The sequence below is a fragment of the Streptomyces sp. NPDC091280 genome (assembly GCF_044768565.1).
Lineage (GTDB): Bacteria > Actinomycetota > Actinomycetes > Streptomycetales > Streptomycetaceae > Streptomyces.
On record NZ_JBIVUZ010000002.1, the window covers coordinates 173,015 to 229,247 of the forward strand.

The window sequence follows — 56,233 nt, forward strand, 5'->3', positions numbered from 1 at the left end:
TGCCGGACCACCTCCCCGCCATCGGCCCCGACCCCCGCGCCCCCGGCCTCGTCCACGCCTGCGGACACGAGGGCGCCGGCATCGGACTCGCCACCGGCACCGGGCACCTGATCGCCCAACTCCTCGGCGGCACCGCCCCGGACCTCGACATGACCCCCTTCCGGCCCGACCGCTTCCAGGACGACGAGGAGGCCCAGTGAGATCCCGCTCCCCACGAAACACCGCCGCCCACCAGGGCGCCGCGTTCACGGTCACCCTGGACGGCCGCGAGATCCGGGCGCTCCCCGGCCAGACCGTCGCCGCCGCCCTGTGGTCGGCGGGCGTGACCTCCTGGCGCACCACCCGGGTCGACGGAGCGCCGCGCGGTGTCTTCTGCGGCATCGGGGTCTGCTACGACTGCCTCGTCACCGTCAACGACCGCCCCAACCAACGAGCCTGCCTGGTGCCCCTGCACCCGGGCGACGCCGTCCGCACGCAGGAGGGAACGGGCCACGATGACTGACCGACCGCACCTCGCCGTGATCGGAGCGGGCCCGGCGGGACTCGCCGCCACGCTGGCCGCCGCGGCACAGGGCGTCCGGGTCACACTGCTCGACTCGGCGGCGCGCGCGGGCGGCCAGTTCTACCGTCGGCCCGCCGCCGAACCACCCGCCGCCCACCCGCGGACCCCGCACCACCACCGGCGCACGGGGCGGCGACTCGACGAGGACCTCGCCCGCCACGTGGAGGCAGGCCGCGTAACGCACTTGACGGACCATCACGTCTGGTTCGTGGAGCGGAGGTCGCACCGGCCGGCGGAGGACCCCGTCGACGGCGGCGGCCCCCGTGACTCCTTCACCGTGCACGCCCTCCTCGGACCCGACCAGGACGACTCCGTCGAAGTCCGCGCCGACGCCGTCCTCCTGGCCACCGGCGGCTACGAGAAGGTCCTCCCGTTTCCCGGCTGGACCCTGCCCGGAGTGCTCACCGCGGGCGGCGCGCAGGCCATGCTCAAAGGCTCCCTCGCCGTCCCGGGACGCACCGCCGTGGTCGCGGGCACCGGCCCGCTCCTCCTCCCCGTGGCGACCGGACTCGCGGCGGCGGGTGTGGAGGTGGCCGCGCTCGTCGAGTCCGCCGATCCCAAGGCCTTCCTGCGGCGGACCCGCGCGCTGGCGGCGCAGCCCGGCAAGGTCGCCGAAGCCGCCCAGTACGCGGCCCGACTCCTGCGCCACCGCATCGAGTTGCTCACCCGGCACACCGTCGTGAAGGCGCACGGAGAGGAACGCCTGGAGGCGGTCACCGTCGCCGCGCTCGACGCCGACGGACGGGTCCGCCCCGGCACCGAACGGCGCCTCGCCTGCGACACCCTCGCCGTCGGCCACGGCCTGCTCCCGCACACCGACCTCGCCGAGACCCTGGGCTGCCGGCTCGAAGGGCTCGCCGTCCACGTCGACGCCGAACAGCGCACCGACGTCCCCGGCGTCTGGGCGGCCGGCGAGACCACCGGCATCGGAGGCGTCGACCTCGCCCTCGCCGAGGGCCACATCGCGGGCCGCTCCGCCGCCGCCCGCCTGACGGGCGCGCCGCCCGACCAGCGCGCGTGGGCGCCGGCCGCCAAGTCCCGTGCCGGACTGCGGGAGTTCTTCGCCGCCCTCGACACCGTCTACGCGCCGCCCGCCTGCTGGACCGATCTCGTCACCGACGACACGGTCGTGTGCCGGTGCGAAGAGGTGACCGCAGGCGCGATCCGCGAGGCCGTGGCCCGGCTCGGCGCCGGTGACCCGCGCACGGTGAAGCTGATGACGCGGGCCGGGATGGGCTGGTGCCAGGGTCGGATGTGCGGACCCGCGGTCGCGGGACTCGCCGGATGCGAACTCGCCCCGTCCCGGCGGCCGTTCGCCAGACCCGTGCCGCTCGGCGTCCTCGCGCACGCCGGTGAGGCCGACGACGACCCGTCCGAACAACGATGACCAGTCCCACCCGACCGAGAGGGGAATCTCCATGACGACCACCGCGAACCGCCCCTGGCGCGGCGTCCTCGTCGCGACCGCGCTCCCGCTGACCCCCGAACTCGCCGTCGACCACGACAAGTTCGCCGAGCACTGCGCCTGGCTCGTCGACAACGGCTGCGACGGCGTCGTACCGAACGGCTCGCTCGGCGAGTACCAGGTGCTCACCCCCGAGGAGCGCGCCAAGGTCGTCGAGACGGCCGTCGCCGCGATCGGCGGCGCGCGCGTGATGCCCGGGGTCGCCGCCTACGGCTCCGCCGAGTCCCGCCGCTGGGCCGAGCAGGCCCGCGACGCGGGCTGCGCGTCCGTGATGCTGCTGCCGCCCAACGCCTACCGCGCCGACGAGCGTTCGGTCCTCGCGCACTACGCGGAGGTCGCGAAGGCGGGCCTGCCGGTCGTCGCGTACAACAACCCCATCGACACCAAGGTCGACCTGGTGCCCGAACTCCTCGCCAAGCTGCACGGCGAGGGGTACATCCAGGCCGTCAAGGAGTTCTCCGGCGATGTCCGCCGCGCCTACCAGCTCGCCGAACTCGCCCCGGAACTCGACCTGTTGATCGGCGCCGACGATGTCCTGCTGGAACTCGCCCTCGCTGGTGCGAAGGGCTGGGTGGCCGGCTACCCGAACGCGCTGCCCGCCGCGAGCGTCGAGCTCTACCACGCGGCCGTCGACGGCGACCTGGCCACCGCGAAGAAGCTGTACGAGCGGCTGCACCCGCTGCTGCGCTGGGACTCCAAGGTCGAGTTCGTGCAGGCCATCAAGCTGTCCATGGACATCGTCGGACGGCACGGCGGGCCGGTGCGCCCGCCGCGCGTCCCGCTGCTGCCCGAGCAGGAGGCCGTCGTACGCGCCGCCACCGAGCAGGCGGTCGCGGCCGGACTCGCGTAACTCCCCTCGCACCGGCCCCGATCCACCAGGAGCGTCATGCGCAGCAAACTCGTCCTGCACGCCGTCGACTCGCACACCGAGGGCATGCCGACCCGGGTGATCACCGGCGGCATCGGCACCATCCCCGGCGCGACGATGAACGAGCGGCGGCTGTACTTCCGCGAACACCGCGACCACATCCGGCAGTTCCTGATGAACGAGCCGCGCGGCCACTCCGCGATGAGCGGCGCGATCCTCCAGCCGCCCACCCGGCCGGACTGCGACTGGGGCGTGGTCTACATCGAGGTATCCGGCTATCTCCCGATGTGCGGGCACGGCACGATCGGCGTGGCCACCGTGCTCGTCGAGACCGGCATGGTCGAGGTCGTCGAACCGGTCACCACCATCCGGCTGGACACCCCGGCCGGGCTGGTCGTCGCCGAGGTCGCGGTCGAGAACGGTGCCGCGAGGAACGTCACCCTGAGGAACGTCCCGTCGTTCTCCGTGAGCCTGGACCGCGAGGCCACCCTCGCCGACGGACGGACGGTGACCTACGACATGGCGTACGGCGGCAACTTCTACGCCATCCTGCCGCTGGACCGGTTCGACCTGCCCTTCGACCGGTCCCGCAAGGACGACATCATCAAGGCGGGCCTGTCCCTCATGGAGGCGATCAACGAGAAGGACGAGCCCGTCCATCCCGAGGACCCCTCCATCCGCGGCTGCCATCACGTCCACCTGTACGCGCCCGGCGCGACCGACCGGCACTCCCGGCACGCGATGGCCATCCACCCCGGCTGGTTCGACCGCTCGCCCTGCGGCACGGGCACCAGCGCCCGCATGGCGCAGTTGCACGCGCGCGGCCGGCTCCCGCTGCACACCGAGTTCGTGAATGAGTCCTTCATCGGCACCCGGTTCACCGGGCGGCTGCTCGGCACCACCGAGGTCGCCGGAGTGCCCGCCGTACTGCCCAGCTTCACCGGCCGGGCCTGGATCACCGGCACCGCGCAGTACTCGCTCGATCCCACCGACCCGTTCCCGGGCGGGTTCATCCTCTAGCGCGGGGGACAATGGCCGGTCACGCGTGACATGGCACCCGTGCCGTCGCACCTGTGATGTCGCACCCGTGACATGGCACCCCTCGCACCACAAGGAGATCCGATGGCCGTCCAGCGCACCGGCGCCCCGCACCCCACTGCCCCGGATCTGCCCGCGCTGGGCGGGCGGAGCAGCTACCGCGAGCGGGTCGCCGACGCGCTCAGGGCCGCGCTGATCGCGGGGGAGCTGCGGCCCGGCGAGGTGTACTCCGCGCCGACGCTCGCCGCCCGCTTCGGCGTCTCGGCCACCCCGGTCCGCGAGGCCATGCTCGACCTCGCCAAGGAGGGGCTGGTCGACACCGTCCCGAACAAGGGGTTCCGGGTCACCGCGGTCTCCGAGAAGCAGCTCGACGAGTACACCCACATCCGCGCCCTGATCGAGATCCCCACCGTGGCGGGGCTGGCCGCGACCGCCGACCCCGTCTCGCTGGAGGCGTTGCGGCCCGCCGCCCGGGAGATCGTGCAGGCGGCCGTGGCCGGTGACCTCATCGCGTACGTCGAGGCCGACACCCGCTTCCATCTCGGGCTGCTCGCCCTGGCCGGCAACGCCCATCTCGTCGCGGTCGTCGGCGATCTGCGCAAGCGGTCCCGCCTGTACGGGCTGACCGCCCTGGTCGAGGAGGGGCGCCTGCTGGCCTCCGCGCAGGAGCACCTGGACCTCCTCGACGCGCTGGCGGACCGTGACGAGCGGGCCGTGCGGGAGATCATGACCCGTCATCTGGGACATGTCCGCGGTCTGTGGGCCGCGCACGACCGAAGCGGGCCGTGACGCCGAGCCGCCGCGAGCGTCCACGAGCCGCCGCGTGCCTCCACCGGGTGACGGCAGAAATCGGTTTCGTTCCGTCGCCCCTCGACGCAAACCACTTGCGTCACTTGCGCTATTCTTGCGCGCATGACGCGACGACTTGCTGAGGTGGCGAAGAAGGTCGGGGTCAGTGAGGCCACGGTCAGCCGGGTGCTCAACGGCAAACCCGGTGTCTCCGACGCGACCCGGCAGTCGGTGCTGTCGGCCCTGGACGTCCTCGGCTACGAGCGGCCCACCCAACTGCGCGGTGAACGCGCGCGCCTGGTGGGCCTGGTGCTGCCCGAGTTGCAGAACCCCATCTTCCCCGCCTTCGCCGAGGTGATCGGCGGCGCGCTCGCCCAGCTCGGCCTCACCCCGGTGCTCTGCACCCAGACCAAGGGTGGGGTCTCCGAGGCCGACTACGTGACGCTGCTGCTGCAACAGCAGGTCTCCGGCGTCGTGTTCGCCGGCGGGCTGTACGCCCAGGCGGACGCGCCGCACGACCACTACCGGCTGCTCGCCGAGCGCAACATCCCGGTCGTGCTGCTCAACGCGGCCATCGACCACCTCGGCTTCCCCGGCGTCTCCTGCGACGACGCGGTCGCCGTCGAGCAGGCCTGGCGCCACCTCGTCTCCCTCGGCCACGAACGCATCGGACTGGTCCTCGGACCCGCCGACCACGTGCCGTCGGCAAGGAAGTTGACCGCCGCGCGGGGCCTCTGCCCGGAGCTGCCCGAGGAGTTCGTGGCGCGTGCCATCTTCTCCATCGAGGGCGGCCACGCGGCGGCCTCCCGGCTGATCGACCGCGGTGTCACCGGCATCATCTGCGCCAGCGACCCGCTCGCCCTCGGCGCGGTGAGGGCCGCGCGCCGCAAGGGACTTGACGTCCCGTCACGGATCTCCGTCGTCGGTTACGACGACTCCGCGTTCATGAACTGCACCGAGCCCCCGCTGACCACCGTCCGCCAGCCCATCGAGGCCATGGGCCGGGCCGCCGTCCAGCTGCTGAACTCCCAGGTGGGCGGCGCCGTCGTACCCGCCGAAGAGCTGCTCTTCGAACCGGAACTGGTGGTCAGGGGTTCCACCGCGCAAGCCCCGCGCGGCTGACAGTCGTACCACTGTCGAATAATTACAGAATCTGCGCGACATCTTGCGGGTGGATGTCGGCGGTGCTTGAGTGTGGGCGCCCACCGCTCCTGACCAGAGGGGTCCATCCATGAGAAGCACCGGGTTCCGCCGTACCTTCGCCGCGATCGGCGTCTGTTCCCTCGCGCTCACCGCCACCGCCTGCGGGTCCGGCGACGACTCGGCGAGCGGCCGGACACGCATCACGGTCAACTGCCAGCCGCCCAGGAGCGCCAAGGTCGACCGCGGCTTCTTCGACTCCGACGTCGCGTCCTTCGAGAAGAAGAACCCGGACATCGACGTCGTCGCCCACGACGCGTTCCCCTGCCAGGACCCGAAGACCTTCGACGCCAAACTCGCCGGCGGCCAGATGGAGGACGTGTTCTACACCTACTTCACCGACGCCAAGCACGTCGTGGACATCCACCAGGCGGCCGATCTCACGCCGTACATCAAGGAGTTGAAGAGCTACGACTCCCTTCAGCAGCAGCTGCGCGACATCTACACCGTCGACGGCAGGATCTACGGCATCCCGCGCACCGGCTACTCGATGGGCCTGCTCTACAACCGCAAGCTCTTCCAACGGGCCGGCCTCGACCCCGACAGGCCGCCCACGACCTGGGCCGAAGTCCGCGCCGACGCCAGGAAGATAGCCGCGCTCGGCGACGGCACCATCGGCTACGCCGACTACAGCGCCCAGAACCAAGGGGGTTGGCACTTCACCGCCGAGATGTACGCGCAGGGCGGCGACGTCGTCAGCGCCGACGGCAAGAAGGCCACCGTCGACACCCCGCAGGGCCACGCCGTCCTCCAGAACCTGCACGACATGCGCTGGAGCGACGACTCGATGGGCAGCAAGCAGCTCCTGGTCATCAACGACGTGCAGCAGCTGATGGGTTCGGGCAGGCTCGGCATGTACCTCTCCGCCCCGGACAACATCCCGATCCTGGTCAAGGAGAAGGGCGGCGACTACGACGACCTCGCCCTCGGCCCGATGCCCGGCGGCCAGGGCACCCTCATCGGCGGCGACGGCTACATGTTCAACAAGCACGACACGCCCGCCCAGATCCGCGCCGGCCTCAAGTGGCTCGACAGCATGTTCCTCACCCCGGGCAGCGGCTTCCTCGGCGACTACGCCCGCGCCAAGAAGGCCGACGCCCCCGTCGGACTGCCCGAACCGCGCCTGTTCACCGGCGCCGCCGACGCCAAGGACCAGCAGGTCAAGAAGGCCAACGCCAACGTCCCGGTGCAGAACTACCAGGCCTTCCTGGACGGCAACGCGCCCCTGCGGAAGAAGATCGAGCCGCCGGACGCCCAGCAGATCTACTCCGTCCTCGACTCGGCCGTCTCCGCCGTCCTCACCAAGAAGGACGCGAACATCGACCAACTCCTGGGCGACGCCTCCGAGAAGATCGACGGCATCCTGGCCCGGGGCTGACCCGATGACCCGGACGGCCACCCGGAGCCCCGCCCCGACGACGGCGGCAGGACCGGTCCAGGCGCCGCCCCCGGCAGGGGGCCGGAGGCGGCGCCGCCTCCTCGACCAGGCCCGCGCCTACGCGTTCCTCGCCGGCGGCCTCGTCTGCTTCGCCCTGTTCTCCTGGTACCCGGCGATCCGCGCGGTCGTGATCGCCTTCCAGAAGTACACGCCCGGCTCCTCGCCCGAATGGGTCGGCACCGCCAACTTCACCCGCGTCTGGCACGACCCCGAGTTCACCGCCGCCTGGCGCAACACCCTCGTCTTCACCCTGCTGGCCCTGCTCCTCGGCTTCGCGATCCCGTTCGTACTCGCCCTGGTCCTCAACGAGTTGAGACACTGGAAGGCGTTCTTCAGGATCGTCGTCTACCTCCCCGTCATGATCCCGCCGGTGGTCACCGCCCTGCTGTGGAAATGGTTCTACGACCCCGGAGCGGGCCTCGCCAACGAGACGCTGCGCTTTCTGCACCTGCCCACCTCGAACTGGTCCAACGGCACCGACACCGCCCTCATCTCCCTTGTCATCGTGGCCACTTGGGCCAACATGGGCGGCACCGTCCTCATCTACCTGGCGGCGCTCCAGTCCATCCCCGGCGAGCTGTACGAGGCCGCCGAACTCGACGGCGCGGGACTGCTCCAGCGCGTACGCCATGTGACGGTCCCTCAGACCCGCTTCGTCATCCTGATGCTGATGCTCCTTCAGATCATCGCCACGATGCAGGTCTTCACCGAACCCTTCGTCATCACCGGGGGCGGCCCGGAGAGCGCCACCGTCACCGTCCTCTACCTGATCTACAAATACGCCTTCCTCTACAACGACTTCGGCGGCGCCTGCGCGCTGAGCGTGCTGCTCCTGGTGCTGCTCGGCGCCTTCTCCGCCGTCTATCTGCGGCTGACCCGCTCCGGAGAGGACGACCTGTGAGCACCCGCACCCTGCTCTCCCCGGCGGCGCTCGCCCGGCCGCGCGGCCGGGCCGTCTACTGGACCGTGTTCACCGGCGTCGTCGTCCTGTTCGCCGTCGCCTTCCTCTTCCCCGTCTACTGGATGGTCACCGGCGCCATGAAGTCGCCGGACGAGGTGGCGCGGACCCCGCCCACGCTCGTCCCCGACCACTGGCACCTCGGCGGCTACACGGACGCCTGGGACCTGATGCAGCTCCCGCGACACCTGTGGAACACGGTCGTGCAGGCGGCCGGCGCCTGGGCGTTCCAGCTGGTCCTGTGCACGGCCGCCGCCTACGCGCTGTCCCGACTCAGGCCCGCCTTCGGCACGTTGATCCTCGGCGGCATCCTCGCCACCCTGATGGTCCCCGCGCAGGCCCTGGTCGTACCGAAGTACCTGACCGTCGCCGACCTCCCGCTGATCCACACCAGCCTGCTCAACGACCCCCTCGGCATCTGGCTGCCGGCCGTCGCCAACGCCTTCAACCTGTATCTCCTCAAACGGTTCTTCGACCAGCTCCCGCACGACGTGATGGAGGCCGCCGAGATCGACGGCGCCGGAAAACTCCGCGTCCTGTGGTCCATCGTGCTGCCCATGTCCCGGCCCGTGCTCGGCGTCGTCTCGATCTTCGCCCTGGTCGCCGTGTGGCAGGACTTCCTGTGGCCGCTGATGGTCTTCTCCGACACGGACAAGCAGCCGATCAGCGTGGCCCTCGTCCAGCTGTCGCAGAACATCCAACTGACCGTGCTCATCGCCGCGATGGTGATCGCGAGCATCCCCATGGTCGCCCTGTTCCTGGTCTTCCAGCGCCACATCATCGCCGGGATCAGCGCGGGCGGCACGAAGGGCTGACACCGCCCCTCGACGCCCTCCGACAGAAAGGCCAGCACCGTGGGACAGCCCACCCCCGCCCTCAGCCCCGACTGGTGGCGCTCCGCCGTCATCTACCAGGTCTACGTCCGCAGCTTCGCGGACGGCGACGGCGACGGCACCGGCGACCTCGCGGGCGTCCGCTCCCGGCTGCCCTACCTCGCCGAACTCGGCGTGGACGCCCTGTGGTTCAACCCCTGGTACCTGTCACCGCTGAAGGACGGCGGCTACGACGTCGCCGACTACCGGGCCGTCGACCCGGCCTTCGGCTCGCTCGCCGAGGCCGAGAAACTCATCAGTGAGGCACGGGAGTCGGGCATCCGCACCATCGTCGACATCGTGCCCAACCACGTCTCCGACCAGCACCCCTGGTTCCGCGCCGCCCTCGCCGGCGGCCCCGAGCGCGACCTGTTCCACTTCCGCCCAGGACGCGGCGAACACGGCCAACTCCCGCCCAACGACTGGCCGTCCCAGTTCGCCGGCTCCTCCGAACCCGTGTGGACCCGCCTCCCGGACGGCGACTGGTACCTCCACCTCTTCACCCCCGAACAGCCCGACCTCAACTGGGCCCACCCGGCCGTCCGTCAGGAGCACGAGGACATCCTGCGCTTCTGGTTCGAGCGCGGTGTCGCGGGCGTCCGCATCGACTCGGCCGCGCTCCTCGCCAAGGACCCGGCCCTGCCCGACTTCGTCGCGGGCCGCGACCCCCACCCCTTCGTCGACCGCGACGAACTCCACGACATCTACCGCGCCTGGCGGGCCGTCGCCGACGAGTACGGCGCCGTCTTCGTCGGCGAGGTCTGGCTCCCCGACACCGAACGCTTCGCCCGCTACCTTCGCCCCGACGAACTCCACACCGCCTTCAACTTCGCCTTCCTGGCCTGCCCCTGGGACCCGGACCGGCTGCGCGCCTCGATCGACGAGACCCTCGCCGAGCACGCCCCGATCGGCGCCCCGGCCACCTGGGTGCTCTGCAACCACGACGTGACCCGCACGGTCACCCGCTACGGCCGCGCCGACACCGGCTTCGACTTCGCCACCAAGGCCTTCGGCACCCCGACCGACCTCGCGCTCGGCACCCGGCGCGCGCGGGCGGCGGCACTCCTGTCCCTGGCCCTGCCCGGGGTGGTCTACCTCTACCAGGGGGAGGAACTGGGCCTGCCCGAGGCCGAGCTGCCGGTCGACCGGATACAGGATCCGATGTACCTCCGCTCGGGCGGCACCGACCCCGGCCGCGACGGCTGCCGGGTACCGCTCCCGTGGCTGGCCGACGCACCGTACGCGGGCTTCGGCTCGCGCGGCGAACCCTGGCTGCCGCAGCCGGACGACTGGACATCGTATGCGGTCGACCGTCAGCGGCGGACGGTCGACTCCATGCTCAACCTCTACCGCGAGGCGATCCGCCTCCGGCCGGCCTTCGGGGACGGCCCCCTCGCCTGGCTGCCCGCCCCGGCGGGCGTCCTCGCCTTCGCCCGCGCGGACGGCGCGACCTGCGTCGTCAACCTCTCCGACACGCCCGCCGACCTCCCCCCGTACACCGAACTCCTGCTCACCAGCGCCGCCCTGGACGAGCGGGGCCGGCTGCCGTGCGACACGGCGGCCTGGCTGCGCACCGCGTGATGCCGCCGCCCGCCGCGTGGAGCGCGCGGTGGGCGGCCGGGCCGTCACGGTCGGCGCAGTGGAGGCGGGTCCGACTTCGTGAGCCGGTCCTGGACCGGGAGCGTCCCGCGCTTCGCCGCCTGGATCTGCTCGTACACATGGGTCCGCAGTTCGGCGAAGCGCGGGGCGACCCGGGTGTGCAACTGGTCGCGCTCCACGGGCAGATCGACCTTCAGCTGCTCCTGCACGACGGTCGGCGACGCGGACAGGACGACCACCCGCTCGCCCAAGTAGACGGCCTCGTCGATGTCGTGGGTCACGAAGAGGATCGTGATGCCGCGCTCCCGCCACAACCCCCGCACCAAATCCTCCAGATCGGCCCGGGTCTGCGCGTCGACCGCCGCGAACGGCTCGTCCATCAACAGGACTTCGGGTTCGTAGGCGAGCGCGCGGGCGATCGCCACCCGCTGCTGCATCCCGCCGGACAGCTGCCACGGATACGCCCCGGCCGCGTCCGCGAGGCCCACCGACGCCAGCGCGTCCGCGACCAGTTCCCGGCGCCGCGACCTGCTCAAGTCCTTCTGTTTCAGCGGGAGTTCGACGTTCTCGCCGACCCGCATCCAGGGGAACAGGCTGCGCCCGTACTCCTGGAACACGAACGCCATCCCCGGCGGCGGACCGCTCACCTTCCTTCCGTTCAGGCGGACTTCGCCCGCGGACGGGGCGAGCAGTCCGCCCATGCACTTGAGCAGAGTGGTCTTGCCGCAGCCCGACGGGCCGACGAGACACACGAGTTCACCGGCCGCGACACTGAAGGTGAGGTCCCGTACCGCCTCCACCCGGCGGCCGGAACCCTCGTAGACCTTTTTGAGGCCGGATACGTCGAGTAGCGCGTGCATGGACCGCCCTTTCACGATTCACGAGGTTCACGGGGACCGGCGGGTGGCCGCGCGCAGACCGTGGTACCAGCCGAGCACGCGTCGTTCGACCACCTGGAAGACGACGGAGAGCAGGAACCCCAGCATCCCGAGGGCGAGGATGCCGGTCCACATGTCGGGCACCGCGAAACTGCGCTGGAACTGGACGACGGTGTAACCCAGTCCGTCGGTGCCCGCGAACATCTCGCTGATGACCATGAGGATGATCCCGATGGACAGCGCCTGGCGCAGCCCGGTGAAGATCTGCGGACTCGCCGAGCGCAGCACCAGACTCCGCAGACGGGCGGCGCCCGTGATGCCGTAGGACAGGGCCGTCTCCTTCATGACCGGGTCGACCGCGCGGACGCCCTCGACCGTGTTGAGGAGGATCGGCCAGACGCAGCCGCTCGCGATGACCACGATCTTCATCGTGTCGCCGATGCCCGCGAACAGCATGATGACCGGGACGAGGACCGGCGGCGGCACCGCGCGCAGGAACTCCAGGACCGGTTCGCACACCGCGCGCACCCGCCGGTAGGAGCCGATGACCGTGCCGAGCACGACGCCGGCGACGGCCGCCGTCGCGTAACCGGCCGTCAGCCGCAGCACACTTGGCACGACGTCCGTCCTGAACCGGTCGGCGGTCCACACGTCCGGGAAGGTCCTGAGGATGGTCCGCAGCGGGGGCCAGAACACATTGGTGCTGCCGTCCGACGCCAGCCACCAGACGGTGAGCAGCACCGCCGGGAGCGCGATCACGAACAGCAGCCGCAGCAGCACGCGCCTCACACCGTCACCTCCCCGCGCACCGACTGGTGCCAGGCCAGCGCCCGCCGCTCCACCGTCCGCGCGCCGACGTTGATGACCAGCCCGAGCAGACCGGTCACCACGATCAGCGCGTACATCTCCGGCACCGCCTGCGAACTCTGCGCGACCATGATGGTCGCGCCCAACCCCGGTGCCCCGATGACCAGTTCGGCGGTGATGGTGAGGATCAGCGCGACCGCCGCCGCCAGCCGCACCCCCGTCATGACGTACGGCAGCGCGCTCGGCCACAGCACGTGCCGCACCCGCGCCCAGGTGCCGAGACCGTAGGAGCGGGCCGTCTCCTCGGCGACCGGGTCGACGTCCTGGACGCCGTGCAGGACCTGGATCAGGATCTGCCAGAAGGAGGCGTAGACGACGAGCAGCAGCACCGACCTCAGTTCGGTGCCGTACAGCAGCACCGCGAGGGGGATCAGGGCGACCGAGGGGATCGGGCGGAGGAACTCGATGGTGGAGGCGGTCGCCTCGCGCAGATACGGCACGACCGAGAGCAGGATGCCCGCGACGACGCCCGCGCAGACGGCTATGGCGAGACCGAGGGCCCAGCCGGTGAGGGTGTCGCCGAGCGCCGACCAGAACGCGGGGTCCGTCAGTTCGTCCCGGAGCGCGGACGCGATCCTGCTGGTCGGCGGGAAGTACGCCTCCTTGACGATGCCGACGCGCGGCACGACCTCGCCGAGCGCGAGGAAGGCCGCGAGCCCGGCCGCACCGAGCGCGGTGTTCAGTCCCTTCACGGGAGCAGCGTGTTCAGGTCGGGGGTCTTCTTGAAGAGGCCGTCGCTCTCGCTCAGCTTCTCCAGCGCCTCGATCGACGAACGGTCGGGATCGGCGGGCCACTTGGGCAGGATCACCTTGGCCAGCACGCTCGCCGGGACCTTGGTGTAGGTGGCGACGATCTGGCGCACCTCGTCCGGGTGGGCGTCGGCGTAGGCCAGCGACTCGGCGGTGGCCTCCTGGAACTTCTTCACCACGTCCGGGTTCTTCGCCGCGTACGCCGACGACGTGAAGTACATGGCGACGGTGAGGTTCGGCGCGACGTCGACCAGCGGCCAGGCGATCTGCCGGGCGCCCTGGAGGAGCATGGTGGTGAGCGCCGGTTCGACGGCCATCGCCGCGTCGATCTGGCCCTTGTCGAGCGCGGCCGGCATCTGGTCGAAGGCCAGCTCCACGAACTTCACCTTGTCCGGGTCGCCGCCGGCCTTGCGGACGGACTCGCGTACGGCCGTCTCGTTGATGTTCTTCAGCGTGTTGACCGCGACCTTCTTGCCCTCCAGCTCCTTCGCCGACTTGAGGGTGCTGCCCTTCTTGACGACCAGGGCGCCGAAGTCCTTGCCCGACACGCCAGTTGAGGCGACACCGTTGGCGATGGCCTTCACCGGGACGTCGTTGCTCTGCGCGAGCATCAGCGAGGTCATGTTGGAGAAGCCGAACTGGAACTGGCCGCTGACCACACCCGGCACGATGGCCGCGCCGCCCTGTGCGAGCGTCATGGTGAGTTTCAGGCCGTGCTTGGAGAAGAAGCCCTGCTTCTGGCCGAGATAGAGGGGAGCGACATCGACGATGGGGATGACCCCCACCTTGACCGTGGTGGTCCCGCTGGACGAACTGGCCTTGTCCGACGCTCCGTTGCCGGACGAACCGCAGGCCGACGCGGCGACCAGCACTGTTCCGGCCGCGAGGCCGACGAGCAGACGACGCATGGCAACTCCTGTGCAGACGACGTTGTTCCGACAGGCTGTGCGTACTGCGCACAGTGGTGCTCACTTGGTGCTGAGCGGGAACGTAGAGGTCTGGCACGGCCGGGTCAATGGGTAATGCTCACAATATTGTTGACAGTTACCGAAGTGCGCTCTTGGCGGGCGGGCCTGCTGGGCCTTCCGGGCTTGCTGGGCCTGGATCTGGAGCGACTCGCCGACCTCCGCGGGGCGGGTGATCCTCGCCCACCTCCCCGACGAGGAGATCGAACGGCGCCTGGTCCGAGCCGAGTTGGACTGCGCTCGGTCGCCGCCCCGGTGCGGGACCGGGGCGGCGCCGCGGATCAGATATCCAGCACGAGCCGTTTCCCCGCGCAGCGCGAGACGCAGATGAGCATGGTCTCGCCGGCCGCGCGCTCCTCCTCGCTCAGCACCGAGTCCCGATGGTCCGGGACGCCGTCGAGCACGTCCGTCTCACAGGTCCCGCAGGTGCCCTCGGTGCAGGAGAACAGCACCTCGACGCCGGCGGCGCGCACGCTGTCCAGCACGGACACGCCCACCGGGACGGTCACGGTCCTGCCGCTCCGCTCCAGCACCACCTCGAACTCGCTGTCGGCGCCCGCCTCTTGGGCCTTGGGCTGGAACCGCTCCAGGTGCAGGACGCCGGCGGGGCAGCGGGCCTCGACCGCGTCGAGCAGCGGTCCGGGACCGCAGCAGTAGACGAGGGTGCCCTCGGGCACGTCGTCCAGCACGGACGGCAGGTCGAGGAGCCCGACCTCGTCCTGCGGGGCTACGGTGACCCGGTCGCCGTAGCCGCTCAACTCCTCTGTGAAGGCAATGGAGTTGCGGGTGCGACCGCCGTAGAGCAGGCGCCAGTCCGCGCCCGCCGCCTGGGCCGCGGCCAGCATCGGCAGGAGGGGAGTGATGCCGATGCCGCCCGCGACGAAGCGGTAGCGGGGGGCGGGCACCAGGCGGAAGTGGTTGCGCGGTCCGCGCACCCGCACCCGGGCGCCCTGCCCCAACCGCTCGTGCACATGGGCCGATCCGCCCCGCCCGTCCGGCTCCCTGAGCACCGCGATCCGCCACGAGAGGCGGTCGGCCGGGTCGCCGCACAGCGAGTACTGGCGCTCCAGCCCGGGGCCGAGCACGACGTCGATGTGCGCGCCCGGTTCCCAGGAAGGGAGTTGTTCGCCCAGCGGATGGCGCAGCGTGAGGGCGAGCACGCCCTCCGCCGCGAACTCCCGCCGCTCGACGACGAGTTCGGCTTCGTACCCGGTCATGACCCTGTTCCTCGCGGCTCGTCGACCGAGTGGCCCCGGGGGTGGGCGAGCATCCACTCCCACATCTCGATCGGATCCTGCGACGTGTGCTCGCGCCCGCAGTGACAGGTGCCGTGCAGGATGTCGGTGCCCGGCAGCCAGTCGACGCGGTAGACCTCACCGGTCGCAGCGGTCACTGGACCTTCTCCACCGGCTTGGCGCCCTCCTCGACCAGCCGGGCGAGGATACGGCGGGCGGCCAGACCGCCGGTGTCGATGTTGATGCTCAGCTCCTGGTAGCCGCTCCGCTCCGAACCCAGCGTCCGCTGAAGGAGGTTGAGGGCGTCCACGTCCTGCATGACGACCGTGTGGTTGTTGCTCCGCAGGAACTCGGTGACCTCGGCGTCGTCCGTCGCCCAGTCCCGCGAGACCGCCCAGAAGTCGTACACCTTGCCGTCCGAGGAGGGGGTGATGGCGTAGGTGATCTCGGTGTGGAAGCCGTTCGGGTCGCTGCCGTCCGCCTCGGGGAGCACACCGACCGGGGCGATGCGGCTGTGCAGGAGGTAGAGGCAGGGCGCGTGGTACTCGATGTCCTGCCAGCGGGTGATCCGCCCCTGTATCCCGGTCGACCTGGCGTAGAACGGCGGGCACTCGGCGTCGTCCATGTGCCGGCTCACCCGTACGACACCGGCGCCCTCGTCGACCTCCGTGGTGATCGGCGTCTCGGCCACCTCGGGGGAGCCGATGTAACCGCCGTGCAGATAGGTCTCGTGGGAGAGGTCGAGGAGGTTGTCGACGAGGAGGCCGTAGTCGGCGTCGATCGGCTCCATACCGCTGACCGTGACCCACTCGGGTGAGGCGAGGTGCGGGGCCCGGGGGACGACCTGCGGGTCCGCGAGCGCCGGGTCGCCGATCCACACCCAGACCAGCGCGTCCTGCTCGACCACCGGGTACGAGGCGACGCGGGCGGTGCGGGGGATGCGTTTCTGCCCCGGCACGTACACGCAGCCGCCGGTCGTGTCGTACGTGAAGCCGTGGTAGCCGCAGACGATCCGGTCCCCGTCGAGCCGGCTCTCGGAGAGCGGGAACCGCCGGTGCACACAGCGGTCGTGCAGCGCCACGGCGGTGCCGTCCTCCTCGGTGCGGTAGAAGACGAGCGGCTCGCCGAGGATCGTCCGGCCGAGCAGGTCACGGCCGACCTCGTGGCTGTAGGCGGCGACGTACCACTGGTTCCTGGCGAAGGCGGTGATGTGTGGCATGGCGGCTGATTCCCGTCTCTGTGGCGTGGTGACATCGTCCGGGGAGGATTTGGGGGGCCGCAATGGCGCTTCCGTCTCGCGGAAGCGGATTTCGAAGTTGCCTGGTCATAGGGGCTGTTGGCGTACGGCGGCTGCACCGCATCCTGCTCGTCGACTGAACGCGGCCGGCGAACTCGACTTGTCCCGCGCGTGTGTGGACGGCTCCCGCACCCGTGCGGAAAGCGGGGGGCCCGGACACGGGGCCGTCGCCGGTCGACCGGCGGAAGACGGGCAGTGAACACCATCTGATCTGCGACGGACGCGGCACTCCGCTCAAAGTCGTCACCACTGCGGCCAACGCCAACGATGTCACCCGGACCGTCGCCCTCGTCGACGGAGTTCCGCCCGTTGCGGGAAGGACGGGCCGCCCGCGGCGCCGGCGCCGCTCGCACCGAGGCGGCCAAGGCCACTGGGTGGAAACGGCCGCCCCGCACGGTGCGCGAAGGCCGGACGGAGTCACCCGGCTAAGGCAACCTACTTGTTATTGCAAGTAATGTGCAGCAAGCTGGGCGGGCCCTTACTGTGCGTCGAGGACGTGGAGCCTGCCATGCCCCGCCTGATTCCGAACGCCGGGCCGCAGCGCGTCCTCGCGGCCTCGAACTTCGTCTACACCGTCGGCAGCGGCCTCTACCTCACCGCCGGAGTGCTGTATTTCACCGAGGCGGTCCATCTTCCGGCAAGCCAGGTGGGGCTCGGGCTCGGCATCGCCGGTCTTCTCGCGCTGGCCCTGGGCGTCGCGGTCGGTCACCTCGCCGACCGGCACGGAGCACGCGGCATCTACGCGGCCACCCTGGTCGCCCAGGCGCTGGCCACGGCCTGCTTCGTCCTGGCGGACGGCTTCTGGTCGTTCGTCCTCGCGGTCTGCTGCGCCGCCGCGGCGAAGGCGGCCGGAATCGCCGCCCGCTCCCCGCTCATCCGGCATTACGGAGGCGACCGTCCCCAGGAGTTCCGGGCCTACCTCCGTGCGGTGACCAACGTCGGCATCTCCGTCGGTGCCGTGCTGGCGGGCTGGGTCGTCCAGGTGGGCACGCTCACCGCCTATCAGCTGATGGTCATCGGCAACGCGATCGCCTTCCTGGTCTCCGCGGCGGTCCTGGTCCTCCTGCCGCCCGTCGCGCCCCTCCCCACCACGGGCGGTCCTCGATGGGGCGCCCTGCGGGACCGTCCCTACCTGCTGCTCACCGCTCTCGACGGCATCATGGCCATCCAGTTCAAGGTCCTCACCGTGGCCGTCCCGCTCTGGATCGTCGGTGCCACCAGCGCCCCGCACTGGCTCATCTCGGCCACCATGCTCACCGGTACCGTCATCGTCGTCGCCTTCCAGGTGCGGGCCAGCGGCAACGTCGATTCCCCCGCCGCCGGAGCACACGCCTACCGCCGGGCGGGCGTGGCCTTCCTGATCGCCTGCTCGCTGATCTCGATGTCCGCAGGCATACCGGCGTGGGCCGCCGCAGCCCTGCTGATCTCCGCGGTGGTGATCCACACGATCGGCGAACTATGGCACTCCGCCGCGGGCTTCGAGATCTCCTTCGCTCTCGCCCCGCAGCACGCCACCGGCCAGTACCTGGGCGTGTTCGGCCTCGGCGCCGGCCTCGCCGAAGCTCTCGGACCGGGACTGCTCATCGCGCTCTGCATCACCTGGGGCCGCCCCGGGTGGTACGTCGCGGGAGCCATGTTCGCGCTGACAGGCCTGGCGGCACCCCGTGCTGTCCGCTGGGCGCAGCGCCGGCAGCACGGGGTGCGGACGCGGCTTGCGCCCACCGAGAAGGCGTCAACCGCCTGAAGGGCCTGAGGCCGTAGCTCGATCCGCGTTCCGGTGGAGCAGGTTCGCGCTTCTTCGACGTTCGTCGCGGCTTGGCCATCACCGCAAAGAGTTCTTCGCAAAGGATTCTTCGCGAAGAACCTTTTGCGAAGAACTCTTTGCGAACTACCGTGTGCCGTATGGCTGATGTGGTGGAGAGGCCGGATGGCCCGAACGATGAAGAGGACTCTGTTGTCCTGGATGCCAAGGGGCTGCGTGCCTTGGCGCATCCGGTGCGAGTGCAGGTGGTCGGGCTGCTGCGGAAGTACGGTCCGTCGACGGCCACCCGCCTCGCGGAGCGGCTGGGCGTGAATTCCGGTACGGCCAGCTACCACCTCCGGCAGCTCGGCGCGGCCGGTTTCGTCGAGGAGGACACCGGACGCGGGAACGCGCGAGAGCGCTGGTGGCGTTCGGTGCACCGGACGACCTGGTTCAACGATCCGGAGCTGGCCGAGCGGGAGCCCGAGGCCGCGCTGGCCTACCAGCAGTCCGTCGCCGCCATCTACACCCTGCGCACACAGCAGACCCTGAACGAGCTTCAGACGATGCCCCGCGCCTGGCGGAACACCTTCGACATGAGTGACTGGGCCCTGAGGCTCACGCCCGAGGAAGCCACCGCCCTGTACCGGGAGTTGGCGGACGTCATCGCGCGCTACCGGCGGGACGACCCGGAGACGGCGGCAAGTGCCCCAGAGGGAGCCGAACGGGTCGCCGTGATCACGCAGATCCTGCCCGAACTGGACGCGCCTACCGCGTCGTCGCTGCCTGCCGGCTCGCAGGAAGCGGAAGGAAGCGCGACGCCATGACCGACGGCGCCTCGCGGGCCGGCGGCATACCCGGCACAAGGTCCTTACGGCCGCTGGGTGGGGTGCTGGCGGCCATGGCCGTGTCACTGACCGGCACCCGGATCTCCGTGGTGGCCCTGCCCTGGTTCGTCCTCGTCACCACCGGCAGCGCCACCCGGACCGGACTGGTCGCCTTCTGCGAGATGACTCCCTACGTGGTGGTCAAAGCGCTCACCGGACCGCTGGTGGACCGGACCGGCCCGCGGGCCGTTTCCTGGACCACCGATCTGGCCAGCGCGACCGCCGCCGCCGCGGTTCCCCTGCTCCACACCTTGAACCTGCTCTCCTTTCCCCTTCTGCTGGTTCTGGTCGCGGTGATCGGCGCGGCCCGGGGCCCCGGCGACCTGGCCAAGGAGGTGATGGTCCCGGAGGCGGCAGAACGCGGCCGGGTGCCGCTGGAGCGAGCCACCGGTCTGTCCGGCGTGATCGAGCGGCTCGCCTCCACCGTCGGCCTGGCGGCCGGCGGATCCCTGGTGGCGCTGTTCGGTCCCTTGACCGGACTCGCCGTCAACGCGGGCTGCTTCGCCCTCGGATCGGTGATCATCAAACTCGCGCTGCCTCGCGGCATGGGGCACACGGCCGAGGAAGCCCGCTCGCCCGCCGGCGAGACGGGACCGGGCTACTGGCGGCGGTTCGGCGAGGGCTTCACGTTCCTGCGCGGCGAGCCGCTGTTGATCACCGTCATCGTCATGGTCGCCGTCACCAACCTGCTGGACGCGGCGATCACCTCGGTGCTCGTACCTGTCTGGGCCAGGCAGTCCGGCAACGGGCCCACCGCCATCGGCCTGATGGGCAGCACGATGGGGGCCGCGGCGGTCGGCGGGAGCCTGATCGCCGCAGTGGTCGCGCACCGGCTGCGGCGGCGGGCAGTGGTTCTCACGGGGTTCCTGCTGGCGGGGGCACCGAGGTTCCTGATCCTCGCCTTCGACGCCCCGCTGGGGACGGTACTGGCCGTCTTCGCGGTGAGCGGGTTCGGTGCCGGCTTCGTCAACCCGGTGCTGGGGGCCGTCCTCGTCGAGCGGGTGCCGCGCCGGATGCTGGGCCGGGTCAACGCACTCGGTGACTCGTTGGCCTGGGCCGGCATCCCTCTCGGCGGGCTCCTCGCCGGGGCGGCGGTCACCGCTGTCGGACTCGTGCCGGTGCTGCTCACCTGCGGGGTCGCGTACTTCCTCACCACGAATCTGGCCGGACTGCGGCCGGAATGGCGCGACATAGACCGAACGCGAGGGCAGGGCGTTCTGAAGCCGCACGCCAAGGTAGACGCCTTACAAGACAGGCAACATCCGAGTGGGTGGCCAGAACACAGGCCAGGCCATGCTCGGACCGATGGGCCTCGCTCAGGTGCCTGTCGTCGTGCCCGTAATTGACGGCCTTCGGCCCTCCCGGGACGCCGGCGCTCGCGCACACCAGACCCCTCTGATGGGTCTGCTCGCGGCGAAGCCGGGCGAGCCGAACGATCGTCGCAGGCGCCCATTCCGGAAGGGGCCGCATCCGTCGGCGCTCCGGACGGTGAGCCGGATCGCCTGAAATCTGACAGTCGTCAAGTATGCTGGGTCTGTCATGGCTTCGGGGCCGCCCCGTCTGTACGACGGCCGTGCGGGAACGTCCGAGCACCTTGGAGGCGAAACGTGGAAGCAAGAGTCGAGTCAGCTCGGCGTCCGGGGCGGCCGGGGCGGCCGAGTGCGGACACGCGGGCCGTGCCCGAGGAGGAGAGCATCCTGCGGCGCGGCCTGGAGGCCTTCGCGGAGCTGGGCTACGACCGGGCCTCAGCGCGGGAGCTGGCCCGCCGCCTCGGTGTCAGCCACAACTTCATCAACGACCGCTACGGCTCCAAGGCCGCCTTCTGGCGTGCGGTGATCGACTCGGCCCTGGGCGCGCAACTGGTGGGGCTGCCACAGCCGGATCCCGAGCTCGACGACGCCGAGTGCCTGCGGATGCTCATCGCCGGTTTTTATCGGGCCGCGGTCGAGACGCCGTTGATCGGGCGGATCTTCGTGGACGAGTTCTCCCGGGACACGGAACGGCTGGACTACCTCTATGAGGGCTACATCGCCCCGACTCTCCAACTCCTGCTGCCCAGCGTGGAGCGGCTCGTCGCGGCCGGGCGGATGGCGTCCGTTCCGCGCGACGTGCTGTTCTTCGCCGTCATCCCGCCGGTCTCCGGCATGCTGGACGGACCGTTGGCGCGGCGCCTCGGCCGGGCGGAGGCCGCCACGCCGGAACAGCTCACGGCCACCGCCGAGGCGCTCGCCGCGCTGGTGGTCAACGGGTTGCTGGCCACGGGGGGAACGGCGGGGCGGTGACCTCTGCTCCCGTAGTGCCCGTAGTGCCCGTATTTCCCGTAGTTCCCTAATCCCGTGTCACGCCCCCGGCTGTGCGTCCCCGGAGCCCGCCCTGCTGGTCATCGGGTGGTGCTCCCGGAGGGTGCCCCAGGGTGTGTCTTCGTCTTGACCAGCAGAGGGATCCGTCCCTGCTGGACTACGGCCTCCTCCGCGCCGAAGAGTGTCAGTCGGCGGTCCAGGACCCCCGAATCACCCGCGTTCGTACGGCGCGTGCTCAGGATCTCGACCTGGCACCGGACGGTGTCCCCGATGCGGATCGGCGCCAGGAAACGCCACTCCTCGACCGCCAGCAGTGCGATCGAGGATCCCTCGAAGACGCCGAGGCGGGAGACGAGGCCCATGGCGATCGACATGCCGAGCAGTCCGTGGGCGATCCGTTCGCCGAAGCGGCCCTCGGCGGCCCGGACGGAGTCGGTGTGGACCTCGTTGGTGTCCCAGGTCGTGGCGGCGAACGACACGATGTCCGACTCGGTCACGGTGCGGCCCTGGGTCGTGAACACCTGGCCGGGTGCGAAGTCCTCCAGGAACCAGGGGCCCGGAACCGTCGCCGTCATCGCAGCTCCCGTTTGAGGATCTTGCCCGTCGAGGTCATCGGGAACCCGTCCCGTACCTCCACGAGCCGCGGGTACTTGTAGGCCGCCAGGCGTTCGCGCGACCACGCGACCAGTTCCCCGGCTTCGACGGACGCGCCCGCGCGGAGAACGACGTACGCCTTGACCTCCTCGCCGTGTCTGGGGTCGGGCACCCCGACGACCGCGGCCAGCGAGATCGCGGGATGGGTCATCAGGACCTCCTCGATCTCCCTCGGGTACACGTTGAAACCACCGCGGATGATCATGTCCTTGGCGCGGTCGACGATGTAGTAGTAGCCGTCCTCGTCACGGCGTGCGAGATCGCCCGAGCGGAACCACCCGTCACGGATCACTTCGGCGGTCGCCTCGGGGCGGCCGTGGTAGCCCTTCATCACGTTCGGGCCGCTGATCACGATCTCGCCGACCGCGTCCGGACCGTCGAGCCGCGTCCAGTCGTCGGCGATCAGCGCCATCCGCACCCCGGGGATCGGCACGCCGATCGAGCCTGGGCGCGGCACCGTGTCCGGCGGCGCGAACGACGCGACGGGCGACGTCTCCGAGAGGCCGTAGCCCTCGCGCACCCGCAGGCCGAACCGGGCGTGGAACTCCCGCGCCAGCTCCACCGGCAGCGCCGATCCGCCGGCCAGCGCCAGCCGCAGCGAGGGCGCGGGCGGTGGGCCGGCGGGCCGGTTCTCCAGTGCCCGGAGCAGGCCCCAGTACATGGTGGGCACGCCCGCGAAGACCGTGATGCCGTGCTCGGCGAAGGCGTTCAGCGCGGCGTCCGGCTCGAAGCGCGGGAGGGTCACGATCGTGCCGCCGAACCGCACGGCGGAGTTCATCACCACCGTCTGCCCGAAGGAGTGGTACAGCGGCAGGACGCACAGATGGGTGTCGGGCCGTTCCTCGTCGGCCCCGAACAGCGGGGCCGACACCTCGGCGTTGCCGCGCAGGTTCGCGTGGGTCAGCTCCGCGCCCTTCGGCCGGCCCGTGGTGCCGCTCGTGTAGAGGATCACGGCGGTGTCCTCGTCGCCACGTACGGCAGCCCTCCGGTCGCCGTCCTGATCGTCGAGTCCGGACAGGAAGGCCGACGGTCCGTGCTCGCCCGCGGGGTCCATCAGGACGAGTTCCCGGCAGCCTTCCACGGCCGCGAAACCCTCCGACGCGCTCCGGCGCAGGGGCAGCGCGTCGTCGCCCACGGCCGCCACCAGCGCCACGGCGCCCGAGTCGTGGAGGTGGTAGGCGATCTCGCCGCCCTTCAGCAGGACGTTGAGGGGGACGACGACGGCGCCCGCCTTGAGGATGCCGTAGTAGGCGATCGGGAAGAACGGCCCGTTGGTGCACGACAGCGCCACCCGGTCGCCGGGCCGGACACCGTGTCCGGTCAGCATCGAGGCGAACTGGGCGGAGCGCAGGTCGAGGGCGCCGTACGTCAGGGTCCGGCCCTCCGCGACGACGGCCGCGCGGTCGGCGTGCCGTGCCGCCGTCTCCTCCAGGAGCAGCGCGAGGTTCGTCATGAGGCCCGCGCCCCGGTCGCCGGGAGGCCGCTCGCCGCCCACCGGCCGACGATGTTCTCCAGGGTGCCGAAGACCTCCGCGGCCGGGGCCGGCGCGGGAGTCCGGGAGAAGCGCGGCGAAGGGGCGGGCTGGGTCAGGCCGTCCACCGAGACGAACGCGGAACGGTCCACCAGGTGTGGGTGTTCGACGGCTTCGGAGAAGCTGAGCACCGGTGTCACGCAGGCGTCGGACCCCTCGAACACCGCGGCCCACTGCGCACGGGTACGGCTCGCGAAGGCAGCCGTGATCGCCCGGCGCAGCTCCGGCCAACCCGCGCGGTCGTACTGGGCGGGCAGTTCCCCGGGGTCGAGCCCAAGGCCCTTGAGCGCGAGGTCGTAGAACTTGGGTTCCAGGGCTCCGATGGCCATCAGCCCCTCGTCGGAGCAGGCGTAGGTGTCGTAGAACGGGGCGCCGCCGTCGAGGATGTTGGTGCCGCGGCCCCCGGGCCAGCGTCCCGCCGCACGCCATGACCAGACCATCGCCGACAGGGTCAGCGTGCCCTCCACCATCGAGACGTCGACGACCTGCCCGCGCCCCGAGCGCTCCCGCTCGACGATCGCCGACAGGATGCCGAACACGGCGAACATGGAGCCGCCGCCGAAGTCCGCCACGAGGTTGAGCGGCGGGACCGGGGGCCGGCCGGGGCGGCCGATGGCGTCGAGTACGCCGCTCGCCGCGAGGTAGTTGAGGTCGTGCCCGGCGACCTGGGCCTCGGGGCCGTGCTGCCCCCAGCCGGTCAGCCGGGCGACGACCAGGCGCGGATTGCCCTCGACGAGGTCGTCGGGCGCCAGGCCCAGACGCTCCAGGACGCCGGGGCGGAAGCCCTCGATCGCGACGTCCGCCATGGACAGCAGCCGGCGGACGGACGCGAGGTCGTCGGGGTCCTTGAGGTCGGTGGGCACGGTGTGGCGGCCACGGCGGACGATGACGTCCTGGGTGGTGATGCCGTCGGGCGAGTCGTCGTGGGTGTCCCGTTGCAGCCGGACGACCTCGGCGCCGAGGTCGGCGAGCAGCATCGCGGTGTGCGGGCCGGGACCGATGCCGGCGAACTCCACGACCCGCAGCCCGGCCAGGGGGCCGGCCGTCATGAGGCCCGGGGGGCGACGAAGCCCATGGCGTCGGTCATCCTGGTGGCGGTGGCGCACAGGTCGTCCATGTCGCCGTCGTAGTGCAGGACGCCTCCGATGCCGAAGCGGATGTAGTCGTCGGCCAGTTCGTCGCAGTCCATCGACGGGGTGAACCAGCCGCTGATGCCGTTGATCATGTCCATCAGCGCCACCGAGGCGCGCCGGGGGTTGACCACCTTGAACTCGCCCTTGCGCGCGCCCGCCATGACGACGTCGCGGACCCGCCGCTGGTAGTAGCGCATGTAGTCGTCGACGGTCCTGCGGTGCTCGGTGCTGAGTGCCTTGACCTCGGTCCACACGACGCGGTACTCGACCCGGCGCGAGGCGACGTGGATGACATGGCCGCGGCTCAGCGCGGCGAGGCGCTCCGCCGGGGTGCCGGGTTCGTCGAGCACCGTCATGTAGCCGTCCACCGAGCTGCGCACCACGATCAGCGCGATCTCGAAGAGGATCTCCTCCTTGGACTTGAAGTGGTTGTAGAGGCTGGCCCCGCGGATGCCGACGGCCTCGGCGACATCGCGCATCCCGACGTCGTGGTACCCGCGTTCGGCGAAGAACTGCGCGGCGGCCGTCACGATCTCGTCGCGGCGCGAGGGCTTCTTCTTGGGGGCGGGCTCGCTCGCCAGGTGCAGCGGGGCGATGTTCTCGGCGCTCTCGGGCGCGGTCATCGGACTTCCTCCGTCGAACGGCTCGCGCGCAACTCGCGCTTGAGCACCTTGCCTTGCGCGTCGGTGGGGAACGCCTCGACGATCCGCACCGACTTGGGCGCCTTGTACGACGCCATCGAGGCCTTGCAGTGGGCGATGAGATCGGATTCCGCGACGCCGGCGCCGTCCTGGAGGATCACGAACGCCGTGACGACCTCCGACCAGTAGTCGTCGGGCAGGCCGACGACCGCGGAACGCAGCACCGCGGGATGCCGTTGCAGCACCCGCTCGACCTCCTGCGAGGACACGTTCAGGCCCCCGGTCTTGATGACGTCCTTGCTGCGATCGTAGAAGAACAGGTTGCGGTCGGCGTCGACGCGGACGATGTCCCCGGTGTGGATCCAGCCGTCGCGCATGACCGCGGCCGTCTTCTCCGGTTCCTTGTAGTAGCCGACCATCGCGGACGGCGACCGGCACCACAGCTCACCGATCTCCGCGTCCTGCCCGTCCGGCCCGACCACGCGGGTCTCCAGGTGCGGGACCGCCTTCCCGATCCAGGTCGGGTCCTCGTCGGGCACCTCCGCGAGGGTCCGGAAGAAGCCGACCGAGCCCAGCTGGGTCAGCTCCCCCTGCCCCCAGTACGTGCCCCAGACCATGCCTGGAGCGGCGTTCGCCCAGGCGTCGGTGGCGAACTGCGACAGCATCCCGCCGTAGGTCAGGCAGCGCTGGACCGAGCCGACCGAAGCGGGGCCGAACAGGGGGTGCCGGCACAGGGAGAGGAAGAGGGTCGGTGTCTGCGCCACCACGTTGACCTGTTCGTCGCGGATCGTCGCGAGCGTCACCCCCGGCTCCAGGCTGCTCGGCAGTACGACGGTCGCGCCGATCAGGGTGAGGGAGGTCAGGCATCCGATGCCGGCGATCGAGTGGAACGGCATGGCGAACAGCCACACGTCGTCCGGCGTCACACGAAGACCCCAGGTCCACGAAGGCGTCGTGGAGATCATGTAGTTGCGGTGCGGGATCATCACGCCCTTGGGCGCCGACTCGGTGCCGCTGGTGTACACGATCAGCGCGAGGTCGTTCTCGTCGACCTCGCACTCCGGTTCCGTCTCCGGCCGGCCCTCGTGCAGCGCGGCCCAGGCGATCCACGGTCCGCCCGGTCCGTCCGGCGCCGTGTCCCCGAGGACGACGGCCAGGGGCACGGGCGCCTTGCCGAGCACCGGGTCCACCACGGGCAGCAGCTCCCGCGCCACCACCAGCACCGCCGGCTCGGCGTGCGCGAGCTGCTGGAGCACCTCGTCGGAGCGGAACATCGGGTTGATGCCGGTGAAGCTGGCGCCGATCTTGAGCGCCGCGTAGTACGCGACGACCGTCTCGGCCCGGTTGCGGGACATGACCGCGACCCGGTCGCCCCGGCCGACGCCGTGGGCGAGGAAGGCGTGCGCGACCCGGTTGGCCCGCCGGTCGAGTTCGGCGTAGGTGCACACGAGCCGCTCGCCGTCGGCGGTGTAGGAGACGACGGCGTTCTTGTCCGGCTGGTTGAGGGCGTGGCGGCGCAGCTGGTCGCCGATCGTGGCGCGGCCCAGCGGCGAGCGGTGCACGGGGGAGGGATCGGTCATCGGGACCTCCAGTCGGTCGGAGGGATCAGGACCCGAACAGCGGTGAGCCGAAGGTGTCGAGGTAGACGAACTCCTCGACCGGCGTCCGCGTCAGCCTGGTGGGGAAGGGCTTGGCGGGATAGCCGACCGCGAGGTGGGCGGCGGTCAGGAAGCCCTCCGGGATGCCGAGCAGCTCGGTCACGTCGGGCTCGACGGAGCACAGCAGCGTGGTGAGCGCCGACGCGATGCCCTGGTCGCGCAGGGCCAGGCAGAAGTTCTGCACGGTCGGGTAGACCGAGGCTCCGCCGACGACGCTGACGCGGTCCAGCGCCGAGTCGGTGGCGTGCAGGCTCTCGATCTCGGCGCACACCACCACGAGCACGGGATGGTGCGCGAGGTTGCGCGCGAAGTGGTCGGCGGCCTCGACGGTCTTCGGCACGGCTCCCACCCGCACGGCACCGGAGTGGATCCCGTCGTAGTACGCCCGCCACATCGGCTGGTAGAGGTCGGACAGCGCCTGCTTGGTGTCCTGGTCGCGGATGACGACGAAACGTACGGGCTGACGGTTGCCGCCCTGCGGGGCGCAGCGCGCCGCGTCGAACGCCGCGTAGAGGGCCTCGTCCGGAACGTGCCGGTCGGTGTAGTACCGGCAGGTACCGGTGGTGCGCATGACGTCGATCAGGTCCATGTTCTCGTCCTTCGATCCCGCAGGGCCGGAACTTACGGTTGTTAGCTCACCTGATCGGCATCCTGCGGCTGCGACGAACCTCATGTCAAGCACCATGCGGCAGGATGATGCACCTTTTCACCAGGTCAACCATGCTTCGAGGTCCATGCCGTCGATGACTCTGGCCATTCCAAACTATCCGTCGTTAGTATCGATGGCGTGACCGACATCCTTTCCCCCCGACCGCAGGTCCTCGACCCGGCGGAACTCGAGTCGGCTCTCCGGCTCGCGAACATCCCCGTACTCCTGGCCGTGACCTTCCAGCTCACCGGCGACCGGATCTGGCTCTCCGACCGCTACCGGCCGACCCGCAGCGCCGGCATGGACGAGAACCTCACCGGCGGCCTGAGCGAGAAGACGCGGGACGAGGTCAGACGCGGAGCCCTGGCCGCCGTCAAGGCCTGGAACTCGGGAGCGCCGCCCGCGGTGCCGCGTCCCGAGGGCGAACTCCTGCTGGAACTGCTGGCCTTCGTCAACGGCGAGGACGTCCCCGCCGAGTACGAACCGATGATGGCCGAACTCCTCGGCCACCGCCCGGTGACCTCCCCGGTGCCGCCTCCCCGGCCGGACCGGCGGACGAAGGTGCTGGTCATCGGCGCGGGCGTGGCGGGCCTGCTGTCGAGCCTGCGCCTCAGGGAGGCCGGCGTCGACCACATGGTCGTCGAGAAGAACGAGCGGGTCGGCGGCGGCTGGTGGGAGAACACCTATCCCGGATGCGGCGTGGACACGCCCAGCCATCTCTACTCGTTCTCCTTCGAACCGCACCCCTGGAGCACCTTCTTCGGCAAGCGGGACGAGGTCCAGGCCTACCTCGAGGCCTTCGCGGACCGGCACGACCTGCGCCGCGGCATCGTCTTCGGCACCGAGGTCACCGACCTGGAGTACACCGCAGCCGACGGGACCTGGACGGCGACCCTGCGCGCGGCGGACGGCACCGAGACGACGACCCGGGCCGACGCCGTGATCTCGGCCGTCGGTGTGCTCAACCGGCCCAAGGTGCCCGACCTGCCCGGCCGGGACGGCTTCCGCGGCGAGGCGTTCCACTCCGCGCGCTGGCCCGCGGGGATCGACCTCGCGGGGCGCCGGGTCGCGGTGGTCGGGTCGGGGGCCAGCGCGATGCAGATCGTCCCCGCCGTCGCCGGGACACCCGCGTCGCTCACCGTCTTCCAGCGATCGCCCCAGTGGATCGCGCACAACGCGGACTACTTCCGGCCGGTGGACCCCGGCGTCCACCGGCTCATGGAGCACGTCCCGTACTACCGCCGCTGGTACCGCGCCAAGCTCAACTGGATCTTCAACGACCGGGTGCACCCGTCCCTGGAGATCGACCCGGACTGGGACACCGACGGCCGTTCGGTCAACGCCGTCAACGACGGGCACCGCCGCTTCTACACCCGGTACGTGGAGCGGCAGTTGCGGGACCGGCCGGACCTGCTGGCGAAGTGCCTGCCGGACTACCCCCCGTTCGGCAAGCGCATGCTGCTGGACAACGGCTGGTACGCCGCCCTGTGCCGCGAGGACGTCCGCCTGGTCACCGAGGGCGTGCGCGCGTTCACGCCGACCGGCCTGGTCGACACCGCCGGCGAGCACCACGAGGCGGACGTCGTCGTGCTCGCCACGGGCTTCGAGAGCACCCGCTACCTCCACCCGATGCGGGTGCGCGGCAGGTCCGGACGGCTCCTCGGCGAGGTGTGGGGCGAGCACGACGCACGCGCGTACCTGGGGATGACCGTGCCGGACTTCCCCAACCTCTTCCTGCTCTCGGGGCCCAACACCGGCCTCGGGCACGGCGGCAGCTTCTTCACGATCGTCGAATGGCAGGTCCGGTACGTCGTCGAGGCGCTCGGTCTGCTGGACGCGAACGGCTTGCGGACCATGGAGTGCAGGGCGGACGTGTGCGCGTCGTACAACGAGGCGGTCGACGCCGCGCACGCGAAGCTCGTCTGGGTGCACCCCAAGATGACGAACTGGTACCGCAACGCGGCGGGCCGCGTCGTGGCCGCGTCCCCGTGGCGCATCGTCGACTACTTCACGATGACCCGGCATGTGGACCCCGCCGACTTCGTCTGGACGAACGCCGGGTAGGTCCGTGCTCCCTCCGTGCTGCCTGTTCCGGCCTCACGTGCCCGCGCGTAAGGGTTTCCACAAGGGATTACGCGGTTATTGACAGCTGATTTGAGCCAAGCCTAGCCTCTCGAAAGTGGGCTAACAGTGGTTCGCCCTTGCTGATCTCAAGGAGGAGATCGCATGAATTCCACAGCACGAAGGCGTGCCGCCGGCAGAAGAGTCCACCTGACCTTCGGCGGCATCACCCTCGCGGCGACCGTCCTGCTCAGCGCGTGCGGCTCCGGATCGGACTCGACCACGTCGACCGACCTCGGCAAGACGGCGACCAACGCCGTGGCGAAGGAGGCCGAGACCCTCGTCACCAGCACCATGGGCAAGTTCTCGTACAGCGCCGGCGACTTCCCGGTGAAGCCCGGCCAGATCACGCCCTACACCAGCTGGAAGGGCCCCACGTCGGCCCCGAAACCGGCCGCGAAGGCCGACCTCCAGGTCATCGCCTGCTCCAAGAGCGCCACGGCCTGCATGTCCTCCGCGAACGGCGTCGTCGCCGCGGCCAAGGCGCTCGGCTGGACGGCGGAGATCATCGACGGCGGCGGCACGCCCCAGGGCTACTCCCAGGCGTTCGACACCGCGATCAGCCGCGGCCCGGACGCCATCATCGGCATCGCGGTCCCGACCCTCGCCGTCGGCGACAAGCTCGCCGAGGCCCGCTCCAAGGGCATCATCACGGTCGTCAACGGCGACACCCGGCCGAAGTCCGGCACCCTGTACGACGCCTACGTGTCGTTCCGCATGCCGCTGATGGAGTCGCTGCTCGCCTACGCCGAGATCGCCCGCACGAACGGCAAGGCCGACTCGATCGTCGTCACCGACCCCTCCGCGCCGTCCCTCATCGAGGCGATGGGCCAGTACAAGAAGGTCATGGCCACCTGCTCCGGCTGCCGGACCACCGACGTGTCCTGGAAGATCACCGACGCGGCCGACCCGACCAAGGTCAACTCGATCGTCACCGGTGCCCTGGCCAAGGACCCGACCGCGACCTCCCTGGTCCTGCCCTACTCGGTGGGCCTGCCGGCGGCCGTCCAGGCGGTCGCCTCGGCCGGCAAGTCCGACCAGGTCAAGATCCTGGTCAAGGACGCCGACTCGACCGGCCTCGAAGCCCTCAAGAGCGGCCAGGTGCTCTACAACGCCGGTGCCTCGCCCGCCTGGGCGGGATGGGCCACCGTCGACCAGGTCGTCCGGGGCATGGCCAAGCAGCCCTACCTCCCCGGTGACCGGACCGGCCTCGGCGTCGTGACCTTCGACCGGGCGACCGTCCCCGCCGGCACCGACATCGACAAGTGGAGCGGGATGGTCGACTTCGCCTCGGAGTACAAGAAGATCTGGGGGGTCTCCTGACATGACAGGCGGCCACCCGTACGCCGCGGGACGGGACACGGACGCGGCACCCGCCCTGCGGGTGAGGGGCCTGACCAAGGTGTACGGCGGCGCCGTCGCCCTGGCCGGCGCGGACCTCAGCGTCGGCCGGGGCGAGATCCACGGCCTGCTCGGAGCCAACGGCGCGGGCAAGTCGACCCTGGTGAAGATCGTCGGCGGCGCCGAGACACAGGACGCCGGCACCGTCACGGTCGGCGGCGTCACCCTCCCGCCGCATCACCGCCCCTCGGCCGTCACGGCACTGGGACTCGCGATCATCCACCAGGACCGGGCGCTGTCCCCGGGCCTCACCATCGCCGAGAACATCGCCCTCGTCGTCGGCTTCCCCCGCCGCCGGCGCCTGATCGACCGCGCGGCGCTGCGCGCACTGGCCGAGACGTCCCTGCGACGCGTCGGGATGCGCACCGACGTCGACACGCTCGTCTCGGACCTGCCGATCGCCGAGCAGACACTCGTGGCGATCGCGCGGGCGCTGGCCCTGCGGGCCGACGTCCTCATCCTCGACGAACCGACCGCGAACCTCGGAGCCCTCGACGCCCGGCGCCTCTACCAGCGCATCCGCGACCTCGCCGCACAGGGCGTCGCCTGCGTCCTGATCAGTCACGCCCTCGACGAATGCCTGACGGTCTGCGACCAGGTCACCGTCCTGCGCGACGGCGCCGTCGTGGCGAGCCGCCCGGCGGCCGGGCTGACCGGCCGGGAACTCGCGGCGCTGGTCGTCGGGCAGGACGTCACCACCGACCGCCGCGAGCGGCGCGCGATCCTGTCCTCCGCCGTGCCGCGCCTGCGCGTGCGGGACATCGCGCACGAGCGGCTCGTCCCGCTGTCGTTCGACATCGCCCCCGGCGAGATCCTCGGCGTGACGGGACTGCCCGACTCGGGACACCTCCTCGTGGGCGAGATCGTCGCCGGTGTCGCCGCCGCGGACGGCGGCGGCATGCTGCTCGACGGAGCGCCCTACCGGCCCACGGCCACCCCGCGCCACCGCGCCCACCGGGTGGCGTACGTGCCACCGGACCGGGTGCGCGACGGCCTCGCCGTCGACCTCACCGCCCGCGAGAACCTCTACCTCGACGGACGGGCACCGGTCTCCAACGCCCGGATGAGCCGCGGCGAGGAGTCCCGCCGGGCTGCCGCCGTGCTCGCCGAGAGCGGCGTCCGCCCCGCCGACCCCGAGGCGACCCTGTCCACCCTGAGCGGCGGCAACATGCAGAAGGTGCTGCTGGCCAAGTGGCTCGCCACCGAACCGCGCCTGCTCGTCTTGGCCGAACCGACCGTCGGTGTCGACATCGGCGCCCGCGAGGACCTCTACTCCCGCGTCCGCTGGGCCCGGGACAACGGCATGTCGATCCTCCTCACCAGCTCCGACCTCGAAGAGACGCTCGCGCTCAGCGACCGGGTCCTGGTGATGCGCTACGGCGAGGCCATCGCCCGGCACGACCGCGACGACCTCACCCTCGACCGGCTCACCGCGCTCACGAACGGCACACGTGAAGGGCAACCGCAATGACCGCCCAGGACGCCATGACACCCACCTCCGGAAAGAAGTCCCCGCCGCCGCCGGACCGGCCCGCGCGCACCCGCCGCCTGTTCGGCCCGAACCTGCTGAGCACCTACTCGCTCGTCGGCGTGCTCGTCGTCCTGTTCGTGGGGTTCTCCCTCGCGCGCCCCGAGTCGTTCGGGACGGTCGACAACTTCCGCGCGGTCCTCAACAACCAGGTCACCGTGGTCTTCCTCGCCATGGCCGTGACACTGCCGCTCGTCGTGGGGGAGTTCGACCTCTCCGTCGCGTCGACGTTCGGCCTCTCCCAGATGCTCACCGTCGGACTCGTCCTCCAGCACGGGGTACCCGTCGTGGCGGCCATCGCGGCGGCCCTCGCCATGTCGGCGGTCGTCGGTCTGGCCAACGGGATCGCGATCACCCGGTTCGGCATCAACTCGTTCATCGCGACCCTCGCCGCCGGCAGCATCCTGACCGGCGTCACCCTGGCGTACTCGAAGGGCGAGAGCGTCTACGGCGCCGCGCCCGCCGCCCTCACCGACATCTCGCGCGGCGAACTCCTCGGGCTCAAACTGCCGGTCGTGTACGCGGCCGTCACGGTGCTCGCGCTCGCCGTCGTCATGTACCGGATGCCGCTGGGCCGCCGCATGTACGCGATCGGCAGCAACAAGCGGGCCGCCGAACTGTCGGGCGTCCCGGCGGGCTCGTACATCGTGCTGACCTTCGTCAGCTCGTCCGTGCTCGCCGGAGTGGGCGGAGTCGTCCTCGGCGCGAGCATCGGGGCCGCGACCCCCGACACCGGGAACTCCCTGCTCATCCCGGCCTTCGCGGGTGCCTTCCTGGGCGCCACGGCGATCACTCCGGGCCGCTTCAACATCATGGGCACCCTGGTCGCCGTCTACGTCGTGGGCGTGGCGGTCGCCGGGCTCCAGCAGGTCGGCGTCGCGCTGTGGGTCGAGCCGGTGTTCAACGGCGCGATGCTGTTCGTCGCCGTCGGACTGTCCTCCTGGACCGCCCGACAGCGCAAACGGCGGGCCGAGCGCGCCCGCATCAGGGAACTGGAGAGCCGCAGGGAGGAGTCGCTCGCATGAGCACGCCCGGACGCACCATGCGTGCGGCGCTGATCACGGCGTACGACGGGCCCGACGCCCTGGTCGTGCGGGAGATCGACGAACCCGCGCACGACGCCGCCGCCGTCCGCGTCGCGGTGCGCGCCGCGGGCATCACCTTCCCGGACCTCCTCGCGACCCGGGGCCTCTACCAGGTGAAGCCGCCGTTGCCGTTCGCGCCGGGGCTTGAGGTGGCGGGCGTCGTCCTCGACGCTCCCGACGGCTCCGGGTTCGGGGCGGGCGACCGGGTCGCGGCCTTCCTCACCTTCGGGGGGCTCGCGGAGGTCGTCTCGGTCGACCCGGCCCATGTGGTGCCCCTCCCGGACGGCATCGGGTTCGTCGAGGGCGCCGCGCTCGTCGTCAACCACCTCACCGCGCACTTCGCGCTCACCCGGCGCGGCGGACTCGTGCCGGGCGGGACGGTCCTGGTGCACGGTGCCGCCGGCGGGCTCGGGACCGCCTCGGTGCAGATCGCGCGCGCCTGGGGCGCCGAGGTCATCGCGGTCGCGTCCAGCGAGGAGAAGGCGCGGCTCGCCCGGGACTGCGGCGCCCACCAGGTCGTGGCACCGGACGGCTTCCTCGACGCGGTCCGCGGGCTGACCGGCGGGCGGGGCGTCGACATCGTGGTCGATCCGGTCGGCGGCGACAGGGTGACCGACTCGCTCCGCGCCCTGGCACCGGAGGGCCGCCTCCTGGTCCTCGGGTTCGCCTCGGGCGACATCGCCAGCGTGCGCACCAACCGGCTCCTGCTCGGCAACTCCGGTGTGCTCGGCGTCGCCTGGGCCGAGTACGTCCGGCAGCGCCCCGGCTACCTCGCCGAGCAGTGGACGCAGCTGCTGCCGCGGATCGCCGAGGGCCGGCTGTGGCCCGTGGTGCGCGGGACCTACCCGCTCGCGGGGACGGCGGACGCGCTGCGCGCCATCGAGACGCGCAGCGCGCTCGGCAAGCTCGTCGTCGACCTGACGTGAAACGGCAAGGCGGTCAGCGCGGAGCGAGCCGTACGGCGGCGTCCATGCGGATCGTCTCGCCGTTGAGGTAGTCGTTGCCGATGATCGCCAGGACCAGCTGGGCGTACTCCTCGGGCCGGGCCAGCCGGCGGGGGAAGGGGACGCTGGCGGCGAGCGAGGTGCGGAACTCCTCCGAGACCGTGGCCAGCATCGGCGTCTCCACGATGCCCGGCGCGATGGTGCACACCCGGATGCCGTACTGCGCCAGGTCGCGGGCGGCCGGCAGGGTCAGGCCCACGACACCGCCCTTGGACGACGCGTACGCGGCCTGCCCGATCTGCCCGTCGTAGGCCGCGACCGAGGCGGTGTTGACGACGACGCCCCGCTGTCCTTCGGCGTCGGCCTCGGTGGCGGCGACGGCCTCGGCCGCGAGCGCCAGCACGTTGAACGAACCGATCAGGTTGACCTGCACGACCTTGGCGTACAGCGCGAGGTCGTGCACACCCTTCTTGCCGACGATCCGCATCGACGGCGCGATCCCCGCGCAGTTGACCACCGTACGCAGGGGTGCTCCGCCGCCGGCGGCGGTCGCCACGGCCGCCGCGACCTGCTCGGGGTCGGTGACATCGGCCGCCAGGTGGGTGACCCCCTCCACCTCGGGAGCCCGCTCGACGCTCGCCGCGAGGTCCAGCGCGTACACGGTCGCACCCTCGGCCGCCAGGGCCCGCGCGGTCGCCGCGCCGAGGCCCGACGCTCCGCCGGTGACGAGGGCCGCGGTGTTCTCCAGTCGCATCAGGTCTCCTTGCCGAGCACGGTCACGGTGCCGCCGTCGGGGCGGCTCAGCGCGCGGCTGATCACCATGCGCTGGATCTGGTTGGTCCCCTCGAAGATCTGCATGACCTTCGCCTCGCGCATGTAGCGCTCCACTGGGAAGTCGCGGGTGTAGCCGTACCCGCCGAGCACCTGCACGGCGTCCGTGGTCACCTTCATGGCGTTGTCCGTGGCCACGAGCTTGGCGATGGACGCCTCCGAGGTGAAGGGCAGCCCCTGGTCCTTCAGCCGGGCGGCGGCCAGCGTCGTGGCGCGCGCCGAGTGGATCGCGGCCCCCATGTCGGCGAGCACGAACGCGAGCCCCTGGTGGTCGATGATCGGCTTCCCGAACGTCTCCCGCTCGCGCGCGTAGCGCACCGCGTGGTCGAAGGCGCCCTGGGCCAGGCCCGTGGCGACGGCCGCGATACCGAGCCGCCCGGAGTCGAGCGAGGCCAGCGCGATCCGCAGCCCCTGTCCCTCCTCGCCGATCCGGCGCTCGATGGGCACCCGGACGCCCTCCAGACGCATGGTCGCCGTCGCCGAGCCGGTGAGGCCCATCTTGCGCTCCGGCGGATCGGCGCTCAGCCCGGGCGCGTCCGCGGGGACGAGGAAGCAGGACGTGCCGTGCGTACGGTCGTCCGAGGTGCGGGCCATGACGGTGTAGAAGTCGGCGTGCCCGCCGTGGGTCGTCCAGGCCTTCACCCCGTCGAGCACGTAGTGGTCGCCGTCGCGCACCGCGCGGGTGCGCATCGCGGCCGGGTCGGACCCGGCGTGCGGCTCCGACAGGCAGTACGCGCCGAGCAGTTCGCCGCCGAGCATGTCCGGGAGCCACTTCCGGCGCTGCTCCTCGGTACCGAAGGCGGCGAGGGGGAAGCAGGAGAGCGCGTGGACGGAGACGCCGACCGCGATGCTCGACCACTCGGCCGCGAGTTCCTCCAGGACCTGGAGGTACACCTCGTACGGCTGGCCCGCGCCGCCGTACTCCTCGGGATAGGGCAGTCCGAGCAGGCCGCTGCGGCCGAGGGTCCGGAAGAGGTCCCGGGGGAAGGTGCCGTCGGCCTCGTCGGCGGCGGCTTTGGGGGACAGTTCCTTGGACGCGAACGTACGAGTCAGCTGGAGGAGGTCGGCGGCCTCTTCCGTCTGCACCGTGCGGGTGGCGGGCATCGGGCGCCTCCTCGAAATGATACTGAAGTGGATACCAAAGTATCATTCTGCGTACGGCTGTGGGGAGTGCGAAAGCGCCCTCCCGCGCGGAATTCCGTCTACGGGCGCCGGTCGGGGCGGACGCTCAGGACGACACGGCGTGCACGATCAGGGACGCGAGCTGTGCGTAGGCCTCGGAGTCCGTCAGGCCGGTTCGGGTCCCGACCTCGCCCAGCTGGATCTGCCGCATCGTCGCGGCGGCGACCTCGCCCACGAACGCGGCGTGCACCTCGCGGAAGGCGCCGACCGCGACCCCCTCCGCGATCAGCTGACGCAGCCGGTCGGCGGCGAGCCGGGTGTTCGCCTCGTACACCTCACGCGCGGGCGGGAACCGCGCCATGTCGTCCAGGAAGGTCCGGGACAGCGGGCTGAGCTGCTCGGCGACGGTGGTCAGGTACACCTGGACGCGGCCGGCCGGATCGGCGGTCTCGGCGATCTTCTTCTCGACCGCCTCGGTCGCCCCGCGGAAGTAGTGCTTGACCGCCTCCCGGACCAAGTCCTGCTTGCTTCCCGCGAGTTGGTAGAGCGTGGTCTTCGAGCAGCGCAGCCGCTCGGCCAGACTGTCCAGGGTGAACGAGGCGAAGCCCTCGGCCGCCAGCAGCGTGACCAGCCGCTCCAGGAGATCGGCCTGGCGGGCGGTGCGGCGAGAAGAGGACATGACATCAGCGTATCCGCCAGGTGCCCGCGTCCTCCCGACCGCCGGAGAACCGCCCGGCCGGGCGGAGGGCGACCGGCCGGGCGGCGGGGTCGGCCGACGGTGCAGGTGTACGGGATCCCGGTCACGGTCACGTCGGCGTCGTAGCCCTCGGGCGCGGACGTGCCGGTGAACGGGCCGGGCGAGGAGATCCCCCCGTACGAGAGCCCGGCGGTGAGCCGGTCCGCGGTGGCCCTGGCCACCGCGGAGCCGTCCGCGCCGGGCGTGCCCGGGACCTCGGGTGGACCGTTCCAGGAGGGGATCGACGCGTGAGGAGCGAGCGGGGCGGTGGGGCGCCCCGCTCGCGGTGGCGTCCCTCCCTCAGGACGAGGACCTGACGTAGGCCGGACCCCGGTTCTTCACGTACTCCCACTGGTCGTTGCGGTTGCCCTCGACCCCGCGCAGGTAGTGCGTCACGGTCGTCTTGCCCCGGCCCTTCGGGCTGGTGGTGTTGCAGTGGCTCTTGACCTCCGCGTCGGTCATGGGCGTGTAGTTGTACGCCTCCCAGCCGCCGTCCGGGTCCTCGACCTTGGTCTGGTAGCCGTTGTCGTACCAGTAGTAGTGGCCGTGGAACTTCGTCCCGAAGTGCAGCTCCCAGTCGCCCTCGATGATCTGGTAGCCGGTGCCCCGGGTGATCCAGAACTTCGTGTACGGCTCCATCGTGTAGTCGACGCTGACCGACGTCGTGTGCTTCTCCTCGACGGACTTGCCCAGCGTCGCGCTCACGGAGACCGAGATCGGCTCCCACAGCGCGGAGGCCAGGGAGGCGGTGATGCTGGCGTTGGTCGTCGCCCCCGTCGTCTCCGACCAGGTCAGGGTGCGGTGGACGGTGCCCCCGCAGTTGTACGCGGCGCCACCGACCTGATGCTTCTCACCGACGAGGCCCTTGGTCAGCGAGTCGGTGTGGAACTTGCAGTAGTCGGCCTTGCCGCACTGGGAGAGAAGCTCCTGCTCGGTGGGCACCGAGTCGGCCGCGCCGGCCGTGGCCGGACTCGCCGCCACCAGCGCGCTCGCGGCCGTGAGGGCGGCGCCCAGAAGGGCGGCGCCACGCCGGACCCGGTGGCCGCGTGGCGTGGCCGACGGTGTGGGGGAGGGGAGGGACATGGGTGCTCCAGCCTGCTCGGTGAGCCGGTACTCCGGCCTTCGTGCTCCGATGCTGGCGACCGCGGGAGTTGTCCGGCACGTCCCTTCCGTCACTCCGGCCAACCCCGCCGGTCCCCGGTTGTCCGGCTCGTCGTCCGCGCGCGGCGATTCCCGCGGATTGTGATGTTCGTCCGGCCGGGTTTACCGGTAGATGGGCGGAAACATAGGGTCATCGCTCCGGATACCGGTTTCGTACCTCAGGCGGAGGTCTGTCCATGGGGCGTCCAGAGAAGGCCCTCGATCCCGAGGCGGGGCCCGTCCAACGGCTCGCGCACGGGCTGCGCGAACTGCGCGGGGCCGCCGGACAACCGTCCTACCGCGCCATGGAGTCCACGGCCGGCTACTCGGCGACAACGTTGTCCGACGCCGCGGGCGGGCGCCGCCTGCCGTCGCTGCCCGTCCTCCAGGGGTACGTACGGGCCTGCGGCGGCGACCTAGCCGTATGGGAGGCGCGCTGGGAAGCGGCCAGGGCGGCCGTCTCCGCCATGGTGCGGGACGAGCCGGCGGACGGTTCGGTGCCGCCGTACCGGGGGCTCGCGCGGTTCGAGCCCGACGACCGGGAGCTGTTCTTCGGCCGGGACCGGCTCGCCGCCGAACTGGAGGAACTCGTCTGCGAGCACCGGTTCGCCGTCGTGTTCGGCGCGTCCGGCAGCGGCAAGTCCTCACTGCTGCGGGCCGGCCTCGTGCCCCGGCTCCGCAAGAAGATCGGGGAGCGCAGCCGCCCGGCCGTGCTGCGCATCCTCACCCCCGGCCCCACCCCCGCGAGCAGCTACGGCCATCTGCTCAGCCCCGCCGACCACGAGCCGGAGAGCTGGGTCCTGGTCGATCAGTTCGAGGAGGTCTTCACGCTCTGCCGGGACCCGCAGGAGCGAGCCCGGTTCATCGACCTGCTGATCACGGCCCGGGACCCGCGGAGCCGGCTGCGGGTGCTGATCGCCGTACGCGCCGACTTCTACCCCCGCTGTGCCGAGCACCGGCCGCTCGCGGAGGCGCTGCGCGGCGCCGGTCTGCTGGTGGGGCCGATGACCGCCGGGGAACTGCGCGAGACGGTCGTCGGCCCGGCGCAGGCCGCCGGGCTCCTGGTCGAGCGCGAGCTGACCGCGCGCATCGTCGAGGAGGTCATGGACCAGCCGGGCGGACTCCCGATGCTCTCGCACGCGCTCCTGGAGACCTGGCGGCGGCGCCGGAGCCGGCTGCTGACGCTGGACGCCTACGAGGCGGCGGGCGGAGTGCGGGGCGCCATCGCGGCCAGCGCCGAGGAGGCCTACGGACGGCTCACCCCCGCGCAGGCCGAGACCGCGCGCTGTCTGCTGCTGCGGCTCGTCGAACCGGGCCAGGGCGCCGCCGACACCCGGCGCCGCTGTCCCGGACGGAACTGTCCGAGTGGGCGAACCCCGAGGTGCCCGCCGTGCTGGAGAGCCTCGCCGGCGCCCGGCTGCTCACCGTGGACGAGGACGCCGTACAACTCGCCCACGAGGCCCTGCTCGACTGCTGGCCCCGGCTGCACGGCTGGCTGGAGGAGGACCGCGAACGGCTGCGCGAGCACCGCAGGCTCACCGAGGCCGCGCACGCCTGGCTGGAGCACGAGCGCGACCCCGGAACCCTGTACCGGGGCCTGCGGCTGGCCCGCGCGGAGGAACTGTTCGCCGACGGAGCCGCGGACCGCGTGCTCACCGGCCCCGAACGAGGCTTCCTCGCCGCCGCTCGCGAGGCCCGCACGGCGGAGCGCCGGGCCGCGGCCCGCTCCACCCGGCGGACCCGCACCCTGCTCGTGACCCTCGCGGCCGTCCTCGTCATGGCGCTCACCGCCGGGTTCGTCGCCCTCCAGCAGAACGACGACAACCACCGCAGAAGCACCGAGGAGGCCGCCCGCCGCGTCGCCGGTGTCGCGTACGCCCTCCAGACGACCGATCCCCGCACGGCACAGCTCCTGGGGGTCGCCGCCTGGCGGGTGGCCCGGCTGCCGGAGACCCGGCGGGCCCTCATGGGCGCGCTCGACCAGCCCGAGCAGGACATCTTCGTGGACCCGGCGCCCGGGGACGACACCGGACGGCAGCTGCTGCGCTCCGGCCGGATCCTGCTGAGCGCCGAAGGACGCGACTGGCGCACCTGGGACGTCGTACGGCACCGGCGGATCGCGTCGGGACGGCTGCCCACCAGCGGCAGAGTGCGGGGCGCGAGCGCGGACGGCCGACTCCTCGTGGTCGACGACGACGGCAGGGTGCGCCTGTGGGACACCACGACCCGGCGATGGCGGGCCGACCGGCTGCCGCCATCGGCCTCCGTGCGCTTCGCCGGACCCGACTACGTGGTGAGCGACGCCGACGACTACGACGTAGAGGTCCGCTCGGCCGAGGACGGCCGGACACTGATGCGGACGCACGCGGAGAACGGCACGCTGGTGGCACCCGGCACGGACGGCCGGCGCACGGCCGTCTGCTCGCTCGGCGGCGTGCTGCGGATCCGGGACACGGCGACCGGACGCACCGTCCCGGGTTCCTGGGAGAAGGCGGGCGCCGTCTGCGACAACGAGCGGTCCGTGCTCGCCTTCGACAGCGGTCGGCGCCTGGCCGCCGTGAACGGGGACGGGGTCCGGGTCTGGGACGTCCGCTCGGGCGACCCGGTGGCCGAACTCGGCGACCCCGGCGCCCGGTTCGCCTCCTTCAGCCCCGACGACGACTTCCTGGCGACCGCCGACGACGAGGAACTCAGGGTCTGGCGGATCGGCGTCGACCGGCCCGTGTTCCGCCAGCCCCTGAACAACGAGCAGGTGTACGGCACGCTCGCCTGGGACCCCGACGGCACGGTGCTGCGCTACACCGAGGGCGGTTCGGTGCACTCGCTCGACATCTCCCGGACCGTCACCCGCGACTGGCGCCCGGATCCCGTGGACGCGGCCGTGCTCGCCCCCGACGGCCACACCCTCGCCACCGCCCGCCGCACCGGTGACACCTACCGGGTCGAGGTGCGCGACACCAGGGCCGGCCGGGCCGCGCGCACCCTCCCGGCCCCGCCGCTCCCCGTGGCGCACGGCTCCTCCCCGGGCGTGAGCCCCGAGCAGACGACCCCGCTGCTGTCGTTCTCCCCGGACGGCAAGGCCCTCGCGTACGGCGTGTCCGCGCCAGGCACCCAGTCCTCTCCCCAGCGGCTGACGGTCTGGGACGTCGCGAAGGGCCGCACCCGCACGACTCTGGACCTGTCCGGAGGCGAGGCCAGGAACGCGGTCCTCTCGATCGCGCTGGGCCCGGGAGGCCGCACGCTGCACGTGGACCGCGCCACGGCCGCCGGACCGCTGGCCGAGGAGGACTGGGACGTCTCCCGGCGGCGCGGGAGGGCCGGCCCGACCGCTCTGGACAGCGCCGATCTGGCCGTCCGGCCCGACGGCCGGCTGCTGGTGGCCGACAGTCATGTCACCGGGCTGCCCTCGGGTCCGACCACCCGCCGTGACCTGGTCCGGGGCAACGAGATCGGGGCCGTCGCCTTCGCCGCGGACGGTTCGCTGCTGGCGGCCGGCGACCGCGCGGGCCGGGTGACGCTGTGGGACGGCGGGATACGGCTGCGCAAGGGGGTGCTGTGGAACGTCTTCCCCGCACCGGCGCGCGGCACGGTCGAGGCGGACACCGCCGGCGGCGCGGAGGCGGTCAGCGCGCTGGCCGTCAGCCCCGACGACCGGACCCTGGCCGTGGGCGGCGACGCCGGCAGCGTCCAGCTGTGGGACCTCGCGACCCAGCAGCCTCTGGGCGGCGCGCTGACGACGCCCGGCGAACGGATCGACAGCCTGGCGTTCGGCCCCGACAGCGGCACCCTCTACGCGTCGAGCGCGCACGTGCCGCTCCAGCGCTACACCGTCGCGCCCGCGCGGGCGGCCGAGGCGGTGTGCGCGCGAGCGGGAGGAACCGGGCTCACCCGGCAGCAGTGGCACGCGTACGTGACGGGCGTGCCGTATCGGAGGGTGTGCCCGGGGAGTTGAGGCGGAGCCCGATCCGGGGCCTTGCCGCGGCGGGGCGGTGTCGGCGCGCCGCACGCAGAGCGGCGGCCCGGTGTGGGGCCGCCGCTCTGCGTTGGGGTGGGTATCGGGGGAGGGGCTCTGCTGCCGTCCCGGATTTCGTCCTACATGTGGACGGTGGGGGCCGCGTCGGGGTCGGTGGCAGGGGTGCCCCGGCGGTAGAGGACGAGGCTGATGACGAGGCCTGCGGCGAAGAAGGCGGCGGACCACCAGTAGGCGGTGGAGTAGCCCTCAAGGCTGGCGTGGGCGAGGACGCTGGGGTCCCTGGGGTTCCTGCCGTCGATGTAGTTGGTGACGGCGCTGGAGAAGAGCGTGTTGAGGAGGGCGGTGCCGAGGGAGCCGCCGACCTGTTGCATGGTGTTGACGGCGGCGGAGGCGACCCCGGAGTCCTCCGTGGCGACGCCGCTGGTGGCGAGGTTCATCGCGGGGGCCATGATGAGGCCCATGCCGAGGCCGGCGACGATCAGCGGCGGCATGATGTGGGTGGCGTAGCCGCTGTCGAGGTCGAGTCCGGTGAGCCAGACCATGGCGGCGGCGGCGATGCCCATGCCGAGCGGGACGATCGGCTTGGGGCCGAAGCGGGGCACGAGCACGGTGGTGGCCAGTGTCGAGGCGAGCATCAGCCCGGCGACCATCGGCAGGAAGGCCAGACCGGTCTTCACGGGGGTGTAGCCCAGCGACTGCTGAAGGTAGTAGGTGAGGAAGAGGAAGACCCCGAACATTCCGGCGCCGATGATGAGGACGGAGAGGAAGGAGGCGCCCCGGTTGCGGTCGAGCAGGACGCGCAGCGGGAGCAGGGGGTGCGGGGCGCGGGTCTGCCACCAGGTGAACGCGGCGAGCAGGACGACTCCGACGACCAGGAAGCCCCAGGTCTGCACGGAGCTCCAGTCGTGGCTCTCGGCGTTGGAGAAGCCGTAGACGATGCAGAACAGGCCGCCGCCGACCAGGATCGCGCCGGGGACGTCGATCTTGGCGCTCTTGTCGCGGTGCGTGCGCTGGAGCAGCAGGGCGCCGCCGATGAAGGCGATCACGGCGAAGGCGAGGTTGACGTAGAGGGTCCAGCGCCAGTCGAGGTACTCGGTGAGGACTCCGCCGAGCAGGAGGCCGACGGCTCCGCCGGCGCCGGCGATGGCGCCGTAGACGCCGAAGGCCTTGGCGCGTTCCTTGGCGTCGGTGAACGTGGTCGTCAGCAGGGACAGCGCGGCGGGGGCGAGCAGGGCGCCGAACAGGCCCTGGACGGCTCGGGCGACGACGAGCATCTCGAAGCTGTTGGCGGCGCCGCCGAGGGCGGAGGCTCCGGCGAAGCCGACCAGGCCGACGAGGAAGGTCATCTTGCGGCCGAAGAGGTCCGCGATGCGACCGCCGAGGAGGAGCAGGCTGCCGAAGGCGAGGGCGTAGGCGGTGACGATCCACTGCCGGTCGCCGTCCGAGAAGCCGAGGTCCTTCTGCGCGGAGGGCAGGGCGATGTTCACGATGGTGGCGTCGAGGACCACCATCAGCTGCGCGATCCCGATGACCGCCAGGATCCACCAGCGGTGACGCACCGCGGGGGCGGGGGGCGGGGGAGAAGAGGTCCCGCTCGACGGTTCGGTCGTGGTCTGGGACATGACGGGGCTCCAGGGCGGGAGAGGGAAGGAGGACGTGCGAAGAAGTGGAGGAGAGCGTCGTGCGAGCATCTCCTGACACATGTCAGATTAGCTGGAATCTGACATGTGTCAAGCGCGATGGCCGACGGTCCGGCGGGGGCGCGCGGGAAGCGTGCGGCAGCCGCGCGGGAGGCGTTCGGGAGGCGTCCGGGAGGCGGGCATGCGTGAGCGGTGGGGGGCAGATCGGCATTGATCCGCCCCCCACCGCATGCGGGACAGGGGGGTGTTGTCCCGCGTCTGTGGCGACCGTGTGGGGCCGGCCGGAGGAGGTCGGGGCGGACCCGGAAGGGGGCCCGCCCCGACGGTGCGGGGCGAAGGGGGGAGTTGGACCGCTGTGCGGCCCTCGCCCCGCGTCTGTGGGGCCCGTGTCGCCTAGGCCGCCTATGCCGCCTGTGCGGTCCCGGTGGGCCCGTGTTCCGCCCTGCCGTTCGCCCGTCGCCTGCGGATCGCCTCGGCCTCGGCGGCGAGCGCGGCCAGCTCGGCCCGTACGGTGGCGGCCGGGCGGCGCTCCAGTACGGCGTCGTAGTCCATGGCCAGGAGGTCGAGGATCTCGGGGTCGGACTCCCCGACCTCGGCGAGAACGGCCGTTCCGCCGTGCGGGACGTGCGGGGTGAAGGCCTCGATCGCGCCGGCGGCCGGTCGCTGGTCGTGGTCGGCGAGCACTGCCCCGATGCCCCAGCCCAAGGCTGCGCCGAGGGGGCCGCCGAGGAGGCCCAGCAAGGTGTCGAGCAGTCCGTCGCCCGCTCCTTCGTGCCGCTGGTGGTGCTCCACGGTCATCGGGACGCGGATCGTGCCGTCGTCGACGCGCTCGATCAGGGCGGCGCCGCGGATCTCGGTGGCGGCGGAGTCGAGGCCCACGAGGGTGTTGAAGGCCCGGTGGGCCGCGGCGGAGTCCGTGAAGCGGAGGGCGACGGCGTGGTCGTACGTGGGCATGGCCTGGCTCCTCGGTGTGGCTGCTCGGAATCTGTGAGACATTGTGTATCGATGTGCGTTTGTGAGTCAACATGTCTCATAGAGGGTTCGTGACGTCTTGAACTTGAAAGGACGCGCGGTGGTACTGGAATCCCGGGAAGGCGGTTTTCAGTCCGCCCAGGGCAGCAGGACCAGCTTTCCCGTGCTCTGCCGGTGCTCCAGGCAGTGGTGTGCCTCCGCTGCCGCCGACAGCGGGAACCGGTGCCCGTGGTCGAGTCGCAGTCGGCCGGTGCGGACCAGTTCGGCCAGTTCGTCCAGCGCCTGCCGTACTTCCGCGCGGGCGTGGGCCTGGTAGTAGTGGAGGCCGAAGAAGCCCACGGTCTGGTTCATCGACATCCGGCCCGCGCCGATGTGGGCGGCGAAGTCGACGACGGGCATCTCGCCGTTGGCGCTCCCGAACACCGCCGCGCGCCCGCGAGGGGCCAGGCAGGCCAGCGCTTCGGTGAACATGTCGCCGCCACCGCTGAGCAGTACGGCGTCGACGCCCCGGCCCTCGGTCAGCCGCCGCACCTCGTCGCTCCACCCCGGCCGGGTGTAGTCGACGACGGCGTCCGCGCCCAGGCCGAGGGCCAGTTCCCGCTTCTCCGGTGTGCTCGCCGCGCCGATGATCCGGCCCGCTCCCATGATCCGGGCGAGCTGGACGGCGAGCGAACCGACCCCGCCCGCGGCGGCGAGGATCAGGACCGTGTCGTCCTTGGACACGCGCGCCGCGTCGCGTACGAGGAAGTAGGCCGTCAGGCCCTGGATGAGCAGCGCCGGCGCGTCGGCGAAGTCGATGCCGGGCGGCAGCGGGTACAGGTTCCGGGCTTCCGTCGCGAGGTACTGGGCATAGGTGCCGGAACGCGCGGCGGTGACGATTCCGAAGACCTTGTCCCCGGCTTTCCAGTCGGAGGCGTCGTCGGCCACCTCCGTCACCTCGCCGGCGAACTCCCCGCCGAGGACGGCGGGGAACTCCTTCACGGGCACGGGGTAGTAGCCGCCGCGACGGCGCTCGACGTCGGCGAAGTTGATCCCCGCCGCCTCGTTGCGGATGAGCACGTCGCCCGGCAGGAGCGTGGGCATCGGCGTGTCCTCGTACACGAGGACCTCCGGCGGTCCTTGCCGGTGGATCCGTGCCGCTTTCATGGTCTGGGCCTGCATGGGAGTCCTTCCGATGGGGGGATCCGGCGCTGCGCGGGATCCGGAGGGATGCGGCGCGAGGAAGTGCCGGGCGAGTCACTGGGGACCGCCGACAATTTCCTGACACTCGTCAGATTAGCGTGATTCTGACGACTGTCAAGTAAGGTGTCCGCTGGTCGAGGAGGCAGGTATGGCAGGTGGCGTGGGGGCAGGGGCAGGGGCAGGGGCAGGTGGCGAAGCGGTACGCGGGTCGGGGCGCCCGGGCGGTGCGGACAACCGCGCCGTGCTGGACGAGCCGAGCATTCTGCTGCGCGGGCTCGACGCCTTCGCCGAGCTGGGATACGACCGGGCCTCGGCGCGTGAGCTGGCCCGCCGGCTGGGTGTGAGCCACAACTTCGTCAACGACCGGTACGGGTCCAAGGCGGCCTTCTGGCGTGCCGTGGTCGACTCCGCCATGGGTGCGCAGCTGGCGCGGATGCCGCAGGTGGACGACTCGGCCGACGACGCCGAGCAGCTGCGGCAGTTCGTCACCGGCCTGTACCGGACGTCCGTGGACACGCCTCAGCTCGGGCGGATCTTCGTGGACGAGTTCTCGCGGGAGAGCGAGCGGCTGGACCACGTGTACGAGCGGCTCATCGGGCCGTCCATGCGGACCATCACGCCCAGCCTCGACCGGCTGGTGGCGTCCGGCCGGGTGGCGCCCGTTCCGATGGACGTGCTGTTCTTCGCGGTCGTCGGTCCCATCTCGGGCATGCTGGCGGTGCCGCTGGCCCGGCGCCTGGGCCGGGCCGAGGCCTCCTCGCCGGAACAACTCACGGCGACGGCCGAGGCGTTGGCCGCACTGGTGGTCCGAGGACTGCTCGCGACGGGTGCGGGCGGGCCGCTCTGATCCCGTGCCGTCGGCGTCCCGGATCGTGTCCGGGTTCCGGGGCTCGGCGTCAGGCCGCCGGTGCGCCCCTGTGGCCGGTCATGGAGGGGCGCCGGTGCGCGCCGACGCTCGGCAGGACCGCCGCGATGAGTTCCGGCCCGGGCCCGGCGAGGGCGCGTCGGCGTGCTTCTCCGGCGGACGCGGGTGAATAGGTCTGCCAGTACCGGGCTTCACGGTTGAGCCTGCCGACGAGCGGCATGAGGTCGATCGCGGCGGGGATCGGGATGCCCATACGGTCCGCGGTGTTCTCCCCGAAGGTCCGGCGCAGCACGCTGTGGACGAGCGTCCGGAACTGCTCCTCGGACAGCACCGCGCCCGGTGCCGCGGCCATCGCGCGGGCCTGGGCATCGATCATCGTCGTAGTGAGCGCCTTCGAGTGCTCGGCGGGAGCGCCGCTCACCGCGTCGATCAGGTTCCGCAGCCGACGCGCGCCGGCGTGGTCGGTGACGTTCCGCCAGAGCCGCTCGTCGAGCCCGAGGAGATGGGCGACGTAGGACCAGTACTGGTACAGGGAGCGTTCCTCGTCGGGCGTGGTGTCGATGCCGACCGAGGCCAGCGCGCCGAAGGCGACCGAGGTGAAGCCGAGCCAGGTGCGGGCCATGTCGAGCTGGCCGACCGGCAGGCCGGGCGCGCCCGTGTCCCAGTCCTTGAGGGACCTCGCCCGCAGGCGGGCGTGGCGCAGCCGGAGGTGCACGGTGGCCACGTACCCCGGCCCGCCGTGCAGCAGCCCGCCGGGGCGGATGGCCTGTCGGGCCCAGATCCCGGTCTCCGCGAGCCGGCTCATCGAGACGCTCGCCGGGTGGCCGGCGCGGGGCAGCTGCCGGGCCAGGGCGGGGGAGGAGCAGATGTGGGTCAGCGCACTCGTGAGCGAGCAGAGGCCGAACCAGAGGGGAGGCACCGACAGGCTCACCACGTCACCCCGGTGGGGCAGCAGGGGGTTGACCGCGGCAGGCGGGGTCTCCACCTGCCTCAGCAGCGCCGCCACGGCCTCGGGGAGCCGCTCGCCCGCACCGGCCGCGCCGTGCAGGAGGCCCGCGTCCAGCGCCCGGCGCGCCCGCGGGCCGAGGGTGTCCAGCTCCGCGACCACGGCGTCGGCGATCGGGTCACCCGCGGTCAGCATGGTCACCAGGTCGCTGACCCGCTCTTCGTCGCGGCGGTCGCCGGACCGCGGGTCGGCCACGCGTCGGTGGGTGTCGCGGGACTGGTGGTGTGCGCTCATGCGGCTTCACTCCCAGGGGCGGGGTGGACGGGGCGGGCGCGCGGGGCGCCCGGCACCGGAAGACTCTCTGACACACGTCAGATTACTCTTAATCTGACAGTCGTCAAGCAGGGGGTGTGATGACGCGCTCCCGTCCGGGACGTGGAATGCGGGAAGGGTCGGCGGCTCTGGTCACGGGACCAGGGCCGACCCTGGTCACAGGCCCGCGCGGCTACCGGCTGTGCGCGTTCCCCTGGGCCAGCAGGCCGCCCACGACCAGGTCCGCCAGTGCCTCGGCCCTGGCCAGTCGCCGTTCCCGCGTGGTGAGGTCGGAACGGTCGCCCAGGCGCCGGGTGAGAGGGTCGCTGACCAGGCCCGAGATGGGGCCGATCATGGCGAAGAACAGGATGTCCATCGGGGCCGCGGCCATGCGTCCGGACGCCTTCAGGCTCTCCAGCCTGGGCGCGACGGCGGCCAGCACGGGTTCGAGGTAGTGCTCGTAGAGGTAGTCCAGCCGGTCGGTCTCGCGGGAGGACTCGTCGGCGATCAGCCGGGCCAGGTCCGGCTCGTCGATGTTGGTCCGGTAGAACTCGGAGACGAACCGCCTCAGCCAGTCCTCGTCGTCGGTCTCGGGATCGATGGGTGCCATCCGCCGGAGCTGCGCCCCGAGTGCCGCGTCCACCACCGCGCGCCAGAAGGCCGCCTTGGACCCGTACCGGTCGTTGATGAAGTTGTGGCTGACGCCGAGGCGGCGGGCGAGTTCCCGCGCGGAGGCGTGGTCGTATCCCAGTTCCGCGAAGGCTTCGAGCCCGCGGAGCAGAATGTCCCGTTCCGCGGGGACGGCGGCCGTGTCGCGCCCGGGGCGCCCGGGACGTCGGGTGGTGCTCGGCTCGGTAGCCACGGGTGCCCTACTTCCTCCCCGGCCGGGCGGGGAGCCACAACGGCCGACCCGGCGATCGTACCCGGCGAGGGCTCACGGCCCGCCCCGCCGGGTGCGGTCACCAGGAGCGGTGCGCGGCCTGTCCTGCGACCTCGCCCTGCACCGTTCGTGCGCCCCCGGGCCGAGGCGAGAACGCCCGGCCGGCCCTGCTCGGTCGACCGTGGTCGACAGTCGATCGGGCCGTGTGTGTTCTCTTCTTCACAAAGTACCTGCCGGTAGGCGGAATCGGCCCTGTTACTTTTACTTTCAAGATTCCGTTCCCCCTCCTGAATCAGCACAACGCACCGAGGTTCCCCATGCCCTCCAGCTCCCCCACCTCTGCCCGTTCCGGCGGTCGCCACCGCAGGGCGAAGGCGCCGAATCCGGCCTTCCGCAGGGCGATCGTGCTCGCGGTCACGGCCCCCGTGGCCGGGACGATCCTGACCGGCACGTCCGCCTTCGCCGCCGACAAGACGGACACCAAGACCACCGCCACCACGCTCGACACCGCCGAGCAGAAGATCGCGGACAACCTGAACACCCGCGTCCAGGACGCCCGCCTCGGCAGCACGCTCAGCGGTGTCGTCATCGACGCCAAGTCCCACAAGGCCGTCTGGGGGCACGACGCGACCACCGCGCTGATGCCCGCCTCCAACGCCAAACTCGGCACCTCCACCGCCGCCCTGACGGTCCTCGGGCCCGACCACCGCTTCACGACGAAGGTCGTCTACGGCGACGGCACCCTCACCCTCGTCGGCGGCGGTGACCGCAGCCTGACCTCCGGCGACCTCGAAGCGCTCGCGAAGACGGCCGTCGCCGGACTGAAGAACGCGGGCCTGACCACGGTGAAGGTCCAGGTCGACGACAGCCTCTTCCCCGAGCCGACGCTCGCGACCGGTTGGAACGACGGCTACTACCCGGACAACATCGCACCGGTACGGGCCCTGGTCGTCGACGGCCACCACGTCACGGACACCTCCCTCGACGCGGGACAGGCCTTCGCCACGTTCCTCGGCGACCAGGGCGTGACCGTCACCGGGGACGTCACGCACGGCGTCGCGGGCACACACGACGTCCCCGTGGCCCGGCACCAGTCGGACAAGCTGTCCGTCCTCGTGAAGCACATGCTCAAGGTGAGCGACAACGACTACGCCGAGACCTTGCTGCGCATGACCGCACTCGGCGCCGGACGCCAGGCCACCTTCGAGGACGGGACCGCCGTCGTGCGCGAGGTGCTCAGCCGGTACGGCGTCTCGCTCGACAACTTCGAGATCCACGACGGCAGCGGGCTCTCCCGCGCCGACCGGATCCCGGCGCAGACCATCGCCGACATCCTCGACGTGGCCGACGACCCCCGCTACGCCCAGACCCTGAAGTCCATCATCGACGGCCTGCCCGTCGCGGGGGAGGCGGGCGCCACGCTGGGCCCGGAGTGGGGCCGGTTCGACACCGCGGACTCGCAGTGCGCCGTGGGCAAGGTCAAGGCCAAGACGGGTACCCTCACCGGCGCCATCGCGCTGAGCGGCCTGACCAAGGCGGCGGACGGCCGCTGGAAGATCTTCTCCTTCGTGGAGAACAACTCCACCGCCGCACCGGGCGACACCAAGGACGCCCTGGACGGTCTCGCGGCCACGGTCAACGGCTGCTGGGCGTAGGGAACCCGACGGATCGGAACGCGACGGAACGCAACGCAACGGCCCGGCGGACGAACCGCCGGGCCGTTGAAGGGGGTCAGGAAGAGGCCGTGGTCACTTCTTGTACGCGCAGTCGGTCAGCCAGCCGCTCGAAGTCTGACGCTCGTTCGTGCTGAAGCCGCCCGCCGCCACGCACTCGTCCTTGAGGGTCAGGAGCGACGGCCCGCTGCGGTTCTGCCAGATGTAGCCGACTTTGGCGGAGGCGGTGGCGAGTTGGAGCCCTATGACCATGGCCGCGACGGCGGGCAGCAGGTACCGGGTCCGGCGCCGGCGGTCGGGCGCGGCGGCTTCCGTGGTCCGGGTGGGGGGAACGTGTTCCGACATCGTTTTCCTATCGCGAAATGTGCTGAGTGGGGGGCGAGTTGCTCCGTGAGGAGCTTCGTGACCAGCCTGCATCATCGACCGACTGTGAGTCAATCTGTCTCAGTAATCTCTTCGGATGCGCTGTTCGCCGCCGCCACCGCCGTCGTTCCGCCGGTCCCCGAGACCGCGCCCGGATCTAGGACCTGGCCGTGACCAGCCCGGTGTCGTACGCCGTGATCACGGCCTGGACGCGGTCGCGTGCTCCGAGCTTGGTGAGGACACGGCCGACGTGCTTCTTCACGGTGGACTCGGTCAGGACGAGGCGTTCGGCGATCTCGGAGTTGGTCCAGCCCTGGGCGACGGCCACGAGAACCTCGCGTTCGCGGTCGGTCAGGGACCGAAGGCGCGGATCCTCGGGGGCGGGCGCCTCCGGCGGGGCGAGAGCCTGCTGGGTGTACGCGTCCAGCAGACGCCGGGTGAGCCTGGGCGCGACCACGGCGTCTCCGGTGGCGACCGCGTGGATGCCGACGACGAGTTCCTCGGGGCGGGCGTCCTTGAGGAGGAAGCCGCTCGCACCGGCGCGGAGACCCTCGTAGGCGTACTCGTCGAGGTCGAAGGTGGTGACGATGAGGATCCGGGTGCGGCTGCCGGTGGCGGTGATGCGGCGGGTCGCCTCGATGCCGTCCATGCCGGGCATGCGGATGTCCATCAGGACGACGTCCGGGCGCAGTTCGGCGGCCATCCGGACGGCCTCACCGCCGTGTGCGGCCTCGCCCACCGCCGTCAGGCCGGGAGTGCCCTCGATGAGCATGCGCACGCCCATGCGCTGCAAGGGCTGGTCGTCGACGATCAGGACGGTGGTCATGGCCGATGGTCTCCCGAAGACGCGTCCAGCACGACATCCACCAGCCAGCCGTGACCGTCGGCACGCGGTCCGACGCTGACGGTGCCGCCGTACATGCCCGCTCGTTGTCTGATGCCGACCAGGCCGTGTCCCTGGTCGCCGTGGCGCGGTTGCGCCGCCGACGGCCGGCGCGCGCCGCGGGGCACGCCGGTGTCGGCCACCTGGATACGCACCTCGCCCGCCGCGACGGTGATCGTGACGTCGGCGGAGGAACCGGCGCCCGAGTGTTTGAGGGAGTTGGTCAGGGCTTCCTGGACGATCCGGTAGAGGGTCAGCTGTACGCCGTCGCCCAGCGAGTCGAGATCGCCCGTCGTGCGGTAGCGCACCGCGAGTCCGGCCGACCGGACCCGCTCCATCAGGGCGTCCAGCTCCCGGACGCCGGGCTGGGGCGTCAGCGGCCGCTCGTCCTCCTCGTCCTCGCGCAGGATGCCCAGGACGCGGCGGAGTTCGCCCATGGCCTGGCGCCCGGTGTCGCCGAGGATGCGCAGGGCCTCGGCGGACCGCTCCTCGTTGCGGGCGGCGAGCGTGGCGGCGCCGTCGGCGACGCTGACCATGACCGAGAGGTTGTGGCCGATGATGTCGTGCATCTCGCGGGCGACCCGGGCACGCTCGGCGGCGGCGGTGAGCCGTACCCGCTGGTCGCGTTCGATCTCCAGGCGGGTCGCACGGTCCTCCAGCGCCGCCAGGTACATGCGGCGGATGCGGAGGGTGAGTCCGGTGGCGACCGCGGCGGCGGCCGTGCCCAGCAGGAAGAACAGGCCGAGCAGCGGATGCTCGACGGGCGCCAGCAGACAGACCGCCACGGTGAGCTGAACCACCGTCAGCGCGGAGGCCCAGCTGAGGGCACGCAGGGACCCGTGCAGGGCCAGGCTGTAGAGGGCGACCAGCGCGCTCATGCCGGCCTGCTGCCAGACGCCCAGGGACCACTGGACGAGGGCCACCGCCGAGATCACGAAATAGGTGGCGGCCGGAGCCCTGCGGCGCCACCACAGCGGCAGGATCTGGGCACAGGCGAAGAGGGCCAGGACGGCGGACGACGGGTGAGTACCGTCGCTGGTCTCCCCGAAGGGGCCGTGGCTCCGGTGGGAGAGCAGGTCGGGCAGCCCGATCAGGGCGACGACGAGGACGACCGCGGTGTCGAGCACCCACGGATGCCGCAGATCCATCGCGCGCCGTCGGGTCTGTCCGCGCAGCATGCGGCCCAGGAGCGGATGCGCCCAGGCGTCGTCGAGCCCGGGGGACGGCTCGGCCGCCGCCCCCCGGGGCAGGTCCGCGGCGGCTGCCGCGGGGTGTGGGCTCATGGTCGTCATTGTCGTACGGGCTGGTCAGGCATCGGTCTTGGCGAGCCGGACGGCGGATCCCACGAGTGTGAGGGCCACCCAGCCGGCGAACACCGCGAGGCCCGCGCCGGGCGACAGGGCGTCGGAGGACTGGTGCAGGGCGTACACGGCCGAGCCCGCGTTGCTGGGGAAGTAGGGGTTGATGTTGTCGTAGAGGGAGTCCGGCAGGAGTTGGGCCAGGCCGGGCAGGATCAGCAGGACCCCGACCAGCACCGCGATGGCTCCGGCGGAGGAACGCAGCAGTACGCCCAGGGCGACGCCGAACACCGCGACCAGACCGAGGTAGACGCCGGCTCCGGCCAGGCTGCGCAGTACGCCGTCGTCGCCCATGGTCAGGGCGATCTTCTCGCCGTGCAGACCGAGGGTGCCCAGTTGGAAGGCGGCCAGCGCGCCCACGGTGGAGACGACCAGGGCGACGGGCCCGATCACGGCTGCCTTGGACCAGAGGACGGGCAGGCGCCGGGGTACGGCGGTCAGGGTGGAGCGGATCATGCCCGTGCTGTACTCGCCCGCCGACAGCAGCACGCCGAGCACCCCCACGGCCAGCGACGCGAAGGTCACGCCGAGCAGGGCGAGGCTCACGGCGTCCTGGGTGCCCGAGCCCGGACCGTTGGGCGGAGCGGTGACATCGGGGCTGTAGGTGGCGGACGCGATCGCCCCGAGGGCGACGAGGAGGACGACGGCGACGGCCAGGGTGATCCAACTGGAGCGCAACGACCAGAACTTGGCCCACTCCGAGCGCAGTACCCGGGGTCCTGTCACCTTGTAGGCGGTCTTGGCGGACGACTGCTGGGCGGGCACCGCCGCGGGGGTCGTGGTGGTCATCAGGCGGCCTTTCGCGCGGTGTCGGCCGGAGCGCTCTGGTACTCGACGGCGTCGTGGGTCAGTTGCATGAACGCCTCCTCCAAGGAGACGGCCTGCGGGGTGAGTTCGTGGAGCGCGATGCCGTGCCGGGCGGCGATCGCCCCGATCTCGCGTGCGTCGCGCCCGGTCACCATCAGTTCCTCCGCCGCGGAGGAACTGATGGTGACGTCCGGGCCGGCCAGCAGCGAACGCAGCTTCACGGCCTCGGCGGTGGCGACCTTCACGCCCGAACCGCCCGCCTCCCTGGTGAAGTCGTCGACAATGGTGTCGGCGAGGAGCCGGCCGCGGCCGATGATCACCAGATGGTCGGCGATCAGCGCGGTCTCGCTCATCAGGTGCGAGGAGAGCATCACCGCGCGGCCTTCGTCGGCCAGGCCCCGCAGCAGGTTCCGCACCCACAACACCCCTTCGGGGTCGAGCCCGTTGACCGGCTCGTCGAGCATGACGATCGCCGGGTCGCCGAGGAGGGCCGCCGCGATACCGAGCCGCTGGCCCATACCGAGCGAGAAGGCGCCCACGCGCTTGCCGGCCACGCTGGTCAGCCCGGCCAGCTCGATCACCTCGTCCACCCGGCGGCGCGGAATGCCGTGGGTGTGCGCCAGCGCCATCAGATGGTTGAGCGCGGTACGCCCGGGGTGCACGGACTTGGCCTCCAGCAGGGTGCCGATCTCGTGCAGCGGCGCCGTATGCCGGGAGTAGGACTCGCCGTTGACGGCGACCGAACCCGAGGTGGGGGAGTCCAGGCCGACGATCATGCGCATGGTGGTGGACTTGCCTGCGCCGTTGGGCCCGAGGAAGCCGGTCACCTCACCCGGCTTGACGGTGAAACTCAGCTGGTCCACGACCGTCTTGTCCCCGTACCGCTTCGTCAGTTCCCGCGCTTCGATCATGAGAGTGAGGCCCTTCTCGCCTGGGGCACGGCCACCTGCGGGCCGGACTCTGTGATCGAAGCTACGAGAGCGGAGCGGCCTCCCCCGTGGGACCACGGGTGACTCATCGGCGGACCCATGGTCCTGCGGTACCAAAGGAGGCGGTCTCGCCCGTCATCCTCGGGGATGACCCGGACTCCCGCCGGGGAGCGGGTCGCGCGGCGGTGCGGGCCGGTCGGGCGAGAAGGACCGGAAGGACCACCGCGTCGACATAGGAGACGAGGAAAGCCTGTGTGGGCGGCTGTTCCTCGACGAACGACCGGGTGACGATCGCCCCGGTCATCAGGTGCAGGACGTGGCCGAGCGCCTGGTTGTCCGGGAGGACCTCGCCACGGTCGACCGCCCGCCGCAGCAGATCCCGCAGCTCCGCCCGCTCCCTGGCGATCAGGCGCTCCCGGACGGCGTCCAGGAGGTCGGGCCGGTTGTGGACGGCCATGACCAGACCTCGCATCAGCGCACAGTTCTTCTCGATCTCGGAGTCGCTCCGGCGCAGGACGAGAGCGTGCAGGTCGCCCCGGAGGGAACCGGTGTCGGTCGCGCGGGCGTC

At 71.5% G+C, this 56,233-nt stretch carries 51 protein-coding genes and 2 pseudogenes (2 of these 53 cut by a window edge); 25 read left to right on the forward strand and 28 right to left on the reverse strand.

All coding sequences use genetic code 11. From position 1 onward, the window contains the following. The 11 genes from ACIQPR_RS07345 to ACIQPR_RS07395 all read left to right on the forward strand — a co-directional run. Positions 1-200 carry the end of an NAD(P)/FAD-dependent oxidoreductase gene (locus tag ACIQPR_RS07345; RefSeq protein WP_403643349.1) on the forward strand. Its footprint begins 958 nt before the window's first position, so 200 of the gene's 1,158 nt are visible here — the last part of the coding sequence; the start codon falls outside the window, past its left edge; the stop codon is at positions 198-200. Continuing rightward, complete coding sequence (locus ACIQPR_RS07350) at positions 197-502, forward strand: (2Fe-2S)-binding protein (RefSeq protein ID WP_403643352.1); 306 nt, start codon at positions 197-199, stop codon at positions 500-502. The genes ACIQPR_RS07345 and ACIQPR_RS07350 overlap by 4 nt, the downstream gene beginning before the upstream one ends. Beyond that, positions 495-1,949 (forward strand): FAD-dependent oxidoreductase, encoded by a 1,455-nt coding sequence (locus ACIQPR_RS07355; protein ID WP_403643354.1) that lies wholly within the window; start codon positions 495-497, stop codon positions 1,947-1,949. Before ACIQPR_RS07350 ends, ACIQPR_RS07355 begins: the two co-directional genes overlap by 8 nt. Positions 1,950-1,980: 31 nt before the next feature. Next, entirely contained in the window at positions 1,981-2,877 is an 897-nt protein-coding gene (locus ACIQPR_RS07360) for a dihydrodipicolinate synthase family protein (RefSeq protein WP_403643357.1), read from the forward strand. A gap of 36 nt (positions 2,878-2,913) precedes the next feature. Continuing rightward, positions 2,914-3,915, forward strand: coding sequence for a proline racemase family protein (locus ACIQPR_RS07365; protein WP_403643360.1), 1,002 nt, complete (start codon positions 2,914-2,916; stop codon positions 3,913-3,915). Between the two features lie 102 nt (positions 3,916-4,017). Beyond that, positions 4,018-4,722 carry a GntR family transcriptional regulator gene (locus tag ACIQPR_RS07370; RefSeq protein WP_403643363.1) on the forward strand — a complete coding sequence of 235 codons (705 nt, stop codon included), beginning with the start codon at positions 4,018-4,020 and terminating at the stop codon, positions 4,720-4,722. Positions 4,723-4,845: 123 nt separating this feature from the next. Next, a complete protein-coding gene (locus ACIQPR_RS07375) occupies positions 4,846-5,844 on the forward strand; it encodes a LacI family DNA-binding transcriptional regulator (protein WP_403643366.1) in 999 nt (332 codons plus the stop codon). 109 nt (positions 5,845-5,953) lie between these two features. Beyond that, positions 5,954-7,300: an ABC transporter substrate-binding protein gene (locus tag ACIQPR_RS07380; protein ID WP_403643368.1), complete on the forward strand. Its 1,347-nt coding sequence runs from the start codon at positions 5,954-5,956 to the stop codon at positions 7,298-7,300. Positions 7,301-7,304: 4 nt separating this feature from the next. Beyond that, positions 7,305-8,261 carry a carbohydrate ABC transporter permease gene (locus ACIQPR_RS07385; RefSeq protein ID WP_403643371.1) on the forward strand — a complete coding sequence of 319 codons (957 nt, stop codon included), beginning with the start codon at positions 7,305-7,307 and terminating at the stop codon, positions 8,259-8,261. Next, complete coding sequence (locus ACIQPR_RS07390; protein ID WP_403643374.1) at positions 8,258-9,133, forward strand: carbohydrate ABC transporter permease; 876 nt, start codon at positions 8,258-8,260, stop codon at positions 9,131-9,133. Before ACIQPR_RS07385 ends, ACIQPR_RS07390 begins: the two co-directional genes overlap by 4 nt. A 39-nt stretch (positions 9,134-9,172) precedes the next feature. Then, positions 9,173-10,771, forward strand: coding sequence for a glycoside hydrolase family 13 protein (locus ACIQPR_RS07395; protein ID WP_403643377.1), 1,599 nt, complete (start codon positions 9,173-9,175; stop codon positions 10,769-10,771). 44 nt (positions 10,772-10,815) lie between these two features. Here the strand turns inward: ACIQPR_RS07395 and ACIQPR_RS07400 are convergent, their stop codons facing one another. From ACIQPR_RS07400 to ACIQPR_RS07430, 7 genes are all read right to left on the reverse strand, one after another. After that, entirely contained in the window at positions 10,816-11,649 is an 834-nt protein-coding gene (locus tag ACIQPR_RS07400; RefSeq protein ID WP_403643380.1) for an ABC transporter ATP-binding protein, read from the reverse strand. Between the two features lie 27 nt (positions 11,650-11,676). Then, positions 11,677-12,456, reverse strand: coding sequence for an ABC transporter permease (locus ACIQPR_RS07405; protein WP_403643383.1), 780 nt, complete (start codon positions 12,454-12,456; stop codon positions 11,677-11,679). Then, positions 12,453-13,226 (reverse strand): ABC transporter permease, encoded by a 774-nt coding sequence (locus ACIQPR_RS07410; RefSeq protein WP_403643387.1) that lies wholly within the window; start codon positions 13,224-13,226, stop codon positions 12,453-12,455. Before ACIQPR_RS07410 ends, ACIQPR_RS07405 begins: the two co-directional genes overlap by 4 nt. Beyond that, positions 13,223-14,191, reverse strand: coding sequence for an ABC transporter substrate-binding protein (locus ACIQPR_RS07415; protein ID WP_403643389.1), 969 nt, complete (start codon positions 14,189-14,191; stop codon positions 13,223-13,225). The genes ACIQPR_RS07410 and ACIQPR_RS07415 overlap by 4 nt, the downstream gene beginning before the upstream one ends. A gap of 338 nt (positions 14,192-14,529) precedes the next feature. Next, positions 14,530-15,465, reverse strand: coding sequence for a PDR/VanB family oxidoreductase (locus ACIQPR_RS07420; RefSeq protein WP_403643392.1), 936 nt, complete (start codon positions 15,463-15,465; stop codon positions 14,530-14,532). Next, a complete protein-coding gene (locus ACIQPR_RS07425) occupies positions 15,462-15,641 on the reverse strand; it encodes a hypothetical protein (RefSeq protein ID WP_403643395.1) in 180 nt (59 codons plus the stop codon). The genes ACIQPR_RS07420 and ACIQPR_RS07425 overlap by 4 nt, the downstream gene beginning before the upstream one ends. Continuing rightward, the gene (locus ACIQPR_RS07430; protein ID WP_403643398.1) at positions 15,638-16,702 is read right to left on the reverse strand and encodes a Rieske 2Fe-2S domain-containing protein; all 1,065 of its coding nucleotides are present in this window, start codon (positions 16,700-16,702) and stop codon (positions 15,638-15,640) included. Before ACIQPR_RS07430 ends, ACIQPR_RS07425 begins: the two co-directional genes overlap by 4 nt. 212 nt (positions 16,703-16,914) lie before the next feature. Between ACIQPR_RS07430 and ACIQPR_RS07435 the strand changes: the two genes are divergently transcribed. The 5 genes from ACIQPR_RS07435 to ACIQPR_RS07455 all read left to right on the forward strand — a co-directional run bounded on the left by ACIQPR_RS07435 (position 16,915) and on the right by ACIQPR_RS07455 (position 21,690). Next, positions 16,915-17,235: a transposase gene (locus tag ACIQPR_RS07435; protein ID WP_403643401.1), complete on the forward strand. Its 321-nt coding sequence runs from the start codon at positions 16,915-16,917 to the stop codon at positions 17,233-17,235. A 53-nt stretch (positions 17,236-17,288) separates the two neighbouring features. Continuing rightward, positions 17,289-18,524, forward strand: a complete 1,236-nt coding sequence (locus ACIQPR_RS07440) for an MFS transporter (RefSeq protein WP_403643404.1) — start codon at positions 17,289-17,291, stop codon at positions 18,522-18,524. A 158-nt stretch (positions 18,525-18,682) separates the two neighbouring features. After that, positions 18,683-19,348: an ArsR/SmtB family transcription factor gene (locus ACIQPR_RS07445; RefSeq protein WP_403643407.1), complete on the forward strand. Its 666-nt coding sequence runs from the start codon at positions 18,683-18,685 to the stop codon at positions 19,346-19,348. After that, the gene (locus ACIQPR_RS07450) at positions 19,345-20,754 is read left to right on the forward strand and encodes an MFS transporter (RefSeq protein WP_403643410.1); all 1,410 of its coding nucleotides are present in this window, start codon (positions 19,345-19,347) and stop codon (positions 20,752-20,754) included. The genes ACIQPR_RS07445 and ACIQPR_RS07450 overlap by 4 nt, the downstream gene beginning before the upstream one ends. A gap of 330 nt (positions 20,755-21,084) precedes the next feature. Then, the gene (locus tag ACIQPR_RS07455) at positions 21,085-21,690 is read left to right on the forward strand and encodes a TetR/AcrR family transcriptional regulator (protein WP_403643413.1); all 606 of its coding nucleotides are present in this window, start codon (positions 21,085-21,087) and stop codon (positions 21,688-21,690) included. Between the two features lie 98 nt (positions 21,691-21,788). On the opposite strand, the gene ACIQPR_RS07460 is transcribed toward ACIQPR_RS07455, so the two are convergent. The 6 genes from ACIQPR_RS07460 to ACIQPR_RS07485 are packed head-to-tail and all read right to left on the reverse strand — an operon-like array spanning position 21,789 to position 27,914. Next, positions 21,789-22,283, reverse strand: a complete 495-nt coding sequence (locus ACIQPR_RS07460; protein ID WP_403643416.1) for a MaoC/PaaZ C-terminal domain-containing protein — start codon at positions 22,281-22,283, stop codon at positions 21,789-21,791. Beyond that, a complete protein-coding gene (locus ACIQPR_RS07465; protein WP_403643418.1) occupies positions 22,280-23,815 on the reverse strand; it encodes a long-chain fatty acid--CoA ligase in 1,536 nt (511 codons plus the stop codon). The genes ACIQPR_RS07460 and ACIQPR_RS07465 overlap by 4 nt, the downstream gene beginning before the upstream one ends. Continuing rightward, the gene (locus tag ACIQPR_RS07470) at positions 23,812-24,942 is read right to left on the reverse strand and encodes a CaiB/BaiF CoA transferase family protein (RefSeq protein WP_403643420.1); all 1,131 of its coding nucleotides are present in this window, start codon (positions 24,940-24,942) and stop codon (positions 23,812-23,814) included. Before ACIQPR_RS07470 ends, ACIQPR_RS07465 begins: the two co-directional genes overlap by 4 nt. Then, positions 24,939-25,649: a TetR/AcrR family transcriptional regulator gene (locus tag ACIQPR_RS07475; protein WP_403643423.1), complete on the reverse strand. Its 711-nt coding sequence runs from the start codon at positions 25,647-25,649 to the stop codon at positions 24,939-24,941. Before ACIQPR_RS07475 ends, ACIQPR_RS07470 begins: the two co-directional genes overlap by 4 nt. Further along, the gene (locus ACIQPR_RS07480; protein WP_403643426.1) at positions 25,646-27,247 is read right to left on the reverse strand and encodes a class I adenylate-forming enzyme family protein; all 1,602 of its coding nucleotides are present in this window, start codon (positions 27,245-27,247) and stop codon (positions 25,646-25,648) included. Before ACIQPR_RS07480 ends, ACIQPR_RS07475 begins: the two co-directional genes overlap by 4 nt. 25 nt (positions 27,248-27,272) lie before the next feature. Continuing rightward, positions 27,273-27,914 carry a nitroreductase family protein gene (locus tag ACIQPR_RS07485; RefSeq protein WP_403643429.1) on the reverse strand — a complete coding sequence of 214 codons (642 nt, stop codon included), beginning with the start codon at positions 27,912-27,914 and terminating at the stop codon, positions 27,273-27,275. Positions 27,915-28,112: 198 nt separating this feature from the next. Between ACIQPR_RS07485 and ACIQPR_RS07490 the strand changes: the two genes are divergently transcribed. From ACIQPR_RS07490 to ACIQPR_RS07510, 5 genes are all read left to right on the forward strand, one after another. Then, positions 28,113-30,038 (forward strand): flavin-containing monooxygenase, encoded by a 1,926-nt coding sequence (locus ACIQPR_RS07490; RefSeq protein ID WP_403643432.1) that lies wholly within the window; start codon positions 28,113-28,115, stop codon positions 30,036-30,038. Positions 30,039-30,200: 162 nt separating this feature from the next. After that, a complete protein-coding gene (locus tag ACIQPR_RS07495; RefSeq protein ID WP_403643434.1) occupies positions 30,201-31,418 on the forward strand; it encodes a sugar ABC transporter substrate-binding protein in 1,218 nt (405 codons plus the stop codon). Between the two features lies 1 nt (position 31,419). Further along, positions 31,420-32,967, forward strand: a complete 1,548-nt coding sequence (locus tag ACIQPR_RS07500) for a sugar ABC transporter ATP-binding protein (RefSeq protein ID WP_403643437.1) — start codon at positions 31,420-31,422, stop codon at positions 32,965-32,967. Further along, positions 32,964-34,049 (forward strand): ABC transporter permease, encoded by a 1,086-nt coding sequence (locus tag ACIQPR_RS07505; protein ID WP_403643440.1) that lies wholly within the window; start codon positions 32,964-32,966, stop codon positions 34,047-34,049. Before ACIQPR_RS07500 ends, ACIQPR_RS07505 begins: the two co-directional genes overlap by 4 nt. After that, a complete protein-coding gene (locus ACIQPR_RS07510; protein ID WP_403643443.1) occupies positions 34,046-35,035 on the forward strand; it encodes an NADPH:quinone oxidoreductase family protein in 990 nt (329 codons plus the stop codon). Before ACIQPR_RS07505 ends, ACIQPR_RS07510 begins: the two co-directional genes overlap by 4 nt. Before the next feature lie 13 nt (positions 35,036-35,048). Here ACIQPR_RS07510 and ACIQPR_RS07515 read toward each other — a convergent pair whose 3' ends face one another. From ACIQPR_RS07515 to ACIQPR_RS07530, 4 genes are all read right to left on the reverse strand, one after another. Further along, positions 35,049-35,807 (reverse strand): SDR family NAD(P)-dependent oxidoreductase, encoded by a 759-nt coding sequence (locus tag ACIQPR_RS07515; RefSeq protein ID WP_403643446.1) that lies wholly within the window; start codon positions 35,805-35,807, stop codon positions 35,049-35,051. Further along, on the reverse strand, positions 35,807-36,988 hold the full coding sequence (locus ACIQPR_RS07520) for an acyl-CoA dehydrogenase family protein (RefSeq protein WP_403643449.1): 1,182 nt from the start codon (positions 36,986-36,988) through the stop codon (positions 35,807-35,809). The genes ACIQPR_RS07515 and ACIQPR_RS07520 overlap by 1 nt, the downstream gene beginning before the upstream one ends. 124 nt (positions 36,989-37,112) lie before the next feature. Next, the gene (locus ACIQPR_RS07525; RefSeq protein ID WP_403643452.1) at positions 37,113-37,685 is read right to left on the reverse strand and encodes a TetR/AcrR family transcriptional regulator; all 573 of its coding nucleotides are present in this window, start codon (positions 37,683-37,685) and stop codon (positions 37,113-37,115) included. A gap of 357 nt (positions 37,686-38,042) precedes the next feature. Continuing rightward, positions 38,043-38,825, reverse strand: a complete 783-nt coding sequence (locus ACIQPR_RS07530; RefSeq protein WP_403643455.1) for a hypothetical protein — start codon at positions 38,823-38,825, stop codon at positions 38,043-38,045. Positions 38,826-39,349: 524 nt separating this feature from the next. On the opposite strand from ACIQPR_RS07530, the pseudogene ACIQPR_RS07535 reads away from it, so the two are divergent. Both ACIQPR_RS07535 and ACIQPR_RS07540 read left to right on the forward strand, forming a co-directional pair. Beyond that, a pseudogene (locus ACIQPR_RS07535) lies at positions 39,350-40,401 on the forward strand (hypothetical protein); the annotation flags it as partial. 834 nt (positions 40,402-41,235) lie between these two features. After that, positions 41,236-42,834 carry a WD40 repeat domain-containing protein gene (locus ACIQPR_RS07540; RefSeq protein ID WP_403644743.1) on the forward strand — a complete coding sequence of 533 codons (1,599 nt, stop codon included), beginning with the start codon at positions 41,236-41,238 and terminating at the stop codon, positions 42,832-42,834. A 140-nt stretch (positions 42,835-42,974) separates the two neighbouring features. Here ACIQPR_RS07540 and ACIQPR_RS07545 read toward each other — a convergent pair whose 3' ends face one another. From ACIQPR_RS07545 to ACIQPR_RS07555, 3 genes are all read right to left on the reverse strand, one after another. Continuing rightward, positions 42,975-44,477: an MFS transporter gene (locus ACIQPR_RS07545; protein ID WP_403643458.1), complete on the reverse strand. Its 1,503-nt coding sequence runs from the start codon at positions 44,475-44,477 to the stop codon at positions 42,975-42,977. 420 nt (positions 44,478-44,897) lie between these two features. Further along, positions 44,898-45,449, reverse strand: coding sequence for a hypothetical protein (locus tag ACIQPR_RS07550; RefSeq protein WP_403643461.1), 552 nt, complete (start codon positions 45,447-45,449; stop codon positions 44,898-44,900). 147 nt (positions 45,450-45,596) lie between these two features. After that, positions 45,597-46,628: a zinc-binding alcohol dehydrogenase family protein gene (locus tag ACIQPR_RS07555; protein WP_403643464.1), complete on the reverse strand. Its 1,032-nt coding sequence runs from the start codon at positions 46,626-46,628 to the stop codon at positions 45,597-45,599. A gap of 262 nt (positions 46,629-46,890) precedes the next feature. On the opposite strand from ACIQPR_RS07555, the gene ACIQPR_RS07560 reads away from it, so the two are divergent. Beyond that, positions 46,891-47,496, forward strand: coding sequence for a TetR/AcrR family transcriptional regulator (locus tag ACIQPR_RS07560; RefSeq protein ID WP_403643467.1), 606 nt, complete (start codon positions 46,891-46,893; stop codon positions 47,494-47,496). Between the two features lie 49 nt (positions 47,497-47,545). Here ACIQPR_RS07560 and ACIQPR_RS07565 read toward each other — a convergent pair whose 3' ends face one another. Together ACIQPR_RS07565 and ACIQPR_RS07570 are read right to left on the reverse strand one after the other, a co-directional pair. Beyond that, positions 47,546-48,754, reverse strand: coding sequence for an oxygenase MpaB family protein (locus ACIQPR_RS07565; protein WP_403643469.1), 1,209 nt, complete (start codon positions 48,752-48,754; stop codon positions 47,546-47,548). Between the two features lie 211 nt (positions 48,755-48,965). After that, on the reverse strand, positions 48,966-49,634 hold the full coding sequence (locus tag ACIQPR_RS07570) for a TetR/AcrR family transcriptional regulator (protein ID WP_403643472.1): 669 nt from the start codon (positions 49,632-49,634) through the stop codon (positions 48,966-48,968). Positions 49,635-49,969: 335 nt separating this feature from the next. Here ACIQPR_RS07570 and dacB point away from each other — a divergent pair, with 335 nt between their 5' ends. After that, the gene (gene dacB, locus ACIQPR_RS07575) at positions 49,970-51,307 is read left to right on the forward strand and encodes a D-alanyl-D-alanine carboxypeptidase/D-alanyl-D-alanine-endopeptidase (RefSeq protein WP_403643475.1); all 1,338 of its coding nucleotides are present in this window, start codon (positions 49,970-49,972) and stop codon (positions 51,305-51,307) included. Between the two features lie 93 nt (positions 51,308-51,400). Here the strand turns inward: dacB and ACIQPR_RS07580 are convergent, their stop codons facing one another. From ACIQPR_RS07580 to ACIQPR_RS07605, 6 genes and pseudogenes are all read right to left on the reverse strand, one after another. Beyond that, complete coding sequence (locus ACIQPR_RS07580; protein ID WP_403643478.1) at positions 51,401-51,670, reverse strand: hypothetical protein; 270 nt, start codon at positions 51,668-51,670, stop codon at positions 51,401-51,403. Positions 51,671-51,845: 175 nt separating this feature from the next. Beyond that, positions 51,846-52,514, reverse strand: a complete 669-nt coding sequence (locus ACIQPR_RS07585; RefSeq protein WP_403643481.1) for a response regulator — start codon at positions 52,512-52,514, stop codon at positions 51,846-51,848. Then, positions 52,511-53,854, reverse strand: a complete 1,344-nt coding sequence (locus ACIQPR_RS07590; RefSeq protein WP_403643484.1) for a sensor histidine kinase — start codon at positions 53,852-53,854, stop codon at positions 52,511-52,513. The genes ACIQPR_RS07585 and ACIQPR_RS07590 overlap by 4 nt, the downstream gene beginning before the upstream one ends. 24 nt (positions 53,855-53,878) lie before the next feature. Continuing rightward, the gene (locus tag ACIQPR_RS07595; protein WP_403643486.1) at positions 53,879-54,718 is read right to left on the reverse strand and encodes an ABC transporter permease; all 840 of its coding nucleotides are present in this window, start codon (positions 54,716-54,718) and stop codon (positions 53,879-53,881) included. Then, positions 54,718-55,647, reverse strand: coding sequence for an ATP-binding cassette domain-containing protein (locus ACIQPR_RS07600; RefSeq protein WP_403643489.1), 930 nt, complete (start codon positions 55,645-55,647; stop codon positions 54,718-54,720). Before ACIQPR_RS07600 ends, ACIQPR_RS07595 begins: the two co-directional genes overlap by 1 nt. Before the next feature lie 223 nt (positions 55,648-55,870). Next, positions 55,871-56,233, reverse strand: a pseudogene (locus ACIQPR_RS07605) (TetR/AcrR family transcriptional regulator); its annotated part runs 225 nt beyond the window's last position; the annotation flags it as partial.

Coding starts and splice junctions, on each gene's coding strand:
- ACIQPR_RS07385 (WP_403643371.1), top strand. CDS start 7,305: ATGACCCGGACGGCCACCCGGAGCCCCGCCCCGACGACGGCGGCAGGA.
- ACIQPR_RS07380 (WP_403643368.1), top strand. CDS start 5,954: ATGAGAAGCACCGGGTTCCGCCGTACCTTCGCCGCGATCGGCGTCTGT.
- ACIQPR_RS07525 (WP_403643452.1), bottom strand. CDS start 37,685: ATGTCCTCTTCTCGCCGCACCGCCCGCCAGGCCGATCTCCTGGAGCGG.
- ACIQPR_RS07580 (WP_403643478.1), bottom strand. CDS start 51,670: ATGTCGGAACACGTTCCCCCCACCCGGACCACGGAAGCCGCCGCGCCC.
- ACIQPR_RS07370 (WP_403643363.1), top strand. CDS start 4,018: ATGGCCGTCCAGCGCACCGGCGCCCCGCACCCCACTGCCCCGGATCTG.
- ACIQPR_RS07430 (WP_403643398.1), bottom strand. CDS start 16,702: ATGCCACACATCACCGCCTTCGCCAGGAACCAGTGGTACGTCGCCGCC.
- ACIQPR_RS07590 (WP_403643484.1), bottom strand. CDS start 53,854: ATGAGCCCACACCCCGCGGCAGCCGCCGCGGACCTGCCCCGGGGGGCG.
- ACIQPR_RS07600 (WP_403643489.1), bottom strand. CDS start 55,647: ATGATCGAAGCGCGGGAACTGACGAAGCGGTACGGGGACAAGACGGTC.
- ACIQPR_RS07530 (WP_403643455.1), bottom strand. CDS start 38,825: ATGTCCCTCCCCTCCCCCACACCGTCGGCCACGCCACGCGGCCACCGG.
- ACIQPR_RS07365 (WP_403643360.1), top strand. CDS start 2,914: ATGCGCAGCAAACTCGTCCTGCACGCCGTCGACTCGCACACCGAGGGC.
- ACIQPR_RS07445 (WP_403643407.1), top strand. CDS start 18,683: ATGGCTGATGTGGTGGAGAGGCCGGATGGCCCGAACGATGAAGAGGAC.
- ACIQPR_RS07585 (WP_403643481.1), bottom strand. CDS start 52,514: ATGACCACCGTCCTGATCGTCGACGACCAGCCCTTGCAGCGCATGGGC.
- ACIQPR_RS07460 (WP_403643416.1), bottom strand. CDS start 22,283: ATGACGGCGACGGTTCCGGGCCCCTGGTTCCTGGAGGACTTCGCACCC.
- ACIQPR_RS07470 (WP_403643420.1), bottom strand. CDS start 24,942: ATGACGGCCGGCCCCCTGGCCGGGCTGCGGGTCGTGGAGTTCGCCGGC.
- ACIQPR_RS07550 (WP_403643461.1), bottom strand. CDS start 45,449: ATGCCCACGTACGACCACGCCGTCGCCCTCCGCTTCACGGACTCCGCC.
- ACIQPR_RS07420 (WP_403643392.1), bottom strand. CDS start 15,465: ATGACCGGGTACGAAGCCGAACTCGTCGTCGAGCGGCGGGAGTTCGCG.
- ACIQPR_RS07505 (WP_403643440.1), top strand. CDS start 32,964: ATGACCGCCCAGGACGCCATGACACCCACCTCCGGAAAGAAGTCCCCG.
- ACIQPR_RS07485 (WP_403643429.1), bottom strand. CDS start 27,914: ATGGACCTGATCGACGTCATGCGCACCACCGGTACCTGCCGGTACTAC.
- ACIQPR_RS07540 (WP_403644743.1), top strand. CDS start 41,236: ATGCGGACGCACGCGGAGAACGGCACGCTGGTGGCACCCGGCACGGAC.
- ACIQPR_RS07595 (WP_403643486.1), bottom strand. CDS start 54,718: ATGACCACCACGACCCCCGCGGCGGTGCCCGCCCAGCAGTCGTCCGCC.
- ACIQPR_RS07475 (WP_403643423.1), bottom strand. CDS start 25,649: ATGACCGCGCCCGAGAGCGCCGAGAACATCGCCCCGCTGCACCTGGCG.
- ACIQPR_RS07440 (WP_403643404.1), top strand. CDS start 17,289: ATGCCCCGCCTGATTCCGAACGCCGGGCCGCAGCGCGTCCTCGCGGCC.
- ACIQPR_RS07415 (WP_403643389.1), bottom strand. CDS start 14,191: ATGCGTCGTCTGCTCGTCGGCCTCGCGGCCGGAACAGTGCTGGTCGCC.
- dacB (WP_403643475.1), top strand. CDS start 49,970: ATGCCCTCCAGCTCCCCCACCTCTGCCCGTTCCGGCGGTCGCCACCGC.
- ACIQPR_RS07520 (WP_403643449.1), bottom strand. CDS start 36,988: ATGCCCGCCACCCGCACGGTGCAGACGGAAGAGGCCGCCGACCTCCTC.
- ACIQPR_RS07450 (WP_403643410.1), top strand. CDS start 19,345: ATGACCGACGGCGCCTCGCGGGCCGGCGGCATACCCGGCACAAGGTCC.
- ACIQPR_RS07565 (WP_403643469.1), bottom strand. CDS start 48,754: ATGAGCGCACACCACCAGTCCCGCGACACCCACCGACGCGTGGCCGAC.
- ACIQPR_RS07545 (WP_403643458.1), bottom strand. CDS start 44,477: ATGTCCCAGACCACGACCGAACCGTCGAGCGGGACCTCTTCTCCCCCG.
- ACIQPR_RS07495 (WP_403643434.1), top strand. CDS start 30,201: ATGAATTCCACAGCACGAAGGCGTGCCGCCGGCAGAAGAGTCCACCTG.
- ACIQPR_RS07375 (WP_403643366.1), top strand. CDS start 4,846: ATGACGCGACGACTTGCTGAGGTGGCGAAGAAGGTCGGGGTCAGTGAG.
- ACIQPR_RS07355 (WP_403643354.1), top strand. CDS start 495: ATGACTGACCGACCGCACCTCGCCGTGATCGGAGCGGGCCCGGCGGGA.
- ACIQPR_RS07500 (WP_403643437.1), top strand. CDS start 31,420: ATGACAGGCGGCCACCCGTACGCCGCGGGACGGGACACGGACGCGGCA.
- ACIQPR_RS07360 (WP_403643357.1), top strand. CDS start 1,981: ATGACGACCACCGCGAACCGCCCCTGGCGCGGCGTCCTCGTCGCGACC.
- ACIQPR_RS07555 (WP_403643464.1), bottom strand. CDS start 46,628: ATGCAGGCCCAGACCATGAAAGCGGCACGGATCCACCGGCAAGGACCG.
- ACIQPR_RS07465 (WP_403643418.1), bottom strand. CDS start 23,815: ATGACGAACCTCGCGCTGCTCCTGGAGGAGACGGCGGCACGGCACGCC.
- ACIQPR_RS07400 (WP_403643380.1), bottom strand. CDS start 11,649: ATGCACGCGCTACTCGACGTATCCGGCCTCAAAAAGGTCTACGAGGGT.
- ACIQPR_RS07480 (WP_403643426.1), bottom strand. CDS start 27,247: ATGACCGATCCCTCCCCCGTGCACCGCTCGCCGCTGGGCCGCGCCACG.
- ACIQPR_RS07510 (WP_403643443.1), top strand. CDS start 34,046: ATGAGCACGCCCGGACGCACCATGCGTGCGGCGCTGATCACGGCGTAC.
- ACIQPR_RS07515 (WP_403643446.1), bottom strand. CDS start 35,807: ATGCGACTGGAGAACACCGCGGCCCTCGTCACCGGCGGAGCGTCGGGC.